The sequence below is a fragment of the Enterococcus sp. AZ084 genome, from assembly GCF_051714905.1.
GTDB lineage: Bacteria > Bacillota > Bacilli > Lactobacillales > Enterococcaceae > Enterococcus_B > Enterococcus_B pernyi.
Genome location: NZ_JBIOSS010000001.1, coordinates 1,626,717 through 1,684,387, shown reverse-complemented (window position 1 = coordinate 1,684,387; position 57,671 = coordinate 1,626,717). Strand labels below are relative to the sequence as shown.

Annotated in this window: 61 protein-coding genes (2 of these 61 cut by a window edge); 58 read left to right on the top strand and 3 right to left on the bottom strand. The window is 38.0% G+C overall.

The genetic code is table 11. From position 1 onward, the window contains the following. The 57 genes from IGI79_RS07795 to IGI79_RS07515 form a co-directional block, all read left to right on the top strand. On the top strand, window positions 1-244 hold the 3' portion of the coding sequence (locus IGI79_RS07795) for a hypothetical protein (protein WP_065096346.1). The gene continues 428 nt to the left of window position 1, outside the view; the window shows 244 of its 672 coding nt (coding positions 429-672); the start codon falls outside the window, past its left edge; it ends in the stop codon at window positions 242-244. Window positions 245-283: 39 nt separating this feature from the next. After that, the gene (locus IGI79_RS07790) at window positions 284-733 is read left to right on the top strand and encodes a hypothetical protein (protein WP_065096347.1); all 450 of its coding nucleotides are present in this window, start codon (window positions 284-286) and stop codon (window positions 731-733) included. Between the two features lie 54 nt (window positions 734-787). Continuing rightward, on the top strand, window positions 788-1,408 hold the full coding sequence (locus IGI79_RS07785) for an HAD-IA family hydrolase (protein WP_181055221.1): 621 nt from the start codon (window positions 788-790) through the stop codon (window positions 1,406-1,408). 52 nt (window positions 1,409-1,460) lie between these two features. Continuing rightward, entirely contained in the window at window positions 1,461-1,865 is a 405-nt protein-coding gene (locus tag IGI79_RS07780) for a DUF1149 family protein (RefSeq protein ID WP_019724590.1), read from the top strand. A gap of 209 nt (window positions 1,866-2,074) precedes the next feature. Continuing rightward, a complete protein-coding gene (locus tag IGI79_RS07775; protein WP_438845815.1) occupies window positions 2,075-3,466 on the top strand; it encodes an L-cystine transporter in 1,392 nt (463 codons plus the stop codon). 217 nt (window positions 3,467-3,683) lie between these two features. Beyond that, complete coding sequence (locus IGI79_RS07770) at window positions 3,684-3,965, top strand: TIGR04197 family type VII secretion effector (RefSeq protein ID WP_104776886.1); 282 nt, start codon at window positions 3,684-3,686, stop codon at window positions 3,963-3,965. After that, complete coding sequence (locus IGI79_RS07765) at window positions 3,965-4,312, top strand: DUF3958 family protein (protein WP_438845814.1); 348 nt, start codon at window positions 3,965-3,967, stop codon at window positions 4,310-4,312. Before IGI79_RS07770 ends, IGI79_RS07765 begins: the two co-directional genes overlap by 1 nt. Further along, window positions 4,309-5,799, top strand: coding sequence for an HNH/ENDO VII family nuclease (locus IGI79_RS07760; protein ID WP_438845813.1), 1,491 nt, complete (start codon window positions 4,309-4,311; stop codon window positions 5,797-5,799). Before IGI79_RS07765 ends, IGI79_RS07760 begins: the two co-directional genes overlap by 4 nt. 13 nt (window positions 5,800-5,812) lie before the next feature. Then, window positions 5,813-6,283, top strand: a complete 471-nt coding sequence (locus IGI79_RS07755) for an SMI1/KNR4 family protein (RefSeq protein WP_065095971.1) — start codon at window positions 5,813-5,815, stop codon at window positions 6,281-6,283. Window positions 6,284-6,434: 151 nt separating this feature from the next. Beyond that, on the top strand, window positions 6,435-6,821 hold the full coding sequence (locus IGI79_RS07750) for a hypothetical protein (protein WP_065095970.1): 387 nt from the start codon (window positions 6,435-6,437) through the stop codon (window positions 6,819-6,821). Window positions 6,822-6,913: 92 nt separating this feature from the next. Next, the gene (locus tag IGI79_RS07745) at window positions 6,914-7,243 is read left to right on the top strand and encodes a hypothetical protein (protein ID WP_065095969.1); all 330 of its coding nucleotides are present in this window, start codon (window positions 6,914-6,916) and stop codon (window positions 7,241-7,243) included. A gap of 209 nt (window positions 7,244-7,452) precedes the next feature. Further along, entirely contained in the window at window positions 7,453-7,962 is a 510-nt protein-coding gene (locus IGI79_RS07740; protein WP_065095968.1) for a hypothetical protein, read from the top strand. A gap of 241 nt (window positions 7,963-8,203) precedes the next feature. Further along, complete coding sequence (locus IGI79_RS07735; RefSeq protein WP_065095967.1) at window positions 8,204-8,662, top strand: hypothetical protein; 459 nt, start codon at window positions 8,204-8,206, stop codon at window positions 8,660-8,662. 326 nt (window positions 8,663-8,988) lie between these two features. Next, window positions 8,989-9,489, top strand: coding sequence for a hypothetical protein (locus tag IGI79_RS07730; protein WP_065095966.1), 501 nt, complete (start codon window positions 8,989-8,991; stop codon window positions 9,487-9,489). A gap of 100 nt (window positions 9,490-9,589) precedes the next feature. Then, a complete protein-coding gene (locus IGI79_RS07725) occupies window positions 9,590-9,973 on the top strand; it encodes a hypothetical protein (RefSeq protein ID WP_065095965.1) in 384 nt (127 codons plus the stop codon). 397 nt (window positions 9,974-10,370) lie between these two features. Next, window positions 10,371-10,577, top strand: coding sequence for a hypothetical protein (locus IGI79_RS07720; protein WP_081277416.1), 207 nt, complete (start codon window positions 10,371-10,373; stop codon window positions 10,575-10,577). Between the two features lie 81 nt (window positions 10,578-10,658). After that, complete coding sequence (locus IGI79_RS07715) at window positions 10,659-11,066, top strand: contact-dependent growth inhibition system immunity protein (protein ID WP_065095964.1); 408 nt, start codon at window positions 10,659-10,661, stop codon at window positions 11,064-11,066. A gap of 265 nt (window positions 11,067-11,331) precedes the next feature. Further along, on the top strand, window positions 11,332-11,688 hold the full coding sequence (locus IGI79_RS07710; protein WP_065095963.1) for a hypothetical protein: 357 nt from the start codon (window positions 11,332-11,334) through the stop codon (window positions 11,686-11,688). A 15-nt stretch (window positions 11,689-11,703) separates the two neighbouring features. Continuing rightward, window positions 11,704-12,105, top strand: a complete 402-nt coding sequence (locus IGI79_RS07705) for a hypothetical protein (protein WP_065095962.1) — start codon at window positions 11,704-11,706, stop codon at window positions 12,103-12,105. A 107-nt stretch (window positions 12,106-12,212) separates the two neighbouring features. After that, on the top strand, window positions 12,213-12,602 hold the full coding sequence (locus IGI79_RS07700; protein WP_065095961.1) for a hypothetical protein: 390 nt from the start codon (window positions 12,213-12,215) through the stop codon (window positions 12,600-12,602). Window positions 12,603-13,158: 556 nt separating this feature from the next. After that, on the top strand, window positions 13,159-13,521 hold the full coding sequence (locus tag IGI79_RS07695) for a hypothetical protein (RefSeq protein WP_065095960.1): 363 nt from the start codon (window positions 13,159-13,161) through the stop codon (window positions 13,519-13,521). Window positions 13,522-13,631: 110 nt separating this feature from the next. Further along, window positions 13,632-14,003, top strand: coding sequence for a VOC family protein (locus IGI79_RS07690; protein ID WP_065095959.1), 372 nt, complete (start codon window positions 13,632-13,634; stop codon window positions 14,001-14,003). 194 nt (window positions 14,004-14,197) lie between these two features. Then, window positions 14,198-15,136: an oxygen-dependent tRNA uridine(34) hydroxylase TrhO gene (gene trhO / locus IGI79_RS07685; protein ID WP_065095958.1), complete on the top strand. Its 939-nt coding sequence runs from the start codon at window positions 14,198-14,200 to the stop codon at window positions 15,134-15,136. A 191-nt stretch (window positions 15,137-15,327) separates the two neighbouring features. Further along, window positions 15,328-16,065, top strand: coding sequence for a metallophosphoesterase family protein (locus tag IGI79_RS07680; protein WP_438845812.1), 738 nt, complete (start codon window positions 15,328-15,330; stop codon window positions 16,063-16,065). A 298-nt stretch (window positions 16,066-16,363) separates the two neighbouring features. Next, entirely contained in the window at window positions 16,364-18,544 is a 2,181-nt protein-coding gene (locus IGI79_RS07675) for a Tex family protein (RefSeq protein WP_065095956.1), read from the top strand. Continuing rightward, the gene (locus tag IGI79_RS07670; protein ID WP_065095955.1) at window positions 18,541-19,008 is read left to right on the top strand and encodes a SprT family protein; all 468 of its coding nucleotides are present in this window, start codon (window positions 18,541-18,543) and stop codon (window positions 19,006-19,008) included. Before IGI79_RS07675 ends, IGI79_RS07670 begins: the two co-directional genes overlap by 4 nt. Window positions 19,009-19,029: 21 nt before the next feature. Then, the gene (locus IGI79_RS07665; RefSeq protein ID WP_065095954.1) at window positions 19,030-19,788 is read left to right on the top strand and encodes a YdcF family protein; all 759 of its coding nucleotides are present in this window, start codon (window positions 19,030-19,032) and stop codon (window positions 19,786-19,788) included. Between the two features lie 137 nt (window positions 19,789-19,925). Continuing rightward, window positions 19,926-21,260 carry a UDP-N-acetylmuramate--L-alanine ligase gene (gene murC, locus IGI79_RS07660; protein ID WP_010735306.1) on the top strand — a complete coding sequence of 445 codons (1,335 nt, stop codon included), beginning with the start codon at window positions 19,926-19,928 and terminating at the stop codon, window positions 21,258-21,260. A gap of 336 nt (window positions 21,261-21,596) precedes the next feature. Next, window positions 21,597-22,070: a MaoC/PaaZ C-terminal domain-containing protein gene (locus tag IGI79_RS07655; RefSeq protein WP_019722649.1), complete on the top strand. Its 474-nt coding sequence runs from the start codon at window positions 21,597-21,599 to the stop codon at window positions 22,068-22,070. A 1-nt stretch (window position 22,071) separates the two neighbouring features. Beyond that, window positions 22,072-22,752 carry a Bax inhibitor-1/YccA family protein gene (locus tag IGI79_RS07650; RefSeq protein WP_019722650.1) on the top strand — a complete coding sequence of 227 codons (681 nt, stop codon included), beginning with the start codon at window positions 22,072-22,074 and terminating at the stop codon, window positions 22,750-22,752. A gap of 301 nt (window positions 22,753-23,053) precedes the next feature. Further along, window positions 23,054-25,699 (top strand): DNA polymerase I, encoded by a 2,646-nt coding sequence (polA, locus tag IGI79_RS07645; RefSeq protein ID WP_062805159.1) that lies wholly within the window; start codon window positions 23,054-23,056, stop codon window positions 25,697-25,699. A gap of 401 nt (window positions 25,700-26,100) precedes the next feature. Then, window positions 26,101-26,937: a DNA-formamidopyrimidine glycosylase gene (gene mutM / locus IGI79_RS07640; protein ID WP_019722652.1), complete on the top strand. Its 837-nt coding sequence runs from the start codon at window positions 26,101-26,103 to the stop codon at window positions 26,935-26,937. After that, window positions 26,910-27,530, top strand: coding sequence for a dephospho-CoA kinase (gene coaE, locus IGI79_RS07635; protein ID WP_019722653.1), 621 nt, complete (start codon window positions 26,910-26,912; stop codon window positions 27,528-27,530). Before mutM ends, coaE begins: the two co-directional genes overlap by 28 nt. Window positions 27,531-27,587: 57 nt before the next feature. Then, window positions 27,588-27,920: a hypothetical protein gene (locus IGI79_RS07630; RefSeq protein WP_019722654.1), complete on the top strand. Its 333-nt coding sequence runs from the start codon at window positions 27,588-27,590 to the stop codon at window positions 27,918-27,920. A 459-nt stretch (window positions 27,921-28,379) separates the two neighbouring features. Beyond that, a complete protein-coding gene (gene nrdR, locus IGI79_RS07625; RefSeq protein ID WP_010735313.1) occupies window positions 28,380-28,865 on the top strand; it encodes a transcriptional regulator NrdR in 486 nt (161 codons plus the stop codon). Window positions 28,866-28,887: 22 nt separating this feature from the next. Next, the gene (locus tag IGI79_RS07620; protein WP_019722655.1) at window positions 28,888-30,270 is read left to right on the top strand and encodes a replication initiation and membrane attachment family protein; all 1,383 of its coding nucleotides are present in this window, start codon (window positions 28,888-28,890) and stop codon (window positions 30,268-30,270) included. Then, on the top strand, window positions 30,270-31,196 hold the full coding sequence (dnaI, locus tag IGI79_RS07615) for a primosomal protein DnaI (RefSeq protein ID WP_010735315.1): 927 nt from the start codon (window positions 30,270-30,272) through the stop codon (window positions 31,194-31,196). The genes IGI79_RS07620 and dnaI overlap by 1 nt, the downstream gene beginning before the upstream one ends. A 185-nt stretch (window positions 31,197-31,381) precedes the next feature. Then, a complete protein-coding gene (locus tag IGI79_RS07610; RefSeq protein WP_065095951.1) occupies window positions 31,382-31,813 on the top strand; it encodes a hypothetical protein in 432 nt (143 codons plus the stop codon). Between the two features lie 227 nt (window positions 31,814-32,040). Further along, on the top strand, window positions 32,041-32,733 hold the full coding sequence (locus IGI79_RS07605; protein WP_438845811.1) for a tRNA (adenine(22)-N(1))-methyltransferase: 693 nt from the start codon (window positions 32,041-32,043) through the stop codon (window positions 32,731-32,733). A gap of 1 nt (window position 32,734) precedes the next feature. After that, window positions 32,735-33,859, top strand: a complete 1,125-nt coding sequence (locus tag IGI79_RS07600; RefSeq protein WP_065095949.1) for a Nif3-like dinuclear metal center hexameric protein — start codon at window positions 32,735-32,737, stop codon at window positions 33,857-33,859. 14 nt (window positions 33,860-33,873) lie between these two features. Further along, the gene (pepT, locus tag IGI79_RS07595; RefSeq protein WP_065095948.1) at window positions 33,874-35,106 is read left to right on the top strand and encodes a peptidase T; all 1,233 of its coding nucleotides are present in this window, start codon (window positions 33,874-33,876) and stop codon (window positions 35,104-35,106) included. A 200-nt stretch (window positions 35,107-35,306) separates the two neighbouring features. Continuing rightward, complete coding sequence (locus IGI79_RS07590; RefSeq protein ID WP_065095947.1) at window positions 35,307-36,209, top strand: diacylglycerol/lipid kinase family protein; 903 nt, start codon at window positions 35,307-35,309, stop codon at window positions 36,207-36,209. A gap of 13 nt (window positions 36,210-36,222) precedes the next feature. Further along, a complete protein-coding gene (locus tag IGI79_RS07585) occupies window positions 36,223-36,495 on the top strand; it encodes a DUF1294 domain-containing protein (RefSeq protein WP_065095946.1) in 273 nt (90 codons plus the stop codon). 10 nt (window positions 36,496-36,505) lie between these two features. After that, a complete protein-coding gene (locus tag IGI79_RS07580; RefSeq protein ID WP_065095945.1) occupies window positions 36,506-37,558 on the top strand; it encodes a lysylphosphatidylglycerol synthase transmembrane domain-containing protein in 1,053 nt (350 codons plus the stop codon). 434 nt (window positions 37,559-37,992) lie between these two features. Further along, a complete protein-coding gene (locus IGI79_RS07575; protein ID WP_065095944.1) occupies window positions 37,993-38,721 on the top strand; it encodes a GntR family transcriptional regulator, LSA1692 subfamily in 729 nt (242 codons plus the stop codon). 10 nt (window positions 38,722-38,731) lie between these two features. Then, the gene (locus IGI79_RS07570) at window positions 38,732-40,033 is read left to right on the top strand and encodes a Sapep family Mn(2+)-dependent dipeptidase (protein WP_065095943.1); all 1,302 of its coding nucleotides are present in this window, start codon (window positions 38,732-38,734) and stop codon (window positions 40,031-40,033) included. Window positions 40,034-40,201: 168 nt separating this feature from the next. Continuing rightward, window positions 40,202-41,149, top strand: a complete 948-nt coding sequence (locus IGI79_RS07565; protein ID WP_065095942.1) for a N(4)-(beta-N-acetylglucosaminyl)-L-asparaginase — start codon at window positions 40,202-40,204, stop codon at window positions 41,147-41,149. Window positions 41,150-41,196: 47 nt separating this feature from the next. Then, a complete protein-coding gene (locus IGI79_RS07560) occupies window positions 41,197-41,532 on the top strand; it encodes a PTS sugar transporter subunit IIB (protein ID WP_065095941.1) in 336 nt (111 codons plus the stop codon). Between the two features lie 76 nt (window positions 41,533-41,608). After that, window positions 41,609-42,961 (top strand): PTS cellobiose transporter subunit IIC, encoded by a 1,353-nt coding sequence (gene celB, locus IGI79_RS07555; protein WP_065095940.1) that lies wholly within the window; start codon window positions 41,609-41,611, stop codon window positions 42,959-42,961. Window positions 42,962-42,978: 17 nt separating this feature from the next. Beyond that, entirely contained in the window at window positions 42,979-43,473 is a 495-nt protein-coding gene (locus IGI79_RS07550; protein ID WP_438845810.1) for a GrdB-related putative oxidoreductase, read from the top strand. A 380-nt stretch (window positions 43,474-43,853) separates the two neighbouring features. Further along, window positions 43,854-46,466, top strand: a complete 2,613-nt coding sequence (gene clpB / locus IGI79_RS07545) for an ATP-dependent chaperone ClpB (protein ID WP_438845809.1) — start codon at window positions 43,854-43,856, stop codon at window positions 46,464-46,466. Between the two features lie 280 nt (window positions 46,467-46,746). Next, the gene (locus IGI79_RS07540) at window positions 46,747-48,654 is read left to right on the top strand and encodes a BglG family transcription antiterminator (protein WP_438845808.1); all 1,908 of its coding nucleotides are present in this window, start codon (window positions 46,747-46,749) and stop codon (window positions 48,652-48,654) included. 1 nt (window position 48,655) lies between these two features. Further along, window positions 48,656-49,105, top strand: a complete 450-nt coding sequence (locus IGI79_RS07535; RefSeq protein WP_019723577.1) for a PTS sugar transporter subunit IIA — start codon at window positions 48,656-48,658, stop codon at window positions 49,103-49,105. 23 nt (window positions 49,106-49,128) lie between these two features. Further along, complete coding sequence (locus IGI79_RS07530; RefSeq protein WP_019723576.1) at window positions 49,129-49,443, top strand: PTS fructose transporter subunit IIB; 315 nt, start codon at window positions 49,129-49,131, stop codon at window positions 49,441-49,443. 27 nt (window positions 49,444-49,470) lie between these two features. Next, window positions 49,471-50,580 carry a PTS fructose transporter subunit IIC gene (locus IGI79_RS07525; protein WP_065095936.1) on the top strand — a complete coding sequence of 370 codons (1,110 nt, stop codon included), beginning with the start codon at window positions 49,471-49,473 and terminating at the stop codon, window positions 50,578-50,580. A gap of 2 nt (window positions 50,581-50,582) precedes the next feature. Beyond that, on the top strand, window positions 50,583-53,165 hold the full coding sequence (locus IGI79_RS07520; protein WP_065095935.1) for a glycosyl hydrolase: 2,583 nt from the start codon (window positions 50,583-50,585) through the stop codon (window positions 53,163-53,165). 125 nt (window positions 53,166-53,290) lie between these two features. Further along, entirely contained in the window at window positions 53,291-54,145 is an 855-nt protein-coding gene (locus tag IGI79_RS07515; protein ID WP_065095934.1) for a GRP family sugar transporter, read from the top strand. Between the two features lie 81 nt (window positions 54,146-54,226). Here the strand turns inward: IGI79_RS07515 and IGI79_RS07510 are convergent, their stop codons facing one another. The 3 genes from IGI79_RS07510 to IGI79_RS07500 are packed head-to-tail and all read right to left on the bottom strand — an operon-like array spanning window position 54,227 to window position 56,620. After that, complete coding sequence (locus tag IGI79_RS07510; RefSeq protein ID WP_019723399.1) at window positions 54,227-54,895, bottom strand: hypothetical protein; 669 nt, start codon at window positions 54,893-54,895, stop codon at window positions 54,227-54,229. Then, window positions 54,888-55,382 carry a nucleoside 2-deoxyribosyltransferase gene (locus tag IGI79_RS07505; RefSeq protein ID WP_029594057.1) on the bottom strand — a complete coding sequence of 165 codons (495 nt, stop codon included), beginning with the start codon at window positions 55,380-55,382 and terminating at the stop codon, window positions 54,888-54,890. Before IGI79_RS07505 ends, IGI79_RS07510 begins: the two co-directional genes overlap by 8 nt. A gap of 20 nt (window positions 55,383-55,402) precedes the next feature. Continuing rightward, window positions 55,403-56,620, bottom strand: a complete 1,218-nt coding sequence (locus IGI79_RS07500; protein WP_019723397.1) for a GNAT family N-acetyltransferase — start codon at window positions 56,618-56,620, stop codon at window positions 55,403-55,405. Between the two features lie 148 nt (window positions 56,621-56,768). Here IGI79_RS07500 and lepA point away from each other — a divergent pair, with 148 nt between their 5' ends. Further along, a protein-coding gene (gene lepA, locus IGI79_RS07495) for a translation elongation factor 4 (protein WP_065095933.1) crosses the window boundary here: on the top strand, window positions 56,769-57,671 show its 5' end (the start). Its footprint extends 933 nt past the window's final position; only the first 903 of its 1,836 coding nucleotides appear in the window; it begins with the start codon at window positions 56,769-56,771; the stop codon falls past the right edge of the window.

The following is a 57,671-nucleotide window of genomic DNA, read 5'->3' as shown; positions in this document are numbered from 1 at the left end:
TAAAACAACGCAGTTATTAAAAAAATATCCAGAATTATTACACACATCGATCCAGTTTCCACAATTGCTCTCATTGATCCGTCGTTTTGTTCGCTTGAAGGAAATCCAATCTAAGAAGTTAACATTCCCTTTACAAGATACCTTTCGAGTAGTAAAACGTGAAGATGAAAAAAAACTGATCGTGATCGATTTTATGAGGAACCGTCATGTGTTACAACAAATGACGATGGAAAAGGCCAACTAAGGCTTTTTCTTTTTGAATAAAAGAGAAATGGAGAAAAAAATGGGACCTATTTGGATACAACGTATAATGAAAGCTCAACAAAAATATCAACAAGTCATGAAAGGGAGATATGCGCGTCTTGATCCATTGAATCGTTTATTTTTAGTTTTAGGATTATTTTTCTTTGTCGTTAGATATTGGTTGCCTCTCAGTCTAGGCTATCTACTCTTCTTCGTTTTTATCGCTTTGACCATCGCTCGATTTAGTTCAAAGAAAATCTATGTTCGTTCAAACGAAAATCAAGCGTATTTACAAAAAACAGTTGCGATCAAAAGCTGGTTTACGAAAATGAAAAATAAACTGAAACGTCAACCCGAACAACAAGCTAGCGCTACCTACACGATTTTTTCATGTCCAACTTGTCAACTCAAGCAAAGGGCGCCGAAAGGCAAGGGTGAGATTCGAGTGACTTGTAAAAAGTGCGGCACGCAATTCACAACAAAGGTATAAGAAAAAATATTAGGCAAAGGTCTAGTGAAATGAGTAAAAAGGAGTAAAAGAATGATTAAAAATTATATTTGGGATTTTGATGGGACATTGTTCGATACGTATCCGGCGATGGTTGAAGGAGTATCTCAAGCATTACAAGATTTTGGTATCGAACGACCAAAAAAGGAAATATATCGCGTGATGAAGCAAGAATCAGTGAGAAAACTACGAGAGAGTTATCAATTAGAAGAAGCCTCCTTCAATCAATTGTTTCATCAATATGAAGAACAATATCAAGAACTCTCAGTACCGTTCAAAGAGACTGAAATGGTTTTACGTCGTTTAAAACAGAATGGAGCAAAACATTATATTTTAACACATCGTGTAACGGCTTCTACTTGGAAACTTTTAAAAGTCTTTGAGCTAGCAGATTTGATCGAAGAAGTGATTGGTATCGACCAAGGATTTGCCAGAAAACCCGCACCTGATGCAATCAATCACTTGATCGATCGTTATTATTTAGACCCAGAAAAAACAATGATGGTAGGGGACCGAAGATTAGATATTGAAGCGGGGATCAACGCAAAGATCCACACTTGCCTATATGATATCGATCATTTCTTAGGTGAGATTCCTGCCGACCATATTGTGGCAAATCTAGCGGATATTTTAGTAATCGAAAAGAATGCAGAATAAGTATCCCCTTTCAACTTTAGTTATGCTATAATTTAAACAGAGGAGTGATAAAATGGAAATTAGAAGACAAAAAGAAGTAGTAGAAGCTTTTCATTATGATTTTTTAAAACCTGATCAAGAGGTACAAACTGACTTAAAAGTAGGTTTTTCACCACTAAAAGAGACAATTGAAAACTATCCGAAAGAACATAGCATCGTTGGTGCCCGTTTAGAATTTCGTTTAGTATTTGATACATATGTGTTATCTGGAAGCGTTAGTCAAATCAACCACATCTTGAATCGCAAAGTCCAAGATCAAAATGATGTGACGCAAGAAGAGGTCGATGAATTAGTGGCACCACTTTTTGAGATGGTCAAACGTCTGGCCTATGAAGTAACAGAGATCGCCTTGGATGCGCCAGGTGTGAAATTGAACTTCCAATCAGAAAAAGAAGAAAAAGCCAAAGAAGAAAATTAAGAAAAAAACACCAGTGATAGTTATTAGCTATCACTGGTGTTTTTTTCTATTACTAATTGTAAGCAAAAGTAAGGAAAAATTTCGGAAAATAGTCTAGAATGAATAAGTCACTGAAAAAAATATTTTCAGGAGAAGAGCTGAAGAGTTCTTCTCGGGAACCTTTACTTCCTTAGATGGACTTGTCATTACAAATTAAGAGGAGGATGAAAATGACAACACTCATCACAGTTTTAGTGGTTCTAGTTTTTGCGGCATTATTATATGTGTTTTATCGTATGCAAAAGCGCCATGCAAAATTTTCAACGCGGGTTTACACTGCGCTAGCTGCCGGTATCGTATTCGGGGGCGCGTTGCAACTGATTTTTGGAGTAGAAAACGAGGTTATTACGCAATCCATGGATTGGATCAGTATCGTTGGGAACGGCTACGTTAGTTTCTTACAAATGTTGATCATGCCTTTAGTCTTTGTTTCAATCGTTGCGGCTTTTACAAAAATGAAAGTATCAGAAAAATTAGGTAAAATCAGTGCAACGGTGCTGACCATTTTATTAGCAACAACTGCTATTTCCGCATTGATCGGGATCGGTGTGACGATCGCATTTGGTCTTCAAGGTGCTGAATTTACGCAAGGAGCAGCCGAAACTGCTCGTATTTCTGAGTTAGCGACACGACAAGAAACAGTGGAAGGACTAAGTATCCCACAACAAATCTTGTCATTTATTCCTAAAAATATTTTTGCAGACCTTGCCGGAACTCGTGCAACAAGCACGATTGCTGTCGTGATCTTTGCGGCATTTGTTGGGGTTGCTTACTTAGGAATCAAACGAAAAGCACCAAAAGAAGCATCATTCTTTGCTGATATGATCGATAGCTTGTACCGTATCGTGATGCGTATCGTAACGTTAGTCTTGCGTTTGACACCTTATGGCGTGTTCGCATTGATGACGAACGTGATGGCAACAAGTGATTTTGATGCCATTTTGAACTTAGGTAAATTTGTATTAGCGTCTTATCTTGCATTGTTTGCAGTGATGATCGTTCATTTCTTGATTTTGATCGGTGTGAAAGTCAGCCCGATCGACTACTTGAAAAAAACATTTCCAGTACTAAGTTTTGCATTTACTTCACGTTCAAGTGCGGGTGCTTTGCCATTGAATATCGAAACACAAACAAAAGCACTTGGTGTGGATGAAGCCACAGCAAACTTTGCTGCCAGCTTTGGTTTATCGATCGGTCAAAATGGCTGTGCGGGTGTTTATCCAGCCATGCTAGCGACAATCGTTGCACCAGCAGCTGGAATGGATGTCTTTAGTATTCAATTCATCTTGCTTCTTGTAGCCATTGTAACGATCAGCTCATTCGGAGTAGCTGGTGTCGGTGGTGGGGCAACCTTTGCCTCATTGATCGTATTAGGTTCAATGAACTTACCAGTAGCGATCGTTGGTTTAGTTATCTCCGTTGAACCATTGATCGATATGGCTCGTACAGCTGTTAACGTAAGTGGTAGTATGGTAGCAGGTATTGTTACAAGTGCACGTATCAATGACCTTGATCGAGATGTGATCAAAGATGAAGCAAAAGTCGTTGACGTGAATGCGTAATCGAAAAAACGAAAAGTGAGAGCAGATTGCTCTCGCTTTTTTTTATACTAAAATATATTCCGAAAAGTGAAAGTGTGTAACAATAGATTCACAAAAATATAAGAAAATAAGGTAACAAGACCTATCTAATACAATTCTCATCCAACGAAAGGTTATGTATTGTTATAATGAATATATAAGCGTTCTATACAGCCTATATAAATCGAGGAGGAGATCTATGGTCACATTCAGCAGTAATTCTCAACAAGCCCAACAGTCCATTTCAAGAATCACCAGTGCAACCCCCCCTTTAAACCAAGCATCATCGCTTCAAAATGACACACGCACCACGCTAATTGGCAATCAAGACATTCAAAGTAGCATAACGTCCGCCAAAAACTCAGCCAATCAAATTGCCTCAGCTATCTCAGGCGCTGCTAATCAATTGCAAACTGCTGCTCAAGGATTTTCTACACTAGACACTCAGTTAAGTCGAGATCTTTTTAAGGAGAGACGCTAATGAATCAATGGACAAATCTTGATACCGAGGAAACGTTGCTGCAAGCAAAAAGAGAAGAACAGGAAAAGAAAATGAAACAACTTGATGCCTGCCGTTCAGATTACCAGAATCACTTTAAAGAAATCGGAAACTTCTTATTTCGATTACAATTGTCTTACCAGAAGTCGAATACCTCTAAATCTATCGAAATATTCACCACAGAATTTTCACAACAAAGTAGGCGATTGATGAATGGCTTTGATGAATGTCAACACCACGAAATGCTCCAACAGCAAAGCATCACACAAAAGCTTGATGAGATTGCCTTTGAGAAAAGAAAAATTTTGTTGGAGGATCAAAACACATGAGTATTGATATGTATCTTTCGGATTCCTTAGCCCAAGCCACGAGCGCCAGTCACTTCTGCCAAAAACAAGTCACTGATTACCAAAATCTCCAACAAGCCATCACTCAATTCACTTTACAAACGCCCAATCTCCAAGGAAAAACCTACGACGCTGCGAAAGCCTATTTTTCTCAAATACTTTACCCACTCGTCCAAGGAGGAATCTTACTCTCCGAAGCGGTCGAAAAAGCAGCGAAACGATTTCCACAGGAATACATAAATCAAGTTGATTCCATCAGCTTGAAACAATCCGAATTAGAAGCGCAAATTCGTCAAATGAATCAATATATCACCCAAGCCGAGGGGATACGGCAGTTGCTTCTTTCACCTCATATGCCGGAAGAACACCAAGGGTTTCAACTCAATCAGAATACGTTGTTACTCACGATGTATCATGACTTGAAACACAAGCTGGAAGAAAAACTCCAAAAACTCTTAGCTTACAACCAAAGCACCGCGCAATTTTTTACAGAAATCAAAAGTCTAGAACAAGCAGTCAATCAAGGCCTTGCTCAAACGAAAACTGCTTGGAATAGCCAAACGAAGACATTCTCTATGCCGAAAGATTTGTCCTGGACAACTACGATCCAAGACAAATGGCAACAAGCAGAAAACGAGAAAAAAGGCATCGATCCAACTAAAAACAAAGAACTAGAAAAGTACAACGTCTATGCCCTCATTATTCACGATAGCGAGGGCAACCCACGTGTCTTTTGGAAAATCGAAGACAAGCAATCAGGCTACGGCATCGTGAACCCCGAGCTGTATCAATATGTCACGAAAGTAGGTCACTACTTAGACCCTGAACTGATCCAATTCATGACGTACGATACTTACCAAGAGAAAGTCAATGCGGCTTGGCGCCAAGGTATTAATTATGAAACTGGCGAAAAACTAGACCCACTCTTAGGCAGTCTCGTCTCTACCTCGCAATATGTCAAAGACGGCTACACATGGATCAATGAATCTGAACTGGGTCAAGCCTTGATGGTCTTAGGCTTTACTTATGCGTCTTACAAAGTATTGACGACTACTGGTGTGAAGCAGGTGGAGAGTGGTAAGATTAAGGAGGTGGGTGGTGGAGAAGCTACTAATAATTACTCACAACTAAGAGAATACTGGAAAAAAGATGTTGATTTTAAAGGTACGAAAGTTTATCAAAGAGATAGTATAATTGATATCAATAAAATAGATGTGAAAGGGCGATCTAATCTTCAAAGAATGGAACTGGGATTAGCTCCACTAGGGCCAGACGGTAATCCTATAAATTTACATCATATGACGCAACGAGATATAAGTTCTATTGCTGAGGTGGAACAATCTTTCCATCAAATTAATTCTAAAACGATTCATATCAACCCTAACTCAGTGCCATCTGGAATAGATAGAAAATCTTTTAATAAATGGCGTGCTGACTATTGGAAAAATAGAGCAAATGATTTTAAATAAAGGAGACAATGGAATGGTTAATGATTACAATAAGGCGAAAAAAATAATTGAAGAAAATAAGGATTTAGCGGATGATTTTGGTGGAGCTACTGATGTTATCATACGCAAGGCCCAAGTAGAACTTAATTTACGATTTCCAGAGGATTATAAACGTTTTTTATCGTCTTTTGGTGCTTTGACGTTTGGTTCAATTGAAATTTATGGGGTTTTTAGAGAGGATTTTGAAAATTCTGGCGTTCCCGATGCCGTTTGGGCAACTTTGAATGAACGGAAATTAGTAAATATGCCAGCCCACTTAGTTATTCTGTATAACACTGGAATGGGAGAAATGTATTGCTTGAATTATCAAGAATTAAATGAAAATAGCGAACCTAAAATAACTTCATATTTCCCTGGTTTCTCTGAAGGTTCACAGAAAAATGAAGCATTATACAATAATTTTGGAGAATTTCTTCTAGATATGGTAGCAAACGAAATTAATTAATAAATAAAGGTAAAAAATATTTAGATCCAATTTCTGGTAATTTTCAACCTCCCGGAATTTCTAGACCCACTAGTTAATTTTAAAATGAAGATCTTATAAATAGTACCCATATTCCGATTGAGACACCAAAAAAATAGAAGGAAGTATCTTAATGGATTGGTTAGATATTCTAAAAAATCAACAGAAAAATAAGAATGACAAGTTGGAGGCGGTGGGCTATATAAGAGACATTTTAGATTATGGTGATATTTCAAAGAATAATGCTAAAAAATATATCGATAATCTGGCTGTCCAAGCTACGTTACAGGATGATGATGACATAAAGGAATTAATATTAGATGCAATATTAGAAAGATCGAAAGATCGAGATCTTGAAAAATCAATTGACTTAAATCCAATTATTCATCACTTAAATGACTTCAAGGATGAATGTTTGAGTTATATCTTAAGCTTGCTTGGAAATTCTGGGAATGTAAAATATAGACAAATTATTGAATCGTATAAAGGAAACTCGAGATTAAAAGAAAACGTTGAATAAGCATTGTCAGAACTAGATTATCGAATAAAACATAATAAATAAAAATGGTATATTATTGGCGAATTTGATGAAATATGTGGAAGTGAGGACTAATGTCAGTAGGATTATTTAAGTATGATGGGGATATCTATGAAGTAAACTCTGAAGTTATATTAAGTGAAAATATATCCTCGCAATCATTTTATGAAAGGTATTGGGAAAAAGCTATAGAAGAGTTAGGCATCAAATATATACAAGATGGCTCGGAATTTGATAATACAAAATTAGAAGTTGTCATGGAAGAATTAGATTTATTGAAGAAATGGGCGACAGCAAATCTTCAAGGAGAAAAGCAGGAATACATGATCGCTAGAATAGAAAATTTAGAAGAAGTCATCCCTAGTTCTTTCATTTCAGAACAAGATATATTATATATTTTTTAAAATGAAACCGATGAACTAGCTGATTCTTTGCGCTCATTATACTTTATAGACTTGATTTGGGAACGCACGAATGAATAGTTATCCGCCTAGTATGGATACAACTAATCAACGAATTCGAGCCAGAAAAACTTGAAGTTATTAAGCTATGCAGGCGAATTATATTAAGTATCAATATTCTTTAAGATGATTTAAAAATCTTAAGAAATAGGGTGAAAAAAATTTTTGAAATAAAATTTATAATAGTTAAAGATGTTGACACAGAAAATCTTATCGGAGAGTATGGCTATTTTAGTGTCAGAATTGATAATGAATACTACGGGATTATTTTGGAAGAAGAACTAGAAGATTTTACTGTATCTCTATATGATTGGTTTATAAGTTTTTTAAGGGCCTTAGAGATTTTAAAAACAGAAAACTATGTTTTGATTAATGATATTGAATCTTTTAATACGTGGATAGAAATTTATAGAGATAAAGAAATCCTATCTATTAGTAAGGTTTCAGGTACTAAAGTGGGTCAAGGAGGGTGGATTCGCACAGAGAAACTTTCAAATCCGGATTATCAATTCTGGAAAGATAAAAAAATGCTATTTTCTGACTTCAGAACAGAAGTATTAGAGAAATCAGAGTATTATTTATCAGAAATAATTAAACTAAATTCTTTGCAAAATAAAAACATTCGTGATTTTAAAAAATTAGTAGAGAAATTAAAATTATAAACTTTAGAAAATAGTAAGTAAGGTATTTCAAGAACAAAAATCATCACATCACTAGTTTGTGGATGATTTTTTGTTCTTGATACTTTAAGTTGTACATCGAAAATACAACACGTGAATGAATCTTAGCGATGATTTTTAGGCTGTAGGTACATATTCAACTCCTACTCCATAGTCTATGAGGAGAAATCATAAAATGAAATAAACATTTTAGATAGAAAAACTAGTTTAATGAGGTGGTAAAATGATAAAACTAAATATAAATTTTGAGAATGAAATAATTAACGGACAAGTAACGTATGATGATAAGGATGGAAACTTAGATTTTAATCCCAAATTAAACTCAGATATTTTATTACTTATAAATTATATAAATATAGGATTTGACTCTGTTAAAAATTCTGCTAATCAAGTTTGGGGATACACACCGAAAGAAAGTTGGAATAAAAAAGATTTGATTTTACCGTTAAGGGTACAGAAAGGCAAAATCAAACTAGAAGAGGCTTTGGAACCAGGTTCATGGAGGCTAGATAAGAAAGAACCGTGGCTTACTTACTATGATTCAAAACGAAATTGGTTATGCTTTGGAGATTTTATGCTTAATAACAGTGATAAATGTGTAGAGTTTCTTGAGAATGTCATCGCTGTGGTAGATAATGATCAATGCCTAAAATCTTTATGGATTAAACCATATTTTAAGTAAAAGTCGAAGAACAGCAACAAACAAAAAATTCCTATTAGAAATACAATATAGCATCATAGAAGATTGAGCTAATTAAGATTTATATTTATGGTGTGCCAATAAGTAGGAATTATCTAATGATGATTTGAAAATGTATCAATCGGCTCTTCTGATATTTTAAAATGGGGAAGAAAAAGTTATGAAATAAATTAGCTGATACAACACCATTTAATTATATAACTACTGTAAGAGAAAGCTTTTTACAAGGTCGAAACGGAGGTGTTTAAATTGAGTCGGTTTAGGATGGCGTTGGCGTATTAGTAGTAAATATTTAAGGTGGGAGATACGTGAATTTATTCGAAAAAAAAACTTATGAATCAACAATAGAATTAAAAGAGAGCTTAGGAAAAAAATCTTTCTTACTCGGTGAAGATATAGCAGAAAGCAACCCATTTATAAAAATTAGTCATAGTTTAATTGAAGTAGGATTTATATACGATGATTTGGGATTAGAACCTCAGATGTACATATCAACTAATTCAAATAAAGTATTTTTAGGAATAAATAGTCTTTCTGTATGTATAGATTCTGCAAATCTGTCGGTGTCTTTTGAAGAAAACTTACCTTCTCTATTGTATGAAATAATGATAGATCCGAACGCTAAATACATTGTGTTTATTTGTGAGCTGGATATACTCGTTTACAAAAGCAGCGGATCATTATTATGGCATATTGGATTCAGAAATATTGTTAAAGATTATTACTTAAAGAGGAATGACTCGATCGTTATTGAGTGTGAAGATGGTGATATAACAATTTTTTCTTTAGAGTCAGGGAAAATAAAATGAATATATCAAATCGTTACCCATTTTGTCTTATCTTTTCAGTAGTATGATAAGTATAAAATATAGAATTTGACTCTATTCAAAATCTAAAAGGAAGATTATAGTGAAAGAAAAACAACTAGCAAATATCTTACAATTGTACGACAAACAACAAATATTTAAAATTGCAGACTTCTTAATTTCAGAAATAGATAAAGATAACCTGCAAGATACAATAGATTTCGTAGTTTCTAATAATAGTTACGATAGTAATTTTAAAGATGTGATGTATGAAGAAGATGAATACGACAGAATATTTTTAGAAGGTAATCAATATTTATTAGCTAGTTCTGAAGGGGAAGTAACGATAATAGATATGATAAGTGAGGCTCATGGGGTTAGTACAAAAGATACCCGAGTAAAATTTATTGAAGAAAGTTTTATCAGGCTAATCACGAATAAAGAAGAAACACTTGACTGGATAAAAAAATATAGGACGTATAGGTAACGCAAATTAGTGGATGTTTTTTCTGTAACGATCAATGAGCTGAAGATACATAAATAAATAAAAGCGAATAAAAAAGTATCGTGTACTACCCCTATTACATTGAACATGGCTTCAAGGGCTATACTATAAAAAACTGATGTTTAAAAGTAAAGAAGTTGTAGATTTCAACCTAAGAATTTCTGCATTAATTAGATGGATCATTATTAATTGGAGTAAAGATGATGACAGAAAAATTTAAAATTTTAATCAATGAGCAAGAAATAGATGAGTTGATGGAAACTTTTTTTGTGCAGCTAATAGAAATCTAAACAAGTTATTAAATTTATTATCTAATAAGGAAGGATGGGGAGAAGAGGTTATTTTTTTATCTTTTGAAAATGATTTAGATGACTACGATATGGCACAATTACCTAAGCCGCTAGATGATAAACATGTATTGATTGAGTTGGCTTCTCCAGCTGTAGAAGTAAATCAGATAGTGTATTTAGATTTTGACACTTTTTACAACTATTTAGATAAAAACGTAAGAAAAGAAACAAAAAAATCAGATGATAGTGAGTTAATCGGATTATTGAAAAGAGTTAAAAAGAGTTTAGAAATATAATTTATAGGTTTACTCAGAGCCATTAAGACGAGGACCTCAGAAACATAGATGACTTATTTATAAATATGGATGGATAGATCAATGGCAGAAAAAATAAAAGATATTTATCATATAAATGATGATTTTCCTATTGTGAGCAAGAAGTATGATATTTGGTTAAATAAATTATTGAATAAAACAGAAGATGAGGTAGATGAAAAGGATGTTTACACAATGTTTTCTCAGCATGAGGTTGAGGAGTTAGCAATAAAAAAAGCGTTAGAATTTATTATAAACGATCCATTGGCTGGTGAATTATGGGACGGACATTTTTTAGAACAGTTAGCAAATGTGTCGATCGAGAAATTGAAAAAATATACAAAAGAACTAAAAGAATTACCTTCACACATAGATCAAAATATAGATAATCATCTGTGGGATTTTGCTTTTGAAAGAGACGAATTTATGGAGAAATATGAACAATTAAAAAAAATAATTTCTAACTTGTAAACTTTAGAAAGAGTGAAAAGATAATTTGAGCCAAAATCAATCGTTAATCAACAGAAAACATTCTTCGTACGAAATAAATGTCTTTACCGTGCAATCCGGCGATATATGGATCAATGAAACTAAATATTCCCTATTACGCATCGCATCAAATATTGCTGACTAGAGGCTTAAAACAGGTGAAGAACAGTACGATGCAATAACTGAAGAAAGCAGTGAATATCACTACAGAACAATTAAATAAAGGTCAATGGAAGGAATGGATTCTATGATTGACAATAGGTTTTATGAAGGTTTTGAAGGAGAATCGGAGCTTTCTTTTGTATCTGCTAATAATAAACTTATCATTTGGAACGGCTATTTTGAAACTATTTTAGATCATTTATTAGATTGTAATGTCGAAAAAAAGGGGATGGTGAAAGAATATTTTCATCATGAGGGATGGTATGATGATTCACCGTGGTTGATCAATGATAAGTCGCTTACTATTGATCAATTAAGGTGTTTCGATATCAGCAAGATCAATCAAAATTCAATAAAAAATATATTGGAAGAAGTAGTACAAGCAATTGTTTTATTTTTAGAAAATAATTATTTGAGTACAATCTATATCAACTATGAGTAATAATTTTGGAGGTAAATGTTGAATATTGAATTATTACAAAAGAAGATTGATGATACGCAGTACTGGGATATGTCAATATTAGATATTCAAACTCAGTATTTTAATGACGAAGTATACATTTTTATAGAAAATAATGAAGAAACTTGTTGGAAAATCTGTTTTTTATCTTGTTATAAAGTCAGTTATGAGACCGATTCAAATTGGCGAACAATCGATAATGTAAAAGAAATGCGAGGGGGGCAACTTGGATATGAAGGACAAGATATTTCCTTGAAAAAATATGAAGGGAATGAGAACTTTGTAGAATGTTCTCTTGATCTATCGATGATGACAATGAATATCGTTTGTAAAGAGATTCAGGTGGAAAAATTAAACATGGAAGAAAATCGATTCTTTTGGCAAGAAAAATCAATTTGAAATAAATGTTTTGGTTTCTGACGAAAGTTAGAGAATCGAGAAGTAACGAATCAACCGATTTACCAACAAGAGCAATCCACGTAACTATTTAAACTAGGAGCATGCGCATGTATAAACTACTTTCCATAGGAGCATCAGTAGCTACACGGAATTTAGAGTTGGAAAATTTAGATACAGCTACTATTGATGTATGCTTTGATGATTCTGCTGTTACTAGTTTTAAAAATTTTGATTTTATGAAAATCAATGAAAGCTATAATTGTAAAATTTATCTTTTTGGTGAACTAGATGATAGTGGTGAAAAATTTAAATATATTAAAGATGTTACAGTTGGACGAAAAGTTTTATCAGAAGTTATAAACGGAAAAGGGGATCTGTACTATGTTAATAAAATTTCTGCAAGTGAATGTCTTAGTAAACAAAAAATGTTAAGTTACAAGTACACTAGAAAAGATCTTGTCCAAGTGAATAATATTGTTCATTCAGACTTTGAATAGAGATTTTTAAATACTAAATTAGGCGTTGTCATGGAAGAATTAGATTTATTTAAGAAATAGGCGATAACAAATCTTCAAGGAGAAGATAAAAAATATATGACCGCTAGGCTTGAGAACTTAGAAGAAGTCATTCCCAAATCTTTAATTTCAAAACAAGATATATTATATGTTTTTTAAAAATGAAAAAAGTAAACTATGTTTTAATTGAAATCGAATTGTTAAGATTAAACACATTTAAATCCTTGAAAATACTCAATTTAAAAGTAATGAAGTTGAAACTAAAGAGGAAATATATTTAATTAAAAAACATTCACATTATTAGGCAAAACTAATTTGTGAATGTTTTTTGTAGAATTTGAGGAAAATAACTTCATGACGAAGCTGCAGGTTACACATGGTTCAACTAATGTAAAATCAGTAAAGCTATCATACGTTTCATACAAATATTAGCCGAACATCGGTGTGAAAACTGGGACAGGACAACCTTGCATTTGTAGTCTGTAAAAGGACTCGCTAAAAAGCACCTGATTTAGGTGGAAATAGGAGATGTTATAAAATGATTAAAATAAAAAAAGTAAACTGGATAGATGAAGACTCAGGAGAAGCTGATATTTTACTTTCAGATGGCTTATATTCCATTGAATGTTTTTGTAGTGATTGTGATGTATCAGAAGGTGATATGTTCACAGATATAATTTATGGATTTAACATCAAACACATTGTTAAAAGTTTAAATGAAGAATATATAGTAGATAAAAAAACTGATTACTATCATGTTCAGGGAAAGCTTATAGATTTGAAAAACGAAATTCTTCAAATAGGAGAATTTAAAATAGATTTGTCAGATGGGAATATACCTAAGGATATTAAACAAAATGAGTACGTAGAAGCTGACATTTCAAGGATTGATATTTATTAAATAAGATGAAATGATTGCAAAATAAGAGCTTATCCATTCATCTCCTACATAGATTTTCAGTACCAGATATGCTAAACTAGCTAGGACGAAAAAAGTGGAGGAATGAATAGATGTTTACAAATGAAATGAAAATCATGTTATATGTAGATGACGTTGAAAAAAATGCAGATTTCTGGCAGCAGATCGGTTTTGTGGAGTTGGATCGTCAAGAAATGGATGGTACGTTGATCATTGAGATTGCCCAATCTAAAGAGGCGGATACTGCGTTTGTATTATATGATCGTGAATTTATCGAACAGCATTCACCAGGTACAGCTAGTGGGGCACCTTCTTTGATGTTTTATAGTGAGGATATTTTTGATCTATATAAAAAGATGCAACAATTAGAAGTGACATTAGGTGATTTGGTCCATCTAGGTGAAGAATATGTATTCAATTTTGCAGATCCTGATGGGAATTACTTTGCTGTGACAGGAAAATAATTTACTTAGTAAGAATGAAGCAAGAACTCCGACTGAAATTTTAGTCGGTTTTTTTGTGTCTATGAATACATAAAATTACGATATTTATATTATGTAAACTATACTTGCGCAAAAATACACAAGCAGAAATATCGTCATTTCATTTATACTTCTTTATACTGTTATGGAATGAATTGATGGAAGGAAGTAACTAAATGGATTACCAAGTACTACTATATTATAAATATACAACAATCACAGAACCTGAACTTTTTGCGAAAGAGCATCTGGCTTTTTGTCAATCACTAAATTTAAAAGGACGTATCCTTGTCGCAGAAGAGGGGATTAATGGGACAGTTTCTGGAACGATCGCAGAAACTGAGGCATACATGGAAGCGATGTTGGCAGATGAACGTTTTGCTGACACATTTTTCAAAATTGATCCTAGCGAGGGTCATGCGTTCAAAAAAATGTTTGTTCGTGCGCGTCCTGAACTAGTTTCACTAAAACTAGAAGATGACATTGATCCAAAAGAAATGACGGGCGCTTATTTATCGCCTAAAGAGTTTAAAGAAGCGATTCTTGATGAAGATACGGTTGTGATCGATGCACGAAATGACTATGAATATGATCTTGGGCATTTTAGAGGAGCGGTTCGCCCTGATATCCGTAGCTTTAGAGAACTACCACAATGGATTCGTGACCATAAAGAAGAGTTTATGGAAAAGCGAGTCGTGACTTATTGTACGGGCGGGATTCGCTGTGAGAAATTTTCTGGTTGGTTAGTGAGAGAAGGATTCAAAGATGTCGGTCAATTGCATGGTGGTATTGCGACCTATGGTAAAGATCCAGAAGTCCAAGGAGAACTATGGGATGGCAAAATGTACGTTTTTGACGAGCGTATCGCTGTCGATATCAATCGCGTAGATAAGCAGATCGTTGGGAAAGACTGGTTTGATGGTACTCCTTGCGAACGCTACATCAACTGTGGAAATCCAGAGTGTAATCGTCAAATGTTAGCCTCAGTGGAAAATGAAGAAAAACATTTAGGCTCATGTTCAGTAGCCTGTGCTAAACATCCGCATAATCGCTATGTCAAAGAAAGAAATCTAACAACAGAAGAAATCGATGCACATTTAGCAGCTTTTGTATAATTTTTCTAAAAATCAAAGCAGACGTAGTTAGTGTTTATAAAATAAAATGAGAGTCATGAAAGTTGTTCTTCAAATTTTCGTGGCTCTCATTTTCATCTGAAATCAGGAGATTTTTCCTTTAACTATTCGGAAATTGTTGCTACCTATGAGGATAAAATTGCGATATAATCAAATGAAAAGGTGGTGGTGTCATGAATAAACCATTTGTCTATGCAATCGGTGATGTCCATGGAAGTTATGATCTTTTTCAAAAGCTATTAACACATTATGATCCATATATTCATCAATTAGTCTTGATTGGTGATTTGAATGATCGTGGACCAAAAACAAAAGATTGCTTATTACTAGGAATGAAGTTAGTGAAAGAAACTGGTGCGGTCTACTTGCGAGGCAATCATGAAGAGTACTTCTTACAGTTTCTCCAAGAACCAGAAGACTGGTATCCATCTTATTTACGAAACGGTGGAAGAGAAACAATGGAAAGTCTTTTGCATCCAGGTGCAGCAGAAGAATATTCACCAACTGAGATTGCCATGATGATTCGTTCAAGATATCGTGAATTAGTCGATTTTTTATGTAATTTGCCTTTATATTATGAATGGGAAGACTATCTTTTTGTCCATGCGGGAGTAGATTTAACAAAAAAAGATTGGCGTACTACTGATCCAAGTGATTTTTTGTGGATCAGAGAACCTTTTCATGAGAAAAAGAATCGGACGGGTAAGACGATCGTCTTCGGACATACGATCACGCCACTACTCCATGGAGATATGCAGACAACTGATTTATGGATACAAGATCAGAAAATCGGGATCGACGGTGGGGCTGTCTTTGGCGGATCGATGCATGGTGTCGTTTTTGATCCAACTGGAATCATTCAAGATATCGAGTATCAAAATAATCAAGGACCATGGCAACCACGTGATTGACCAAAGCTTTTGATAAACGTATCTAGTTCCGATAAATAAGCTGAGAAACCCGAAATTTGTTGTTCAAATTTTTGGGCTTTTTAGCTTAGTGCTGAAAGTCAGTTTTGTGGAACACCGTTGATTCGGTTTGAGTTTAGAAACAAACATGAATTTTATTTTGGCTCGGACACCGTATAGTTACATTTAGAAATACCAGAATCTATGCTAAAATAAATCAGTATGATTTTTTTGATTCTTGCTTTTTTAAAGTAGTAATACATAGCAAGTATCGATTTCGACTTAGAAAAGAGGCTATTTAATGACAGACAAAGTGAATCCCACGATCCTAGATCTTGTAAAAAAAGAATTGGCAGATTATCAAGCAAAGCAGTTAACGACTGTATTGAATTTATTAGCAGAAGGTAACACGGTACCTTTTATTGCTCGTTACCGTAAAGAAATGACCGGAAGCTTGGACGAAGTGCAAATTCGTGAAATCGAAGAGCGCTATGCTTATTTAGAAAATTTGGAAAAACGTAAAACTGAAGTCTTACGTTTGATTGATGAACAAGGAAAATTGACGCCAGAATTACAACAAAGTATTACGCAATCGGTGAAGATGCAACAAGTAGAAGACTTGTATCGTCCGTATAAACAAAAACGGAGAACGAAAGCGACGATCGCAAAAGAAAAAGGGTTAGAACCTTTAGCCACTTGGTTATTGACCTTTACGTCTGAAAATGTTTTGACCGAAGCAGCTAAATACGTCACAGAAGAAGTTCCAACGCCTGAAGAAGCCTTACAAGGTGCCCATGAGATCATTGCGGAGCAAGTAAGTGACAACGCAAAATTCAGAACCTGGGTCCGTTCCTATACGTACAACAAGGGTCTGTATGAAAGTACGGTTAAGAACAAAGAGAATGATGAAAAAGGCGTATATGAAATGTATTACGAGTTTTCTGAACCAATTCATAAAATCGTTTCTCATCGAATCTTAGCGACCAATCGTGGAGAAAAAGAAGAAGTGTTGAAAGTCAATCTAACGGTTGATGAAGCTGCGATTTTAACTTATTTGGAGAAACAATTGATTTCTGATACAGCTTCGCCTTCTGCTAGTTATGTTCGTTTAGCGATCCACGATAGTTACAAGCGATTCATCCAACCTGCAATCGAACGGGAAGTCCGTAATGAATTGACCGAAAAAGCGGATGAGCAAGCCATCGCTATATTTGGCGAGAATCTGCGTAACTTGTTATTGCAACCACCTTTAAAAGGGAAAGTTGTCTTAGGCTTTGACCCAGCTTATCGTACCGGCTGTAAATTAGCAGTGGTGGATGCGACAGGTAAGGTTTTAGCGATCGAAGTGATCTACCCGCACAAACCGGCAAATCAAGCAAAAAGAGCCGAAGCAGGCCCTGCATTTGTGAAATTGATTGATCAGTACCACGTGGATATGGTTGCAATCGGTAATGGAACGGCGAGCCGTGAATCGGAGTTATTTGTGGCAGAACAGTTGAAGTTAGCCAAACATCAAGCGTTTTATGCCATCGTCAATGAAGCCGGAGCTTCTGTCTATTCCGCAAGTGATATTGCCCGTAAAGAATTTCCGGAGTTACAAGTCGAAGAACGGAGTGCAGTTTCGATTGCTCGAAGACTACAAGACCCGTTGGCTGAACTAGTCAAAATCGATCCGAAGGCTGTTGGCGTGGGACAATATCAACATGATGTTTCACAAAAAAGATTAGCAGAACAGTTGGATTTTGTTGTTGAAACGGCAGTGAACCAAGTAGGGGTCGATGTCAATACAGCGAGTCCTCAGTTGTTGCAACATATTTCTGGTCTAAATAAGACGACTGCTCAAAACATCGTGACGTATCGTGAAGAAAATGGTGCATTTGCTTCTCGAACGCAATTGAAGAAGGTCCCACGTTTAGGGCCAAAAGCCTATGAACAAGCGATCGGGTTCCTACGTGTGCCTGGTGGCAAACATGTACTGGACAACACCGCGATCCATCCAGAGAGTTATGCCGTAGCAAAAGAGATCTTACAGGCAAACCAATTATCTGAAAAGGATTTAGGAACGAAAGAAGCAATCGAAAAATTAAGTCAGATTTCTCCACAACGCTTGGCACAACAAGTGCCAGTAGGTGAAGAAACGTTGAAAGATATTCTAGAAGGATTGACACAACCTGGTCGAGATATGCGAGACGAAATGCCTGCGCCACTTTTGCGTTCAGATGTATTGAGCATGGAAGACTTAAAACCCGGCATGGAATTAAAAGGAACAGTCCGCAATGTCATCGATTTTGGCGCATTCGTCGATATCGGTGTGAAACAAGATGGCTTAGTCCATATCTCTAAATTAAGCAATAAATTCGTCAAACATCCAACTGACGTTGTTTCCGTCGGTGATGTCGTCACTGTTTGGATCGAACAAGTGGATACGAACAAAGGGCGTATCAGTCTGACGATGCTTTCGCCTTACGAGGATCAAGCGTGACACAAGAAGAATTGCAACAGTTAGTTGAAGAGATTTCTTTGACAAGCTTTCAGCGTCCGTTCATGCACCAAGCAATGTTCAACAAACGTTTGAAAACAACAGGTGGTAGGTATCATTTAAATGATCACCATTTGGATTTTAATCCGACGATGTTTGCAGTAGCCGATCAAGCAACGATCATCGGGATCATCAAACATGAGCTGTGTCATTATCATCTTCACTTGACTGGAAAAGGCTATCGTCATCGTGACTCAGATTTCAAACAGTTATTGGTAAAGACAGGTGGCTTACGTTATGCACCTGCTATTCCTTCAAATAGAAGGCAAAAAATCGAAGGATATCAATGCCAAAAGTGTGCTGAATGGATTTATCGTAAAAGGAAAATCAATACAGATCGCTATTTGTGTGGGCGTTGTAGAGGACGATTAGTATGGCAAAAAACCACGTACTTGGATGTTGAATAATTGTATGAGGAGAGAAATAGAATGACAGGTGAACTATCAAGAATTGCAGACTGGAATTGCTTATTGGATTTTTTAGCAGACCCTGACCCACAGGAGTGTTCGGAACTAAAAGCACCAATATTGATTTTAGCAGGGAATTGTCTGCCCGTTCTAGTAGATGAAGCAGCAAAAGCTTACTTAAATCAACAGGTCGCGCAAATCGTTTTAGTTGGTGGGATCGGACATGCGACGAAGTATCTCTATAAAAATTTTGAAAAACAAGGATTCTTATTTGAACAAGGTTTAAGTGAAAGTGAGATTTGTGCCCGCTATTTGCTTGAAAAATATAGGTTACCTGAACAGGCACTATTGTTAGAAACGAAGTCAACCAATTGTGGCGAGAATGCTTTATTTTCTTACAACTTATTAAAAGCACAGGGACCATTACCTGAACGTGTTCTTTTAATGAATGATCCCACCTTGCAACGACGAACAAAGGCGACTTTTGAGAAGGAATGGGGCAATGAGTCTGTTCATTTTTATAATTATGTACCGATACTTCCACAAGTGAAAGAAAGTACCAAGGGATTCAACTTCTCTGATCAAAGACTAAATGACTTGTGGCCTTCTGATTATTTCCAAGCCTTAGTATTTGGAGAAATGGTTCGTTTGAAAGATGATGCCCAAGGTTACGGACCTAATGGAACGGGATTTATCGGTCATGTCGATATCCCAGATGAGGTGTGGTCTGCTTATTTACGTCTCTTAGCGATGAATGAAAAAGTTTCGCTAAAAAGGTAATCAGGACACTAATATTTAAGGAACTAAAAATCATCCGAATAAATTTGGTTGAAATTTTTTATTGTTTATAAGATAATGGGTTTCGTGTTGAATGTATGAATAAAATAATGGATGATAGTTAAGAGAAGAGGATTCAAATGAAAAATCAAGAAAATTTGTACCACTTTGTTGGTATTAAAGGCTCAGGCATGAGCTCTTTGGCACTTGTATTACATGAAAAAGGATTAAACGTCCAAGGATCAGATATCGAAAAATATTTCTTTACTCAAAGAGATTTAGAAAAAGCCAATATCTCTATCTTGCCGTTTGATGCAGAAAACGTCAAACCAGGAATGATCGTGATCGCCGGCAATGCTTTTCCAGATTCACACGAAGAGATCCAACGTGCAAAAGAGCTTGGATTAGAAGTGATCCGTTACCATGATTTTATTGCAGATTTTATCCAAAATTATACGAGTATCGCTGTCACTGGTTCCCATGGGAAAACAAGTACGACAGGTCTATTATCACATGTATTGACAGGGATTCGTCCGACAAGTTACTTGATTGGTGACGGCACTGGTCATGGTGATCCAGAGGCAGAATTCTTTGCTTTTGAAGCATGTGAATATCGTCGCCACTTTTTAGCTTACTCTCCTGATTATGTGATCATGACGAATATCGATTTTGATCATCCTGATTATTATACAAGTATCGATGATGTTTTCTCAGCTTTCCAAACGATGGCAAAACAAGTCAAAAAAGCGATCTTTGCTTACGGAGATGACGACTATCTAAGAAAGTTAGAAGCGGATGTGCCGATCTATTATTACGGTATGAATGAAGATGACGATATCCAAGCACGTAATATTGAACGTACGACAACTGGTTCAGCTTTTGATGTGTTCCATGGCGAAGAGTTTGTTGGACACTTTACAGTTCCAGCATTTGGAAAACATAATATTTTGAATGCACTTGGTGTTATCGCAGTTGCCTACTTCGAAAAGTTAGACGTGAAAGAAGTTGCTGACGAAATGTTGACATTCCCTGGAGTGAAACGTCGTTTTAGCGAGAAAATCGTGGCTGATATGACAGTCGTTGATGACTATGCTCACCATCCAGCAGAAATCAAAGCAACTATTGATGGCGCACGTCAGAAATATCCAGACAAAGAAATCATTGCAGTCTTCCAACCACATACATTTACTCGTACGATTGCTTTGATGGATGAATTTGCCGAAGCCTTAGATTTAGCTGACCGTGTGTATCTATGTGATATTTTTGGTTCTGCCCGTGAAGAACAAGGGGACGTTAAAATCGAAGACCTAGGGGCAAAAATCAAAAAAGGTGGTCAAGTAATCAAAGAAGATAACGTTTCGCCGTTATTAGACTACCACGAAGCAGTGATTATTTTCATGGGTGCTGGTGATGTTCAAAAATTTGAACAAGCCTATGAAAAATTATTGAGCAGTACAACGAAAAACGTTCTGTAATCATCTAAGTGAATAAAAGAAGTTAGCGTCAAAAGGGATTGTCAGGTGGCAGCCCCTTTTGACGTTTATTTGTAGGTGATAGGTAGTTCTTTTTCAGTAATGTTTCGCCTGTTTATAGTGACCGTACGTATTCGATCGAATTAAGAAATCCTAAAGTATCCAGACAAAATACGAACGGTTTTTATTCAACTATGCTATAGTCTTCAATAAATAATGTACGATCATCGAAGTGATTGCTTACATAAGTGAAAGACCAAAGCATGTTCTGTAACTTGCGTTTTTTGTATGATTTGGTACAATTGGTACGAATGAATAAATAAACTGGAGGGTTTAAACTTGAACATAAGTAAACCGCGTAAATTAGGAAAAACAATCAATGAAATCGAGGAAGGTGACTCGTTATCTTTAACAGAATCAATTGAAGATAATCAGTTATTATTATATTTAGGGTTAACAAACGATGCCAATCCTTTATATATCCAACATGATTTTGCACAGAAAACGGAATACCATCAACCCATTGTTCCAACTGTGATGTTAATGGGAATCATAACAAGTGCAGTGTCAAAACACTTGCCTGGTCCAGGTTCTCATGTGGTGAATTTTTCAGCTAATTTTGTCGAGCCGGTTTTTCATTATGAAACATTGACTTTTCAGTTTGAAGTCATTCGAGTGGATAAGATGAAAAATGTTGTGACTATTTCAGTGGAGGCCACGAATACACAAGACAATCGTGTATTAGATGCAGTAGTCATGGTACAACCACCAGAATTAGAACAAGAATTAACTCTTGAAAGTGAAGGTGAATAAGATGAACAATCAAATCATATCAAATAGTATCAACCGCTTTTATGCGAAAGTCTACGGATTTTTAGGAATCGGTCTAGCGCTTAGTGCGATCACTTCCTATTTAGCGATCCAAGTCTTTCCTTATCAAGTAGCAAGCTTCATCAATAATTTTCCATTAGGTTTTATGGGATTATGGATCGTCCAAATCATTTTGGTTTTAGTTTTAGGAGCGAAGGCACAAAAGAATCCAAGCTTAGCAATTGGTGGATTTATTGCTTATTCCTTGTTGAATGGTATCGTTTTAGCTGTTACATTAGCTTTTTATGATATCGGAACGATCACAACTGCTTTTATTTCAGCAACTGGGATGTTCATTGGGATGTCAGCAATCGGGATGTTCACTAAAAAAGATCTATCAGGCGTGGGTCGTGCCGGAATGGCAGCGTTGATCGGTGTGATCATTGCGATGGTCTTGAATGTTTTTATTTTAAGAAGTAGTGCAGTTGAACTGTTCATCTCATTACTACTTGTCGTGATTTTTGCAGGTATCACTGCTTATGATAACCAAAAGATCGCAAATGTATATGTTCAATCAAATGGACAAGCAAATAGTGGGATTGCCGTATTCTTGGCACTTCAACTATATCTAGATTTCATCAACTTGTTCTTGGCATTCTTACGAATCTTTGGACGTAATAACTAAGCAATAAACGAAGAGCAAGATAAAAATATCTCTCATATAAAAAGAAAGAATCCACAGAATTTGATCGTCAAATTCTAGTGGGTTCTTTTTTTGGGTCGTCGATACCATTAATCACTATTTTTATCCTAAATTACTTTGTTCGCGATCTAGGATAAACGGTATTCAAAAAGTAACACTGCTATCTTATGCCTTAGTATGTACCGCTTTTCTAGCAACCTTTTGCCTATCCGTTTTTTCTTTTCGCATTCTTTGGCATTCTTTGTTAGAATGAGAAAGAACTTTATAGTAAGGAGTTAAGCGGATGACTAAAAATAAATTATTACTCGTTGACGGAAATAGTGTGGCCTTTCGTGCATTCTTTGCGTTGCACAATTCGTTGGAACGTTTTAAAAATCGTAATGGGTTGCATACCAACGCAATCTATGCGTTTCATAATATGTTTGAAAATGTCATGCAAAAAGAACAACCAACGCATGTTTTGGTTGCTTTTGATGCAGGGAAAACAACATTCCGAACAGAAATGTACGCAGAATACAAAGGTGGCCGTTCAAAGACACCGGGAGAATTCAAAGAACAAATGCCTTATATCCGTGAGCTTCTAACCGGTCTAGGTGTGAAGTATTACGAGTTACCGAACTATGAGGCAGACGATATCATCGGTACTTTGGCAGAAAAAGTGGATAAAGAAATATTCGATGTAGTTGTCTTGTCCGGTGACCGAGATTTAACACAATTGGCATCAAAAGAAATCAAAGTCGATATCACTGTGAAAGGTGTAAGTGATATTGAAAGTTATACGCCAGAACATGTGGCGGAAAAATATGATGGCCTTACACCGAAACAAATCATCGATATGAAGGGATTAGCAGGGGATGCTTCAGATAATATCCCTGGGGTAACAAAGATCGGTGAAAAAACAGCGATCAAATTATTAAATCAATATGGCTCTGTTGAAGGGATCTATGAACATATCGACGAAATGAAACAAAGTAAGATGAAAGAAAATCTGATCAATGACAAAGAGCAAGCTTTCTTGTCCAAAAAATTAGCAACGATCGATACCGATGCGCCAGTAGAAGTGGATATTGACTCCCTTGCCTATCAAGGGAAAGACTTAGATAAATTGGTGCCTTTCTTCAAGGAAATGGATTTCAAACAATTTCTTGCTAAATTAGATGTGGTCGAAGAACAAGTAGAAATGAAAGATATTTTGTTTGAAGTGGTCCATGAATACGATGAGAGCATGTTCCAGACAAATATGGCTTTATATGTTGAGATGATGGGCGACAACTATCATACAGAAGACATCGTTGGTGTGGCATGGGGAACACCAGAGAAAATCTATGTGACAAATGACTTAGCGATTTTTGAAAATGAAGCCTTTCTTTCATGGGTCGGGGACAAGACTCGCCTGAAAAATGTATATGATGCTAAGCGTACGTATGTGGCATTGAACCGCTATGCAACGAAATTACAAGGGATCGACTTTGATGTCTTACTAGGTGCTTATTTATTGGATACGAACGAGAAAAGTGAGGATATCGAAGGGATAGCTTCACATTATGGGTATCACGATATCCAATCGGATGAAGCCATCTACGGAAAAGGCGCGAAGAAAGGTCTACCAGAAGATGAAGAAGTTTTCTTTGCCCACCTAGCACGAAAAGTTTCAGCAATCAATGGTTTGACGCCTAAACTAAGTCAAGAATTAGCAGAAAAAAATCAAGAAGATCTTTTCCGAAAAATGGAATTACCTTTGTCGATCATCTTGGCTGAAATGGAAATCAGTGGGATCAAAGTGGATGCGACTCGTCTTCAAGAAATGAAAATCGAATTTTCGGATCGATTGAGAGAGATCGAACGAAAAATCTATGAAGAGGCTGGAGAAGAATTCAATCTAAACTCACCTAAACAGTTAGGTGTGATCCTTTTTGAAAAGATGGGTCTTCCAGTGATCAAAAAAACCAAAACAGGCTATTCGACTGCGGTTGATGTCTTAGAACAATTGCGTGAGCAAGCACCGATCGTTGACGATATTTTGATTTATCGCCAAATCGCTAAAATCCAATCGACCTATGTCGAAGGTTTACTGAAAGTGATCCAATCGGACGGGAAAGTCCATACTCGCTATGTTCAAACATTGACGCAGACAGGCCGTTTGAGTTCAGTTGATCCCAACTTACAAAATATTCCGATCCGTTTAGATGAAGGTCGCAAGATCCGTCAAGCATTCGTTCCTAGAAACGAAGATTGGTTGATCTATTCTTCTGACTATTCTCAGATCGAATTACGTGTATTGGCGCATATCTCAGATGACGAGCATTTAAAAGCTGCCTTTTTAGAAGGACAAGATATCCATTCAAGTACAGCAATGCGTGTGTTCGGCATTGAAAAAGCCGAAGATGTCACACCAAATATGCGTCGTCAAGCGAAAGCAGTCAATTTCGGAATCGTTTATGGAATTTCTGATTATGGGTTATCACAAAACTTAGGCATTACGCGTAAAGCAGCTCAACAATATATCGATACGTACTTTGAAAAATATCCAGGTGTCAAAGAATACATGGAGCGTATTGTTCGTGAAGCGAAAGATCAAGGTTTTGTAGAAACGTTATACCATCGTCGTCGCTATTTACCAGATATTAATTCAAGAAACTACAACATTCGTTCATTTGCCGAACGAACAGCAATCAATACGCCGATCCAAGGAAGTGCGGCGGATATCCTGAAAATCGCCATGATCGAATTGGACAAACGCTTGAAAGAATCGGACTTGCAAGCGACGATGTTACTTCAAGTGCACGATGAATTAGTCTTTGAAGTGCCAGAAAGTGAATTAGAGATGTTAGATAAATTAGTCAGCGAAGTAATGGAACAGGCGGTTGCTTTACATGTTCCACTGATCACAGACAGCAGCTGGGGCAAAACATGGTATGAAGCCAAATAATTCTTTACTTTTATACCGATAGACAAACATTGAGGAAAGATCTTGGATCAGGTTCGTTCGATGTAGGAGTAGATTGTAACAGAGCTGTCCAGCTCTGAGAATAAGGCGAGAAACCCGAAAATTGTTTATCAAATTTTTGGGTTTCTTGGCTTATTTCTGAAGTAGTTGCTTGTGGAATACTGTTTATCAAGGTTGAGACAAAAGCGTTTTGATCTGAGCAGTAAGATAGAAAATTAAAAATAGCTTTTCATATTTTACGATTTTTTAGCTTAATGTTGAAGGTCAGCTTATGGAACACCGTTTATTCTGTTTTAAGTTCAAGAATAAAAATAGCTTTTATTTTTGTTTCAGATAAGTTCGATTCAAAATCAAATAAGTGAAAATTGTAGGTGAGAAAAAGGATGCCCGAATTACCAGAAGTTGAAACTGTCCGTAAAGGATTAGAGAAATTAGTGAAAAACAAAAAAATCAAAAACGTCCAAGTGCTGTGGCCGAGAATCATTGAACAACCGGAGGTACCGATTTTTGAAGCAACGTTAATTGGTGAAACGATCGAATCGATCGGTCGTAGGGGGAAATTTTTGATTTTTCACTTGAGTCATTATGAAATGATTTCCCATTTACGGATGGAGGGAAAATATCAATATTTTGAAAAAGAAGAACCGATCGACAAACACACACATGTGATTTTTTCTTTTGAAGATGGCAGCCAATTACGATACCACGATGTAAGAAAATTCGGCCGTATGACGATCGTTGAAAAAGGAGCGAGCAATACCTATAAAGGAATCTTAAAATTAGGTCCAGAGCCTTTACCAGATCTATTCTTATTAAAAGACTTTACAGTAGGGCTACAAAAGTCACACAAAGCCATCAAACCTTTGTTACTTGATCAAAAGTTGGTCACAGGACTAGGAAATATCTACGTAGATGAAGCATTATGGGAAGCGAAGATCCATCCAGAGCAACCAGCTGATTCTTTACGCCCAAAAGAAATCAAATTACTCCGTCAAGCAATCATCGATGTGTTGTCACGAGCAGTTGAAGCAGGGGGAACAACGATCCGAAGTTATCTCAATGCGTTAGGTGAGTCAGGGAGTTTCCAAGTGGCTTTACATGTCTATGGACAGACAGGAGAAGCATGTGTTCGTTGTCAAACACCAATCGTGAAAACGAAAGTTGCGCAAAGGGGGACGCACTATTGTCCAACATGTCAGAAATTAAGAATACCCAAGTAGGATTTGTTTTAGGTTTGACAGGGGGAATTGCGACAGGCAAGAGTACTGCCGCTGCTATTTTCCAACAATATGGCTTTCCAGTGATCGATGCCGATATAGTGGCAAGAGAGGTCGTTGAACCGGATACGCCAGGACTTCAAGCGTTGGTTCAAGCATTCGGCAAAGAGATCCTCCAACAGGATGGTCAGTTAGATCGGGCAAAACTTGGACAATTGATTTTCGGTTCTGTCACTGCACGTGAGCAATTGAATCAAATATTAGATCCATTTATCCGTGGGAGAATCACTGAAGAAATCATAGAGAAGAAAGCCCAATATCCGTTGATCGTTGTCGATATTCCTTTATTGTTTGAAGGACAGTATGATACACAAATGGATGCCGTCGCAGTTGTCTATATTCCAGAATCTCAGCAAATCGAACGCTTGATGGTACGCAATCAATTATCGAAGCAAGAAGCAGAACAACGGGTGAAAAGCCAACTGTCGATCGAGGAAAAGAAACGACGTGCGGATATCGTATTCGATAACCGCCAAACCAAGGAAGATTTATCCGCTGAAATCAAAAAATGGTTATTGCTTAATCGCTTTCTTTGAGTAAATCGCAACATTTTGCTATGCTATTTATATAAAGAAAGAGGGGGAGATGATACGATGGGTACATTCAAAAACCAAAAAGATAAAGTAGTAGGTTCTGCGAAAGAAAAAATTGGTGAGATTCTCCACAAAGAAGATTTACAGGAAAAGGGCCAGATCCAAGCAGAAGAAGGTAAAATTCGTGAAGATGAATACCGGGCGAGAATTGCTGAGTTAGAAGACCAACATGTCGAAAAAGAATCCAAGCGACAGGACTTAACCACAGAACGCAAAGATCCGGAAACAAGTCCTGAAGTAAACCAAGACCCCCAATTCGATCATCGTTCAACAGAACAAAAAATCGAAGAAGAACGAATGAAACATTACACGGGAATCGAAGATAAACTATAGGGATTACCCAAGCATTGAGTAAAATAGAAAATCAAAAAGAAACAGGCTGGTGCTGAACGCCAGTCTGTTTTCGTTCGTTGAGATAAAAACACAACAAATCTTTCAGTTCAAGCGATTTTTTAACTGGGACAGTCGCATTGCTTAATTGTTTCATGTTATACTAAAGTTAGTAATAAGAAAACGTTTATTACGATCCACTTGAATTAGTTCAATAAAAAATCAGTGGAAAAAAATCTAAAACAATAAGCAGTGAAGTTGTGAAAATCACTTTGAACTGAGCAATAAGATATAAATTGAAAAAATCCTTTTCATATTTTATAATTTTTAAGCTTAGTGTTGAAAACCAGCCTTTTTTCCACCAATGATTCATAATTGGTGGGAAAAATTAACTGATGGAACAACTTCATTTGGTACATTCAAATAAGCGATCAAACTACACCAAGAGAGGTGAAAATTACGATGAGATGTCCTAGATGTCAACATAACAACTCAAGAGTGATCGATAGTCGTCAAGCTGACGATGGTCGAGCAATAAGAAGACGCCGGGAGTGCGAAAAATGTTCCTTCCGTTTTACGACCTTTGAACGAATCGAAGCAGCGCCGTTATTAGTGATCAAGAAAAATGGCGAACGTGAAGAATTCAATCGTGACAAAATTTTACGAGGCTTGATCCGGTCTGCCGAAAAACGACCAGTAGCGATGGAACAAATGGAACAGATCGTCAACCATGTTGAAAATCGTGTAAGAAGTCTTGGCGAAAATGAAGTTTCAACTAATCTGATCGGTGAATACGTCATGGAAGATTTAGTGAACTTAGATGAAATCGCCTATATTCGTTTTGCGAGTGTCTATCGTCAATTCAAAGATATGTCTGTCTTTTTGAAAGAATTACAAGACATTGTTGATAAAGCAAAAGATACGAGTAATAGTGAAAATGATGCGTAATTAATAAAGGAGGGAGCATTCCTTGGAAAATGCGTGGAAAGAATTACAACCGAAAAATATTTACCAAGGAAGAAAGAGCAGTCCTTTAAAAGAAGAAGGAAAGTCTGCCTTGTTATCCCTTTACCAACCATTGATCGGGGGAGAAGCGTTGAGTCTTTACTTGACGTTGTATTCGGAGATCTCGCTAGAAACTGGCGTAGGTCCTGAAGGATTACACGCCGATTTATTGAGTAGTCTAAGTTGTGGATTACCGCAATTTTATGAGGCACGAAAAAAATTAGAAGGAATCGGTCTTTTAGAAGTCTATTTCAAAAAAGATGAAAATTTGGGTGATTGTTTTCTTTATGAGTTGTTAGAACCGATGGACGTTCCTACGTTTTTCAATGATACGTTACTTTCTTTTTTACTTTTAGAAAAAGTTGGCGAACGTCGATTCAACCAATTGACGGAATTATTTAAGCCAAAAAATCTTTCGTATGAAGGCTATCAAAAAATCACTAAGAAGTTTTTGGAAGTCTATCGGTTCAATGAAACAGTCTATGCAGCAAACCAAGAACAAGTGGAATCGATTCAGCAAAAATTCACACCTGTTGAACCCAAATCATTGTTAGCAGATTCAGACTCGTTTGACTGGACGTTTTTAATCGATTGGTTGAAGAAACAACACATCAATCAGTTGACAGAACCAGTTCTGCAACAAGCGAAAACATACCAACAACTCTACGGCTTCGATGAACTGACTTTAGGAGAGTTGATTCTACAGTCATTTGATTTTACGACAGAAGAAGTATCTTTAAAAGAACTCCAACGGATCGTCTTGTTACGGCAGCAACAGCAGAATACGTTGCGACAATCGAGCAACACTCTGGTTACCGATCAGTCTGCTGAAACAGGTGTCCCTGTCAATCAGGCGTTGCCTAGTGCTGCACAACAATTGATCCAAGTTGCACGACAAACCCCACCGATGCGTTATCTCGAAGCAATAAAAAAAGAAAAAGGCGGGTATGTTTCCAAACAGGAAAACTGGTTGTTGCAAGATTTGGTCACCCAATCCGGTCTGACTAGCAGTGTCATCAACATTTTGATCAACTATGTGTTAGTCATAAAAAACCATGCGAGCTTAAATGCGAGCTTCGTGAATACGATCGCTAATGAGTGGGCGCAAAAAAAAATCAGTACGCCAGAAGAAGCGATTGAACATCTCCATACATTGAGTACGAAAGCGAAACAACCGAAAGCGTCAAAACAAAACAACACGTCAAATTATCGCCGAAATGTAAGGCGAGAAAAATTGCCTGATTGGGTCAATCAACCAAAAGACGAAACGCAAATCAGTACAGAGAAAAAAGCCGAGATCGATCGTCGCTTCAAAGAGTATCTGGCTAAAAAGGAAGGTGAGAGCTAATGGAAGATGTGGGAAAAGAACTGAAGAAAATCATCAGTAAACGCAACTACCAAGAAAAGTATTCCGAGATGATTGCTGAAGTTTTGAATGATGCGGATGTTCAAGCCTTTCTGTCAGCCCATCAAGACCGATTGACGCAAGCGGATATCGAAAAAAGTTATGCCAAACTCTATGAGTATGTCCAAGAAAAAAGAAAATATCAAACGAACGATCCAACCATGATCGCTCCCGGATATGAACCAAAATTGACATTGAATTTCCACTATGTCGACGTCACCTACGTGCCGACAGAAGCACTCTTAGCTCGTCAAAAACAAGAAGAGATCAAGAGTCGTGTGAAAGCAATGGATATGCCAAAAGATATCCAGTCTGCCTCTTTCGAAAATTTCGAACGAACAGATGGACGTGGTTATGCAAGTTTAGAAGCATTAGACTTCGTCGAACAATATTCGGCTGATCCTAAAAGCTTCCACAAAGGGTTATACTTGGTCGGAAGTTTTGGTATCGGCAAAACCTATCTGTTAGGAGCAACAGCAAAAGAACTGGCAATCAAAGGATTCACGACAACGTTGGTCCATTTCCCAACATTTGCTGTTGAAATGAAGCAAGCCATCGGCAAAGACCAAGTTGCTGAAAAGTTAGATGCGGTGAAGAAATCGCCGATCTTGATGATCGATGATATTGGAGCGGATGCGATGAGTAGTTGGATCCGTGATGAAGTATTTGGCGTCATCTTACAGTATCGAATGCAAGAACAATTGCCGACGTTCTTTTCATCAAACTTCACGATGAACGAATTAGAACAGCATTTGACGGTAACACAACGCGGCGATGAGGAACCGTTGAAAGCCAAACGGATCATGGAGCGAATCCGCTACTTGACAAAAGAAATCGAGATGACAGGCCGAAATCGCCGAAATGGCTGATGCCATCAATTGATTTTTACAGAAACAGGTTGGAGTATCTACTCGACTGTCACTGTTTTTCACCTTTTCAATAAAGATTCATAAAAAATGAACAAAGTTAAGATGAAACGAATCCATGGACTTGAAGAAATAACCGGATGGAATCATCAAAGCAGTAACGCAAGAAATTACACGGAGGATGTATGATGAAAGCTATTTTAACTGGTATAGTTGCTGCCGGTCTCTTGTTTGCATTGACAGGCTGTGGCAACGAAGAAGGAAGTACAGGTTCAATCGATTCGATCAATGCAGAATCGACAGTGGAAACAGATAGTTCTACCGAACAAAAACAAAGTGTGTTTACAGGTACGATCGAAAGCTTCGGTGAAGCGGAAGGTGACGTTTACCAAATCACCGTCAAGGATGTAGAAGAAATAGAAGATCCAGCAAATATCGGTACGTCATTCAGCAATGACGGAGTGATCTTGAATGCTTCAGTTGATCAAATCACTGGTGGTGTCGATTCCTTGAAAGAAGGAGAAAAGATCGAATTTAAATTGGTAGAAATGGCGGTCATGACAATGTCGATCCCTCCACAAGTTCCTGGGAATTCGATCATTGAGATCACTGTCCAATAAAAAACAAGAGAAATCAATCGAACTTTTTTGATGACTTGTTGAAAAAAGACTGGGACATTTTCCCAGTTCTTTTTTCTATTGAACATAAACAAATGTTATGATAGGAACAAGAATAATAGTTATCAGAAAAGCGTAAATAAGTAGGATAACTTTTATAAGTATGTGTTTGTCCAAAGTCATGACAAAATGGATGGCATCCAAACATTCAGTAGTTAAGGAGTGGAAAAATGAATCACACAGATTTATCGAAGCGTCTTGAAACAGTTGGACGTTTTGTACCAGAAGCTGCTCGTTTAGCAGATATCGGTTCAGATCATGCGTACTTACCCGTCGCATTGATGCTAAAAGGAAAAATCGACTTTGCAGTAGCTGGGGAAGTCGTTAAAGGTCCTTTTGAATCAGCGAAGAGACAAGTGAGTAAGAACGGGTTATCTGAGCGAATCGAGGTACGCTTGGCTAATGGATTAGATGCAATCGAAAAGCAAGACCAAATCAACGCGATCACGATTGCTGGTATGGGGGGCTCATTGATTCGCGATATCTTAGAATCTGGTCGGCAAAATCAACGTCTATCAGGAAAAGAACGCTTGATTTTACAACCCAACATCGGCGAAAAAACGCTAAGAGCGTGGCTCAAGGAAAACAACTATCAGATCATTGCAGAAGAAATCCTCGAAGAAAATAAAAAAATCTATGAGATCATTGTAGCCGAAAAGAAAGAGCAGCCAATCGAATACTCTGAAAAAGAGCTGATGTTTGGCCCACACTTACTCGCAGAGAAAAATGCGATATTTTTGGCAAAATGGCAACGTGAGCTAAAACAACTTGAAGTGATCTTAGAGCAATTAAAAAATGCGAGTGAACAAAACAGATATGAGACAATCCAACAAGAGGTGGAATGGATCAAGGAGGTTTTATGACATGTCCATTAAAGCACAAGATTTCATCAAAAAATTTGAAAGCTATTGCCCGCAATGGTTAGCGGAAGAAGGCGATCCAGTTGGGTTGCACATCGGCACCTTGGACAAACCGATCCAACGTGTGATGATGACTTTAGATGTCCGCCCAGAAGTGGTGGCAGAAGCCATTGAGAAAAAGATCGATCTTTTGATTGCAAAACATCCCCCGATTTTTAGACCAGTCAAACGCTTGATTACTGATTCTCCACAAGAAAAAATGTACGCTGATTTGTTGAAGCATGATATTGCAGTCTATGCAGCCCACACAAACATGGATATCATTGAAGATGGGTTGAACGATTGGTTTTGTGAGCAATTAGGAATTGAGGTCACAGGTCATCTTGTTCAAACACATGAACGTGGCTACAAAAAACTGATCAGTTATCTTCCGGTGGCGGATGCTCCGCGTTTGAGAACTGCTTTGGCAAAAGCGGGAGCCGGAGAGCAAGGAGATTATGACAGTACAAGTTTCACCTCTGTTGGGCAAGGACGATTCCGTCCGAAAACAGGGGCGCATCCAGCAATTGGAGAAATTGGACGTGCTGAACAAGTCCAAGAAGCCAAAGTCGAAGTGATCTTCCCAGAAAATATAGAAGAGAAAGTCTTACAAGCGATGTTTGCCGCACATCCTTACGAAGAACCAGCATTTGATTTGTTCTCGATCGAGGCACCAGTTAAAACCTGGGGATTAGGTCGTATTGGAGAACTAGCAAAAGAACAGAGCTTGGATGATTTCGCAGCCCATGTGAAAGAAGTCTTTCAATTGGAAGGGTTACGTGTGGTTCGCCCAACGACAAATCCACAAAAAATGATCAAACGTGTCGCTATCTGTGGCGGGAGTGGTGAGAAGTTTTATCCCGCAGCCTTGGCTCAAGGAGCAGATGTCTATATCACTGGCGACATTTATTTCCATACAGCACAAGATATGCAAAGCGCAGGATTAGCTGCGATCGATCCGGGCCACTATATCGAATCATTATGCAAGGAAAAATTTGTAGAGAAGTTTGAAAAGTGGAAAAACGAAGAGAATTGGACGGTTGACTTTTTTGTTTCAGAAACATCAACCAATCCATTTGAATTTAAATAAAAGGAGAGTCATTTATGTACGAGAATCTATTACCACGTTTTTTAAGATACGTCAAAACGGAAACACAATCCGATCCAACAAGTCATACTACACCGTCTACGCAAACACAAGTAGAGTTTGCACAAGTATTGAAAAAAGAATTAGAAGATCTAGGATTATCTGATGTGACTTACAATGCAGAAAATGGTTTTGTGATTGCGACATTGCCAAGCAATGTTGATCATGACGTACGTTCGATCGGTTTCATTGCACACATGGATACAGCGGATTTCAATGCAGTAGGCGTGAGTCCTCAAATCATTGAAAACTATGACGGGGAATCAACGATCGTTCTAGATAAAGAAGGACGCTTCACGTTAAATGTCAAAGATTTCCCTAATTTAAAAAATTATGGTGGCCATACGTTGATCACAACAGATGGTACCACATTACTAGGTGCAGATGACAAAGCGGGCATTGCAGAAATCATGACAGCTATGGAAATCTTGCTAAAAAATCCTTCGATCCCTCACGGTGAGATCAAAGTCGCTTTTGGTCCAGATGAAGAAATCGGTGTGGGTGCTGATAAGTTTGATGTAGAACAGTTCAACGTTGATTTTGCTTACACGATCGACGGCGGTCCTTTAGGAGAGTTGCAATACGAAACCTTTAGTGCAGCGCAAGCCAACATCACGATCCAAGGGAAAAATGTCCATCCTGGGACAGCGAAGAATACAATGATCAATGCCCTACAATTAGCGATCGACTTCCATAATGCATTACCAGCAGATGAAGTTCCTGAAAAAACTGAGGGTTACGAAGGGTTCTTCCATTTGATGGCATTGACCGGTAGTCCTGAAGAGGCGAAGATGAGTTATATCATTCGTGACCATAAACGTGATTCATTTGAAGCGAGAAAAGCAATGATCACAAGCATTCAAGAAAAAATGAACCAGCAATTTGACCAAGAACGTATCCAAGTGGAAATGTATGATCAATATTATAATATGCGTGAGATCATCGAAAAGGATATGAGTATTGTCGATCTAGCTGAAAAAGCAATGATCGAATTAGAGATCAAGCCAGTGATCGAACCGGTACGTGGTGGGACAGATGGTTCAAAAATCTCTTATCTAGGAATACCGACACCAAATTTATTTGCTGGTGGCGAAAACATGCACGGCCGTTTTGAATTTGTGTCCCTACAAGTCATGGAAAAAGCGACAGATGTCATTGTTAAAATCGCAGAGTTGAATACGCAGGTGTAATTGATCCGTTTCATTGATAAAAAAGATTAAATTTCAACCAATAATCTCACATTATTGGTTGATTGCTACACTGCATTGACATATGATTGATTCGAGGCTATTTTAGTCAGTGCTCGAATCACAGTTCATGGGGGAGGGTGAGCGTTTATTTCGCATCCACTCCCTTTGTTTTTTGCAGGAAAGTAGGAGGAATATGGTTTATGAAGAAGTTACTGGTATTTTATAACAAAAGTTCAGGAAAGGATGAAGGGGAACAATTAGCAGAATGGTTCAAGGAGTACGTCGCAAAACACCGACCAGAACTAGAGGTTTATCTAACAGAAACTGGACCGTCGATCAAAGATGAAACATTGAGAGAAAAAGCAAAAGAACATGAGGTAGATACACTAGTCATCATTGGTGGTGATGGCACGATCCACCATATCATCCAAGCATTCCAAGATGAATTAGACCATTACCATGTTGGCTTATTACCTGGTGGAACGATCAATAACTTAGCGAAAGTGTTAGGCATTCCTTTTGAGAAAGAAGAAGCCGCAGCAATGATGTTAGAGGAATCGATCCGCAAAATCGATTACGGGAAAGTGAACGATAAAGTAGTTATTTCTACTTTGACTATTGGGATATTAGCAGACACAGCGGTCTGGATCAGTCAAAAAGAAAAGCAAAAATATGGTTCATGGATCTTTATCAAGCGTTTCGTGAAATTATTGATGAAAAAGAAAAAATATCATTTGGATATCAAAACTGAAGATGTTCATTGGCAAGGAAAAGCACAGTTGTTGACGATCACGATGTCCAATTCAGTAGGCGGTTTTACTGGTTTCGATGATTCTGCTGCGCCAGATGATGGCAAGTTCCACATCACCATCGTTCCCTCATTAGATTTTTTCCGGTTTGCATTTTATCTCCCACGTATGATCAAAGGTAAGATCTATTCTGTTCCTGGTATCAAATATCTGACAGCTAGTCAAGTCAATATCCAGGCACGAGAAAAGAAAGTGACGACTCGGACGGATGGTGACACTACAGATGACTTACCGATCGAATTAAAAGTCATCCCAGAAGGTATAACGATCTACGTACCAAAAGAAGAGCAATAATTGGAGGAAGTTGATGGAAGTATTGATGCATAATCCCTTATGGTTTTACTTATTCATTGTGAATGTTTATCTATTTGGCTTGATGGGTTATGATAAACGTCAGGCAAAAAAAGGCGCTTGGCGTGTACCAGAAAGTAATTTGTTGTTTGTTAGCTTGTTAGGCGGTGGTTTGGGCGGGTTGCTCGCACAACGCGTATTCCGTCACAAAACCAAAAAAAAGAAGTTCACGATCGTTTTCATGTTAGGAATCATGATTGATCTCGTCTTGATCTATTTTTTCCATTAAGGAGTCGTACATGTCTACTAAAGGAACAAAATCAAAAATTATCATTAACCTATTATTATTGACCATTATTCTCGCTATTATTTATTATTTGATCAATCAATCTTTTGCAGATATTTTCAAAGAGTTGCTTTCAACAAGTGTCCAAGTGCTTCTGGCGATGTTTTTTTTCGGTACACTTTATCAAATTGTAGAAGGTCGCTCAATCAAAGAGATCGCCAAGCCGTTTTCCAAATCTTTCAGTACAAGTGATGGGTTTTGGACGTCTTGTTATATTGCCTTTTATCGGATCGTCTCATTTGGAACTGGCACACTCATCTCAGAAATTTATTTTTACAATAAAAAAGGGTTGAAATTTTCTCAAGGAGCAGGAGTCACTGCCTTGCATATGATCATGTATAAATTAGCGGTGATCACTTATGCGGTCATTGGTTTGATCGTTCAATTCTCTTTGTTTTACGAAAATGCGCCAAATATGATCTGGTTCATCATTGCCGGTATCATCTTGACAGCTTTGATCATTTTATTTCTTGTGACAATATCTGTCAGTTTGAATCTACAAGTGTTTTTTGTCAAAGTCTCCAATCGCTTATTCAAAAGTGAACGTTTACGCAACTGGGTGGATACGTGTAACAGTCAGATCTATTCATTGAGAGAAACAGTGCAAACGATCATTCAAGACCGTACCGCATTGATCAGGATCTATTGTTGGAACTTATTGAAATTACTCTGTTGGTATGTAATGCCTTATCTTTTTTTAGTGGAAAATCATCCAAATCTTGATTTTCTTTTGACATTCTCATTTATTAGTTTTGCTGTGGTTTTGTCAGGCGTGTTACCAACTCCCGCAGGTATTGGTTCGTTTGAGTTTGTTTATCTATTGCTCTTTCGACCTGTTGTTGGAACGGTAGATGCTGTTTCTTCCTTATTGCTTTATCGATTTGGCTCGTTCATCTTGCCATTCATTTATGGCTTTTTCTATGTGATTGCAGAAAGACGGAATATCTTACGTCAAGAGATCCATGAAGTAAAGGCAGAAAAAAAGCGTACAAAGGGGAAAATTTAAATAATTTGAACAACTTTCAAGGAGAATTCAAATGGAGAATCAGTCTGAGCTGAAAATGCTTAGATTGATTCTTTTTTGTTTTGTTGAACAATATCTGTTCAACAATTGCTTTCACGCAGAATAAGCTAGACGTTGCTATCTTTCAAACAAGACAGTTTCTCGAAATTGGAAGAAACAATCAACACCGGTAGGGTAAAATTAAAATCCCTCGATTAGTTGCTGAAAGTCTATACTTAATGGTATATACTATATATACAATAAATAGAAAGCTTAGCTTTCGACAAGAAAGATTTTCTTGATTTTACTCATCCTACAAACAGGATAAAAGTTGCTCTTTCATTTTTTAACCGTTCAACTTTTAGACGTTTGACTTTTGATGTCAGAACGAATCGACTGTTTGATGAATGAGATGTAGTTAGAAAGTAGGTAATAAAGTGAAAAAACAAGCGGTTTTCCAAGATATAGCTGAAAAAATTGCACAACGAGTCAATGATGGAACTTACGTGACCAGTCAAAAGTTGCCTTCAGATTATGATTTAGCGGAAGAATTTCAATGCAGTCGACTGACGGTGCGTAAAGCAATTGATCTTTTGATCAGTCAAAATATTTTAGTGAAAGAAAGAGGAAAAGGAACTTATGTTATGAAGCAACCGAAGATCCAAAGCGGTTCCGGTGGCTTACAAAGTTTTACTGAAACTGCCAAGGCTCAAGGAAAAAAGACCCGGACAGAAGTATTACAAGTTGAGATCGTAAAAGAAGTACCGCTGAAGATTCGCCAGATGTTCGCTGACTATGGAAATGAAGCCATGGTTTATCTGTCTCGTTTACGTTACTTTGATGATGAACCAATGACAGTAGAAAACCTCTATATACTAAAACGTTATTTGCAAAATGAAAGTGGTGAACTTCCTCAAGCTCAGCTGGCTTCTTCATTGTATGAAATAATTGAAGAAAACATTGAGATTGGCTACGCGCATCAAGAAGTTGAAGCAGTCATAAGTCCGCCAGATATTGCCAAGTTATTGCATGTATCAGAAGATGATCCAATGCTTCTCGTCCATTCGATGACTTATTCCCCTTCTGCTAAACCGATATTGTTCGACACGTCTTTTTATCGTGCAGATCAATATACGTTTAAGAATACATTGATACGTCAAAAATAAGAGGTGAAAAATGGATCAAATCAATACAGCAATCGAAGAGAATTGGCTGGATTTTCTGGATTTACTCAAACAAGTCATGCAAGTTCCTAGTGTTAAATCAGAAGCTGGACCAGGAGCACCCTTTGGTATAGAAGCACGCTCGGTTCTTTCTTTGGTCATGGACAAAAGTGCCGGATATGGGTTCCAAACAAAAGTAATCGATGATTCGATCGGCTATGCCCAGTGGGGAAATGAAGGAAGTGAGTATATCGGGGTTCTGGGACATCTCGATGTTGTCTCTGCTGGTCAAGGATGGGAGTTTCCGCCGTTTGATCTCAGTGAGAAAAAGGATCGTTTTTATGGTCGAGGAATATTAGACAACAAAGGGCCTATCATGTGTTGTCTGTATGGCATGAAACTATTAAAAGACCTAGGTCACCAGCCAAAAAAGAATCTTCGGATCATCTTTGGAACGGATGAAGAAAGTGGCATGTCAGATATTTCTCATTACTTAGCCGAGGAAAACCCTCCGTCATTTGGTTTCACGCCCGATTGTAAATATCCTGTGGTCTATGGCGAACGTGGTATCGTAAATGTTGTCCTCCACTTTACTTTACCTGAAGAGGAACATCAACAAATCAGTCGATTCGAAGGGGACCAGTTCCGTGATCATGTTCCAGACCAACTGCATGTGAGAATTGCCAAAAAAGAAATAAGCGCCAGTGGTAAACGAGCACCAAGTAACGCGCCTGAGTTAGGAGAAAATGCTATCACGATCTTGGCAACAAAACTAGCTGAAGAACGAATGATCCCGCCAGTTGCACAGGGTTATTTCCGCTGGATTTGTCAAAGCTTTCATCAAAAACATTTTGGAGAAGGGATCGATTTAGCGTTTGAAGACGAAGATTCAGGCAAATTGATTTTGACACCTGTTGTGCTGCAAAAGTCTCCAGAAGGCATGCTATTAGAAATTGCCTTTCGCTACCCGGTGACCGTCTCAGAAAAACAAGTAGTGTCACGGCTGAAAAGTCAATTGCCTCTAGGTGTTGATTTGGAAGTCATTCGCAGTATTCCTGGATTTTGTCGGACAGAAGAGTCAAAAAAAATCGCCATACTGTCAACGATCTATCATCAAGTCACCGGTAATGATCCTAAACCAGTGACAACAACAGGCGCCACCTATGCGCGTAAAATGCCGAATATCTTAGCATTTGGCCCTTCATTTCCAGGACAAAAAGGGATTGCTCATACGGCGAACGAATATATGGATTCCGCAGATTTAAGAACAAATTTAGAAATCTACATGCGCAGCCTCCAAGCATTAACAGAATAAAACATTCAGATAGTACAAACAATTGAAAAATAAATTTCATGTAAAACGAGTTTCTAATAAAACGATGAGTTTTAAAAAGAAACTCGTTTTTTAGTATAGACATAATAGTATATACCATATAGAATATACTTGAAAGCGCTACAAATGTTAGGCGATGGAGGGAAAGAAATGTGGGGAATGCTTGCAACCTGGCGCATGGCACATGAAGGTGTCTTGGCCGCTAAACAACAATTAGAAGCACAGTTTTCATGTAAAGATGCTGTGGAAACGGCGATCAAAGTGGTAGAAGATTATCCATTTTATAAATCCGTTGGTTATGGTGGGTTACCAAATGAAAAAGGAATCGTAGAAATGGATGCTGCTTTTATGGATGGAGAAACATTTAAGATTGGTGCAGTTGCTGGGATTACTGATGTAGCCAATCCGATTTCTGTTGCTAGGCAATTAAGCGATGATAAATTCAATAGTTTTCGAGTAGGGCAAGGAGCAACAGAATATGCAATGCTCTCTGGTTTTGAACGAAAAAATATGTTAACGGCACGTGCAAAAAAAATCTGGGAACAACGAGTAAAAGAAATCGCCACGTTGAATTTAGATCCTTACGATGGCCATGATACGGTCGGAGTTGTCGCGCTCGATACGCAACAACAGATGGCAGTAGGAACATCCAGTTCCGGTTTGTTTATGAAAAAACATGGACGTGTAGGAGATTCGCCATTATCTGGTTCGGGATTTTATGTGGATAGTACGATTGGCGGTGCAGCAGCTACAGGCTTAGGGGAGGATCTTATGAAAGGTTGCCTCTCATATGAAATCGTTCGATTGATGGGGAATGGATGTACGCCACAAGCAGCTTGTGATCGAGCTGTTTATGGATTTGATGAGCGATTGCGCAAACGTTATGGCAAAGCGGGGGCGTTCTCGTTAATAGCATTAGATAAATATGGCGAATGGGGGGTAGCGACGAACGTTGAATTTACATTTAGTGTGGCAACGATGACCCAAGAACCAGCAATTTTCATGGCAAATCCTGGTCCGGATCAGTCGACAGTGATCACACCAATCACGCAAGAATGGCTTGATGCCTATGAAGCACGTATCAAAGCACCAATTTAACAGCGAATCGGATAAACGGTTAACAAGAATAAAATGGAGGAATAAATATGACAACTAAAAAAATTTATTTGTTTTGTGAAGCAGGAATGTCAACAAGTATTATGGTCAATAAAATGATGGACGTCGTCAGAAAACACAAAATGCCATTAGAAATTGCCGCTTTTCCTGCGATCCATGCGGAAGAAAAGGTCGCACAAGAAAAACCTGTGGCTATTTTATTAGGGCCTCAAGTCCGTCATTTAGCGAGTAAAATGAAAGAAACGTTTGACCCAATGGGGATTCCTGTTGACACGATTGCTCCAGAAACATATGGCATGATGGACGGAGAAAAGGCGTTGAAAGATGTCTTGGGTTTGATCAAAAAATCAAAAGCGACAAAGTAGAGTGACAAAACGAGATTTTCGATCGAAGAATTATGTCCTCAAACAAAAATAAAGCAACTGGATGGGAGGAAGAAACATGCAAAAATTTTTGGATTGGTTAGAACGTGTGTTAACACCAATGGCGAAAACAATCGGTGAAAATAAGTATTTGATTGCGATTCGTGATGGTTTTTTGCTATCAACACCTTTACTGATCGTAGGATCGCTCTTTTTAGTTTTGACTAATTTTCCAATTCCAAATTGGAATGAAACGATGAGCCATATTCTCGGAGATAACTGGGCAACGATGTTGAATATGCCTGCCACTGCAAGTTTTGATATTATGACGATTTTAGCGGTTGGGGGTATTGGCTATAGTCTGGCAAAACAATTTAAAGTAGATGCCATGCAAGCGGCAATTATTTCATTGGTCGCTTTTTTTATCGTGACCCCTTTTACAACCCTGTTTACACCAGAAGGCTCCACTGAAGTCTATGAAGTAGGAAGCTTGCCATTACGTTGGATGGGCTCTAGTGGCCTGTTCTTAGGGATGGTCGTGGCTTTGGTTGCTACCCGATTGTTTGTCGCTTTATTACGTAAAGGTTGGACGATCAAAATGCCAGAAGGTGTGCCACCAACCGTCGTACAATCCTTTGAAGCGTTGATCCCAAGTTTTGTGATTGTTACTCTTTTTATGATTGTCAATTGGTTAGCCAATCTAACCTCATATGGTAATTTACAAGAAATACTATTTAAGTTCCTACAAACTCCTTTACTTAGCTTAGGAAATACTCTAGGCGCGATGATCATAGCCTACTTATTCTTGCACTTTTTTTGGTTTTTCGGTATCAACGGTTCGAGTGTGGTTGGGGCAGTATTCAATCCGATTTTACGAGCACTATCCGTTGAAAATTTAGATGCCTTCAAAAATGGCGCAGATATACCAAATATCATCACAGGTCAATTCCAAGATATGTTTGCTACTTTTGGTGGTGGGGGGTCTACGCTTTCATTGATTCTAGTCATGATTCTAGTATGCAAAAGCCAACGAGTGAAAAAACTGTCGCAATTGTCACTAGTACCAGGGATTTTTGGAATCAATGAACCGATTATTTTTGGTTTACCAATTGTTTTAAATCCAGTCTTACTGATTCCATTTGCACTTGTACCCACGATCAATATCATCATTTCCTATTTTTGTATGGATTTAGGATTAGTAAATTATACGAATGGTATTCAACTACCATGGACAACACCACCGATCATCTCTGGTTTCTTAGTTAGTGGTTGGCAGGCATCTATTTTGCAAGCATTACTGATCCTACTAGGGATGGCTATTTATTATCCTTTTATCAAAGTGCTAGATAATCAGTATTTAAAAGAAGAAGCAGAGGCGGTACAGGAAGAAGAAGAAATCGATTTTGACGAATTCGATTTTGATGATTTATAGGAAAAGAGGCTGTAGGAATGAAAAAAATAGTCTTGATTCTCAATCATTTGACTGCAGGCTTAGGTAGTGATGAAAATGCCCAGCTATCTCCTGGTGGCAAAAAAACAGCTCTTGGACCTGGGCGTACCTTAAATCCACTTTTTCAAGAACACGATACAGAAATCGTTGCTACATTATATTGTGGTGATCAGTATTATCTTGATCACCAAGAAGAGGTGAATAAAAAATTTATAGGTTTCGCCAAAAAAATTGGTGCAGATGCTGTTCTTTGTGGACCCGCGATGCATTATGCTAATTTTGGCATGATGGCAGCCCAATTAGCCTTAGTCTTCAGCGAACAAGGAATTCCCAGTGTAGCAGCGATGTCTGAAGAAAATCCTGCCTTTGCCATTTACACTGAAAAGATCAACATAATCAAAATGCCTAAAAAAGGCGGAATTGGTTTAAATGATTCATATAAAAATATCAGTCACTTTATTTCAGCCCTCGCTCATCAAAAGCAATCATCATGACCAGATTACGATGAATCAATTAGTTTGTGCTAAGCGATAATCAGAAATAATATCCTAGGTCGGAATAGAATCAACCTCTAGAATTAAGGGTAACAACCACGGAATTGTTCTATAAATGTTTGTGGTTGTTGCCCTTATTTTATAGAGGTTTCTTTTTTTTTTGCCGTTTATTTGGTTTTTAGTGACAGATAAAATTGAGTGTAACTTCTGTCTCAAATTTTTTTAATAATTGTGAGTATAATCTTTGACCAAAACTGACCAAATGAGTATAATATTCATGTAAAGGTTAAAGAAAACGAGACTTTAGACGGATGTTATAGACGTTAGAGAAAGTTATAGTTGACTTTGACCAAACAACTTCTACTACAGGAGGGAAATATATGAATAGTGAAAAAATGACAACTACGCTCCAAGAAGCGATTGCAGAAGCACAACAAGTAGCGATGACAAGAAAACATCAAGAAATCGACATTGTTCATTTATGGAAGATCTTTTTACAGCCAAATCATTTTGGCCGTAATCTATATACAGATGCAGGTATCGATGCAGATGCGTTTGAACAAGAGATTGATCGAGTGTTAGATGAGTATCCAACAGTCTCAGGCAGCAATGTCCAATACGGACAAAATCTTAGTCAAAATCTTTTTCGTTTATTGAATGAAGCGGATCAATTGAGAGAAACTTTTGGTGATGAATTCTTATCCACTGAGATCGTGCTACTAGCTTTAATGAAATTAAAAAATTATCCACTGACTGTTTATTTGACAAAACAGGGACTGAATGAAAAAGAATTGCGTAAAAATATCGAAGACATGCGGGGAGGAGAGCGTGTGACCTCTAAAAATCAAGAAGAACAATATAAAGCGTTAGAAAAATATGGTGTCGATCTTGTCCAACAAGTCCGTAGTGGCAAAATGGACCCGATCATTGGCCGAGATGAAGAAATTCGTGATGTGATTCGGATCTTGTCACGTAAAACTAAAAACAACCCTGTGTTGATCGGGGAACCTGGTGTTGGTAAAACAGCGATCGTTGAAGGATTAGCGCAACGTATCGTTCGCAAAGACGTACCAGAAAACTTAAAAGATAAAACCATTTTTTCTTTAGATATGGGTGCCTTGATTGCTGGAGCAAAATTCCGTGGAGAATTTGAAGAACGCTTGAAAGCAGTCTTGAAAGAAGTGAAGAAAAGCGATGGACGGATCATCTTGTTCATCGACGAGATCCATAACATCGTCGGTGCAGGAAAAACGGAAGGTAGTATGGATGCCGGTAACTTGCTTAAACCGATGTTAGCTCGTGGTGAACTTCATTTGATCGGTGCGACTACTTTAGACGAATACCGACAATACATGGAAAAGGACAAAGCGTTAGAGCGCCGTTTCCAAAAAGTATTAGTGAAGGAACCAACTGTTGAAGATACGATCAGTATTCTTCGAGGATTGAAAGAGCGTTTTGAGATCCACCATAGCGTCAATATCCATGACAATGCTTTGGTTGCGGCAGCTACATTATCCGATCGCTATATCACAGACCGCTTTTTACCTGATAAAGCCATTGATTTGATCGATGAAGCAAGTGCTACGATCCGAGTGGAAATGAACTCCATGCCAACGGAATTAGATCAAGTGACTCGTCGCTTGATGCAGTTGGAGATCGAAGAAGCAGCATTGAAGAAAGAATCTGATGATGCAAGTAAAAAACGTTTGAAGAACTTACAAGAAGAACTAGCCGATCTTCGAGAAGAAGCCAATGCGATGAAGATGCAGTGGGAAACTGAAAAAGAAGAAGTAAATACCGTTTCTTCTAAACGTGCAGAAATCGATAAGGCAAAACATGAATTAGAAGACGCAGAAAACAATTATGACCTTGAGCGTGCCGCTGTTTTACGTCATGGAACGATTCCACAATTAGAGAAAGAACTAGCAGAACTTGAAGCAAAAACAAAAGACAGTGACATCAAGATGGTACAAGAATCTGTCACTGAAAATGAAATTGCTCAAGTTGTTGGCCGTTTAACAGGGATTCCAGTAACAAAACTCGTGGAAGGTGAACGAGAAAAACTGATCAAGTTGAATGAAACACTTCATAAACGTGTCATTGGTCAGGATGAAGCGGTAGACGCAGTGAGTGATGCGGTCATTCGCTCTCGTGCGGGATTACAAGATCCAAATCGACCATTGGGCTCATTCCTATTCTTAGGACCAACGGGTGTCGGTAAAACCGAACTAGCAAAAGCTTTAGCAGAAAACTTGTTTGATTCTGAAGAGCATATGGTGCGGATCGATATGAGTGAATACATGGAAAAACATGCCGTTTCTCGTTTAGTTGGTGCGCCTCCAGGTTACATTGGCTACGAAGAAGGTGGACAGCTAACAGAGGCTGTGCGACGAAACCCATATACGATCGTTTTGCTCGATGAAATTGAAAAGGCACATCCAGATGTCTTCAATATTTTATTACAAGTATTAGACGATGGCCGTTTGACGGATTCAAAAGGTCGTCTCGTTGACTTTAAAAACACGGTGATGATCATGACAAGCAATATCGGTTCTCAACTATTGTTGGAAGGTGTTACCGCGGAAGGTACGATACCAGAAGAAGTCGAAGAACAAGTGCGAACGATCCTTCGTGGTCATTTCAAACCAGAATTCTTGAATCGTATTGATGACACGATCCTCTTTACGCCATTAAGTCTAAACAATGTCAAAGGGATCGTTGACAAGATGATTTCTCATTTGGCACATCGTTTAGAACATCAAGAAATCATTTTGGAAATCAGTGACGAAGCAAAAACATGGATTGCAGAAAATGCGTATGAGCCTGCATATGGCGCACGCCCATTGAAACGATTCATTACAAAAGAAGTAGAAACGCCATTGGCTAAAGAAATCGTAGCAGGGAAGATCATGCCGAAATCGAAAGTAACGATCACTTTGTTTGATAACCACTTGGCATTCGCAACTGAAAACTTACCCGAAGATGAATCATAAGAAACGCTTGTACCACCCTTATACATGACAGAAGGGGAAAGCATTACCTGTCAAAGTGAAAGACTATTACTGATAGTCTGCACTTTGACAGGTATTTTTTTTCGTCTATACTTAATAAACAATTACATGGTTCATTGAAGGACCAGAACTAGAAAATGAATGGTGGTCGTCAAGTTCGCGACTAAACCTATGATTTACTGTATTCAAAACGGTAAAAGTAAGTGTTTTCATAAATCGGTAGACAAGCTAAGATAGGAAATGTAGATGAGGTGATAGTGTGATGATCAAGGAACGAGAAAAAGCAATCATTCAATATATTTTGATGAACGAACATACGACGGTCACAAAAATAGCGAAACACATGAGTTTATCGAATAAAACAGTTTCACAATCACTAAAATTGATCGATGAATTCTTTCGTGATACAACGATCGAACTAATCAGAAAACCACGAGTCGGTGTCTCGATCAACGGTGATCCAAACGAAGTACTAAGTGAGCTTGATACGACAACAATGGTAACAGTTCCAGCTTCTAAAAAAGAACGTATCCAATTCCTCTGTTTTGAACTCTTGAAAAAAAAGACCTATTTCACTCGCCAAGAACTACAAGATACACTATTTATTAGCAAATCGACATTAGAAGGTGATATGAACCAAGTCCATGAGATTTTCCGCCATTTCAACGTTAGCATCGATCGCTTGCCTGGTAAAGGTTCATTTCTAAACTTATCAGAGCAAGAAAAAAGAGGCTTAGCATTTGATCTGATCTACTATTTTTGGGGTAGTAATTGGAAAATCACCAAAAAGAACCAGCTATATCTACACTCGATCCAAGGCATTCCTCCTTTTGTCAATGAGTTCATCGACATGAAGAACATCACATTAGTTGATACATTATTGCAGGAATACCTAAAAGAGGCACAAATAAGGTTGAATGATACGACCTACCATTCATTATTGCTCCATCTGTTGATCATGATTGATCGCGTAAGAGAAGATAACTATTTAGAAAGCGAAGAAGTCTACGGAAAAGTCAGAGAAAATAAACCATTTGATTTATTCATTCTAAAATTAGAAAAAACTTTCTCATTGACATTACCTTCTTCTGAAGTCCGTTATATTCTCTTACACTTAGAAGGTGATACATTGCTTGAACAAACGAAGCAAATGCATGAAGTGACAGATGAACACATACGACAATTGATTCACGAAAATGTAACCCTTTACAACGAAAGTATCATTTTAGGGTTAGTTACGCACATCAAAGAAGCAGTCTTGCGTATCAAAAAAGGGTTGTTGATCCATAATCCTTTTTTACAAGATGTGAAGAAAAGCTTTCCTGTGGCTTTTACAGAAGCCATCCAATTAGCAAATGCCTTAAGCCAAGATTTTGTGACCAACGTCCCAGAAGATGAAGTCGCTTTTCTTGCTGTCCATATCCAAGCAATGAAAGAGCAAAAAGAAGAAAAACATCAAAAGAAAGTCAGTGTCTTACTTGTTTGTAGTAGTGGCAAAGGCACCTCACAACTCTTGGCTGCCCGACTTCGTAGAAATTATGAAAAGATCGAGATTTCTAGGATACTTTCAATCCAAGAGTTGATGCAGACATCGATCGATGAAGATCTGGTGATATCGACTGTCAACTTGAACCTAGAGACGATACCAACGATCAATGTTTCACCGGTTCTCAACAAATTAGAACGTCAGAAAATCGAGCAATTTTTAAAAAATGTCCAAAATAAACCAATCAAATCAACGAATCACTTTGGGAAGTTGATCAAAGATGGCTTGATCTTTTTGGATCATTCATTCACAGACTATCAAGAAGTGATCCAATTCGTTGGGCAACAATTGATTGATAATGGATATGCGGAAGAAGAAATCATTCCTTCTTCTTTAGAAAGAGAACAGCTTTCTTTTACCTCTTTTGGAAAATTTGCGACACCACACGGGGCCCCTAAATACGTTAAAAAATCGGCGATCGTCTTTTTACGATTAGCTAATGAATTGATGTGGGGAGAAACGAAAGTCAAATATTTATTTTTCATCTGTATCAAAGATGAAACAGCGCAAGAGCTGGAAGAAATCTATGATACTATGCTAGAGATCATCGAATCTGGTGAAAAAAACTATTTGTTAAAGGGAACAAAAAATGAGATCAAAAACTATTTGAAAGAGGAATTTTAATATGAGCATTGCAACTTTACTACCTTCTGATCATATTTTTTTAGATATGGAAAGTACAACGAAAGAAGAAACGATCCGTCAATTAGCAGAAGTTTTAACGAATAACGGAATAGTCAACGACAAAGAAGCATATATCCAGTCTGTATTAGAAAGAGAAGAACATTCGACGACAGGCATTGGGAACAATATTGCGATTCCCCATGGGAAAAGTGAAGCAGTTAGTGAGCCAGCAATTGTTTTTGCAAGATTGAAACAACCAATCGATTGGCAATCATTAGATGAAGAGCCAGTTTTTGTAGTCATATTATTAGCAATCCCAGAGTCACAAAAAGGGGATACTCATCTAAGGATCTTATCTGAAATTGCGATGAAATTAATGGATGATGACATTACGGCACAACTAAAAACTGAGACAGATAAACAACAAATCGCGAAACTATTAAGCGAATAAACAAACGAAAAGAGGAAAAAGAGATGAAAAGAAAAATTATCGCAGTTACAGCCTGTGCTACAGGGGTCGCTCATACGTATATGGCAGCCCAAGCACTTAAGAAAGCAGCAGCAAAACGTGGTGATTTGATCAAAGTGGAAACACAAGGAGCGACAGGTATCGAAAATGAACTAACTGAAAAAGATTGTAACATTGGCGAAGTCGTTATTTTTGCAGTAGATACAAAAGTTAGAAATGAAAACCGTTTCAAAGGAAAACAGATTTTAAAAGTACCAGTTGCAGCACCAATCAAGAATGCAGAAAAAGTCATCGAAGATGCACTAAAAATGGTCGACTAATCAATTATTCGTGGGGGAGAGAAAGTAATGAAAAAAATTGCAAGTGAAATCAAAAATCATGTTTTAACAGGAATTTCTTATATGATACCGTTAGTGATCGCTGGAGCGGTCATCATGGCCATCTCTCGTGTGGGTGGTTCTTTTTACGGGATTGTTGATATTTGGGACGGTTCACATGGTGAGAGTGCCAACGCAATCATTCGTTTATTGCATAGTTTAGATGGCTTCGGTGGCACAGCCCTTGGTTTGATGTTCCCAGTGATTTCCGCATTTATTGCCTATTCGATCTCAGACAAATTAGGGATTGCTCCTGGTTTAGTTGGTGGGATGTTAGTGAAAGATATCAATGCAGGCTTTTTAGGCGCCATCGTTTCTGGTCTGATTGCGGGTTATGCGTGCTTGTTGATCAAAAACAAAATCAAATTACCAAAATCAATGGCATCCGTTGTACCAGTATTTTTAGTACCAGTATTAGGTACATTGATCACCGTTCTATTGGTCAATTATGTGATTGGGACGCCATTTGCAGCATTGAACGTTGGTTTAGAATCATGGTTGAACGGTTTAAGTGGTGGAAATGCCATCGTTATGGCAGCAGTCGTTGGCGCAATGGTTGGTTTTGACTTAGGTGGACCAGTCAATAAAGCGGCAGTGACCACAGCAATGGCACTATTGACTAGTAATGTTTATGCACCGAATACTGCGGCACAAGTGGCGATCATCATTCCACCAATCGGGTTAGGATTAGCCACGATCTTTGCGAAAAACAAATACAACAATGAATTAAAAGAAGCTGGGAAATCAGCAGTGATCATGGGACTTGTTGGTATTTCTGAAGGAGCGATCCCGTTTGCCGTTGAAAATCCATTGAAAGTTATCCCGATCAATATGATTGGTTCTGCCTTAGGTTCAGCGATGGCAGTTGGTTTAGGGGCAGTGAACACTGCACCGATTTCAGGATTCTATGGCTGGTTCACCGTAGAAAAATGGCCGATCTATGTACTTTCGATCGCTACAGGTGCATTGTTCATCGCGATCTTAACTAGCGTGCTACGTTCAAAAGATGCTGGACAAGAAGTAGAATCAGCAGTTGAAGAATTTGATGAAGCTGCTTGGGAAGAACAATGGGAAGCGTAACTATGACAAATATACACATTGTAAATCACACACATTGGGATAGAGAATGGTACTTTACTTCAATGGATTGCATCGTTTTAAGTGATCAGTTGTTTACAGATGTTTTGGAAGAGTTGAAAAGACAACCTAATGCTACTTTTGTTTTAGATGGACAGCTTTCGATCTTAGATGATTACTTGGAACTATATCCAGAAAAATTATCAGAGATCAAAGAATTAGTTGCGAAGGGTCAATTATTTATTGGCCCTTGGTTTACACAAACTGATGCGTTTTTTGCCTCGGGTGAGTCTATTTTAAGAAATGCAATGGTGGGCGTCTTTGAAAGTAAAAAATATGGGGAGTATCTACCTATTGGTTATCTTCCAGATACATTTGGATTCAACGCACAAATGCCGACGATTTTAAACGAAGCTGGGTTTGACAATATCATTTTTTGGCGTGGGATCGACTTAGGTGAACATGTCCACTCGCCATATTTCAAATGGAAAAGTTTGAGTGGAGAGAATGAATTGTATGCGGTGAACTTTCCTCAGGGCTATGGTGCGCAACAACAACTAGAACCAACGAAGAGTTATGTGGAAGGACGATTAGACAAAGGCATTGATTTCATCAAGAGCTACGCAGATGAAACAGAAATTTTGATCCCAACAGGAAACGATCAATTAGGGATCATCTCGTCTTTAGAAGAAAAAATCGCTAAAATCAATCAAATCGGTAAATATAACTATCAAACAAGCACGTATCAAGCGTTCATGGATTTGATCCGTCAAAAGGATCTGGAAGAGTATCAAGGAGAGTTTCGCGCACCTGTTTTTGCCCGTGTGCATAAGACGATTGGTTCTGTCCGTATGGATCTAAAACGTGAGATTTTCAGATTAGAGAATAAACTGACACTTGAAATCGAACCAATGGTCGTGATTGCGAAGGAGCTAGGCATCGTTTTGAGCAATCGCTTAGTCATGAAGGCATGGAAAAAATTATTTGAGTGCCAAGCACATGACAGTTTAGCCGGCTGTGTGTCAGATAGTGTCGCGCAAGACATCGCCCATCGTTTGAAAGAAGTATCAGAAATCTGTGACAGTATCGAAAACTTGGTATTGAAAAGAGTTTCTGAAGGACTACAGCTGACAGATCAACAATTCTTGATTTTGAATACTTCAGTTACACCTTTCAAAGGAAAAAAAGTGGTAAAACTTATCTCAAAAGTCAATCAAATCGAAGTATTGGGCCATGATTCTGCCGTCATCTCGATGGATTATGTGCCTAGCCGCCAAAATATCATGGAAGAAACACCTGCTGGCAATCGTTTTATCGAAGAACCAGGGTACTATATTTTACAAGTAGCAGTTGATTGTTCCTTTGATGGACTAGGTTATCAAGTCTTCGATTTCGTTGAACACACTACAGCTGAGCTACCTGATATGACGCCACGAACGATGATCTCAAAAGGGAACTATTCATTGACTTTTGAAGAGGGACAACTTGTCTTTTCAGATGGTGACCAAACGATCAGAGACTTCTTGACGATCGTGGATGATAGCAATGCCGGCGATACTTACGATTATTCGCCGATACCAAATGATCACCCAGTCTCTTTGACATTTGATTCATGTAAAGGCAACGAAGAAACCTTGATCTTGGAAGGAAAACTAGAGCTTCCTTATACATTGGCAGAACGTATCGCCGGTCAAACAACGAAAGTCTTTGCTTACCAGCTGACATTGAAGTTAACGGAACGAGGAGAGGTCCAAGGTTGTCTTTCTTTTAGAAATTCTGTGTTAAATCACCGTATCCGTATCAAAACAAAGTTGAATCAATCAATTGAAAAAGTTGTTTCTGCGATCCAATTTGGTTACTTGGAAAAAACAAACCAGTCAATGAACGATTGGGAACAAAAATACTCTGAGATGCCAGTAAATATCGAGCCCTTTGAAAAACAAGTGATCGCGTATAGCGCCGAAGAGGCATTAGTGTTTTATACCGAACAAAGTAAGGAATACGAATATATCAATGACTCCTTATATGTCACAGTATTAGCCACGACAGATTCGTTAGGGAAACCAGATTTGCTGTATCGTCCAGGACGTGCTTCAGGAGATACGACGAAAAAAGGGCATATCATGATGGAGACACCGCTTGCTCAAATGGAAAATCAACGGATCGATTTTGACTTTTCAGTGCGCGTGGCGCCAACTGATATTTCAGAACACACATTAGTGACATGGAAATCAGACAAAGAACAACCGTCGATTTCGTATCAATTGCAAGATTTGAATTATTTTGTTTATCGAATCGACAATAAGATCCAAAGTAGAATCCAACCACTTTCTTTGAGTGAAACGACATATACGCAGATCTCGTTAGATTTGGAAGAAGGATTGGCTGTCAGTGCGATCCATAATGCTTATTATTCAGAAGGTGTAGTGATTCGATTAGTCAATGGAACCTCAGAAAAGCGTAACCTTGAGCCAGAGAAGCTTTTTTCAGGGTTCAAATACACACGTATCAATGCCTTGGAAGAAGAAGTGACAGAGACAAAAACGATCAGCGGCTATGGCTTAGCCACCTATTTATTAACAAAATAAAAAAACGTTGAGGCACAAGTTGATTCTCAAGGAGTTGCTTCTGGAACACCGTTTAGCGGGTTTTAGGAACAGCAAGTTGACTACTTGTGTCTCCCTTTAGTTGTGAAATTGAAAGAGGAGAAATTATGGCGATACACCTTTTATTTTTAGCTTTGATCCCAGCATTAGGGTGGGGCATGATGCCAATATTATCTAAGATCATGGGGGGCAAGTCAGAAGAACAATTGATTGGCACCACCATTGCAGCCTTACTATTTGGCTTGATATTTAGTTTGTCTCAGCAAGTAACATACCAAACGGTTTCATTCATTGTTTGTTTTTTGTCCGGAGTATTCTGGGCGGTGGGGCAATATTTTCAGTTCCGCGCATTAGAAAAGGCTGAAGTGTCAAAAGCGATGCCCATATCTGTCGGGACACAATTAGCCTTTGTCACGCTTATTTCAGGAATTTTTTTATTGGAATGGACGAGTTTCTTTGTCGCTATGATGTCGATCGTGGCGTTGGCGGTCATTTTAGTCGGTGTGCTATTGGTGACTAAGACAAGCAATGGAAACAGCGCAGTGGCGAAACAAGTGATTGTCTTTTTGTGCATTTCATCTGCGTTTTTGATGCTATATGTAACGATCACTAGTTATTTTGATATTCATGGACCGCAAGTGTTTCTACCTCAATCCATCGGCATGTTTGTTGGAGGGATGATCCTCTCAATGAACAAGATCAGACAATTGAAAGTCAACGCTATCGCTCGAAATATCCTCACTGGTAGTTCCTGGGTGATCGCTAACACGACGTTATTTGCTGTGTCTGCGTCTTTAGGTGTGGGTATTACTTATGCCTTTTCGCAAATGAGTTTACTTGTCGCAACTTACGGAAGCATCATTCTTTTGAGAGAGAAGAAGACATCATTAGAAAAACACTCAATCTATTTGGGTACATTGGTGTATGTAGTGGGTGTGGTTGGAATGAGTCTTTTAAAATAAAGAATTGAAAAAAATTGACAAAGGATCAAACAAAATCCCTTGCCAATTTTTTTATTTATCTATCATACTTGCTACGATTGATCAGTGATCTAATTTTTGTAGTCGGTAACTCTCAAAATGTGCTGGGTCTTTTTTCACTTGGACCCACGCATAAACACCCATGATAAAGGCGCCGACTGTATTTGTTAGTAAATCTCCCATTGTATCCATCAATGCTTCGCGTCCGACGAAGAGCGTACCATCAGATGCAGCAAACCGTTGCAAGTTCATTCCTAAGAATTGGTCGCATAAAAACTCCCAGAATTCCCAGAAAACACCGCATAACCCAGCAAAAGCAAATCCGAATAAGAGAAATAGCCAAGGACTTGTTTTCTCGATTGGTGCGTCTTTCAGCAAGAAGCCGATCAAACCGTAACCTAAGGCAGTCAGAACCATCGGGCTAACGGCATGTAAGATTTTATCCCAAAATGAAATAATACTGATCAAGTGCATACCTGTTCCTAAAAAGACAGAAATGAACAAGAAAAACCAATAAAATAAAACAATGGCATCAGGAACATGGATCTTGAATAATCGGCGAACGATCTGTGGCAAATAAATCAATAGGATACCTGCCAGTGATTCGACGATAAAGGTGATTCCTTGTGTGGTCGAATATTTGTTTGTTACAAATTCGAAAATGTTATAACCAACAACAAATAGACCGAAAATCGTTAATGCAATCTGAACTTTTTTTACTGTCTTACTCACTAATTTTTCCCCCAGCTAGATATGATTTCAATGCTTCGAACAATGCTTCTTCAGAAGACACGATCGTTCCGTTCAACTTGATCAAGCCGACCGTATAAAGATTTAAATAATGGAACTGATTTTCACCAGCCTGTTGCAAGGCAGCGACTTTTTTTGGATGAGTCGCTCCTTGTTGGCGGCTGTCTGTGTATAAACCAATGATCGGGATGCCTTTAGCATAGGCGACTCCGATCTCAGAAGCAACTCCGGCATCGATCGTTAATCCGTCTAAAAGAGCGATCATCAAGTCACTTTCTAGTACTTTTTCTGTATCAGCCAAGGCAATCATTTTGCTGTCTGCATATGCAGTCTTATCATTGATGGCTTCGTTTTCTTGTGGCAGATAGATCGACAAATCAGAAGAAATCTCTCTGATTTTTTTGACAAGAGATTCGTTATAAAGCAAATCTCCCTTTGCAAAAAGTGGTGCTGCAAAATAAATATTCATTCGTTTCAACATCCTTTGTATTAGAAATAGTCACTAAAATAAGCTTCCATGTTGGGGATGATCCGCTCTAATGTCTTGACCATCTCCTCATCTGTGGTTATGCGCTCGATTCGAGCAAGGTAAGAAGCACGACGATAATTCATCATTAGACACGTCAATGTTTGGATATCTAAACGAACCATTTTACCAATCGGTTCGTTAACGATCGACAAGTGGCCATCTCGCCACGTCAAGCCAAATACGCCATTATTCCAAGGTGCCACGGAATCTTCCACGATGAAATGGAAGTCTTCTGCTGTACCAGAAAAAGGGAAGCGCTGGATAAATTCTTTGACGTCAACGATCCTTGCCATAAAGTAAGGTTCGATCTGTTCTTTGATTTGACTATCTTCTAATAAAAAAGCAAGGGGTTCATTTTTGTAGATATCGCCATGTACCCAGTAAACCATTGAAAAATGTGCAGAGATGAAGTTCCACAATCCGTTACGCGCCTCTTGGTTCAAATAAAACATCTCTTTGACATGGAAGACTTCTTCGGCGACCCAATAAAAAAGCACTCCGGTTGGCTCATTGTCACTATTGTAATAAATCGCCGCAGTCCGTTCTTCTTCATTTTCAAAACGCCAATATTCTTCCCAGTGAAAGGCACTACGAAACAGCGCACCATGATTCTTTCCCGCAAACTGTTGATAGACACGGAAAACATCTTCGTGATCGACAGGCAGTCGTTCCACGATACCAGAAACAGGTACTTGTTTAGGTAGTTGCGTATCACGTATTTTAAAGGATAACTTATCTGACATGATTTCCCAACCTTTACGCCTGTAATAAGGGATATTGTAAGGATAAAGATAAGAGATCCACTGTTTATTTTTGCGCATGTTGTCTAATGCGACGATGATCAAGTCTTGCATCAATCCATGGTTGGCATATTCAGGATAGGTTCCAACACCAGTCACTCCGCCCATTTGGTACCGTGTACCGTGGATATTGACCTCGCAAGGATAGATCGCGATTTGAGAAATCAATTTTTCTTTATGAAACCAGCCGAATACATTTGATAATTCTAGAATCGGTCGCTTGGAACGTACAAATTCCCGTTTGTTTTCAAATCCACTTTCTTCAATATCAGAGTCAGTGACTTGAAAAACGTAGGAAAGTAACTCATTGAACTGGTCAACATGTTCCTCCGTGACAGGCTTCAACTCAAAATTTTCTCTAAAATCTGTTTGGTCCATTTTTTCAACTCCAATTTAGTTACTTGTTCACAGTATAACAAAAGTTTCTAAAAAAAACTTCTAAAGTCCTTAGAAGGAAAAAGTCTTTAAATTCCTCCTTTTCGTTGGTATAATGAAAAGTGCTGATTATATGAAAAGAGGAGACGCTATGGATATAAAGAAAATGAAACAACGCCAAGAGCAAATTCGAAATTTTTCGATCATTGCTCATATCGACCATGGGAAATCAACTTTGGCCGATCGGATTTTGGAAAAGACGAACACTGTGACGTCTCGCGAAATGCAAGATCAGTTATTAGACTCCATGGATCTAGAACGTGAACGTGGGATCACGATCAAACTTAATGCCGTAGAATTGAACTATACGGCTAAAAACGGGGAGACATATATCTTCCATTTGATCGATACCCCAGGGCACGTCGATTTTACCTATGAAGTATCTCGAAGTTTAGCTGCCTGTGAAGGAGCAGTCTTAGTCGTGGATGCCGCTCAAGGGATTGAAGCACAAACATTAGCCAATGTTTATTTGGCATTAGATAATGACCTAGAGATTTTACCAGTCATCAATAAGATCGATTTACCAGCCGCAGATCCAGAGCGTGTGCGTAATGAAATCGAAGAAGTGATCGGCATCGATGCCAGTGAAGCGGTGTTAGCAAGTGCGAAGTCTGGGATTGGTATCGAAGAAATACTAGAACAAGTAGTGGAATATGTCCCAGCACCGTCAGGCGATATCGAAGCTCCTTTGAAAGCATTGATTTTTGATTCGATCTATGACAGTTACCGCGGAGTTATTTTAAATGTACGTATCACCGATGGTGTTGTCAAAGCAGGGGATAAAATCAAATTGATGAGTAACGGTAAGACCTTCGATGTGACCGAAGTCGGCGTTTTCTCACCAAAAACGATTGCGCGTGACTTTCTGATGGTCGGTGATGTCGGTTATATCACCGCAAGCATCAAGACAGTTCAAGACACAAGTGTTGGGGATACAGTGACACTTGCGGATAATCCAGCTACAGAAGCATTACCAGGTTATCGTAAAATGAAC

Coding starts and splice junctions, on each gene's coding strand:
- IGI79_RS07520 (WP_065095935.1), top strand. CDS start 50,583: ATGACAAATATACACATTGTAAATCACACACATTGGGATAGAGAATGG.
- IGI79_RS07535 (WP_019723577.1), top strand. CDS start 48,656: ATGAGCATTGCAACTTTACTACCTTCTGATCATATTTTTTTAGATATG.
- clpB (WP_438845809.1), top strand. CDS start 43,854: ATGAATAGTGAAAAAATGACAACTACGCTCCAAGAAGCGATTGCAGAA.
- IGI79_RS07605 (WP_438845811.1), top strand. CDS start 32,041: ATGAATCACACAGATTTATCGAAGCGTCTTGAAACAGTTGGACGTTTT.
- IGI79_RS07570 (WP_065095943.1), top strand. CDS start 38,732: ATGGATCAAATCAATACAGCAATCGAAGAGAATTGGCTGGATTTTCTG.
- IGI79_RS07665 (WP_065095954.1), top strand. CDS start 19,030: ATGACAGGTGAACTATCAAGAATTGCAGACTGGAATTGCTTATTGGAT.
- IGI79_RS07550 (WP_438845810.1), top strand. CDS start 42,979: ATGAAAAAAATAGTCTTGATTCTCAATCATTTGACTGCAGGCTTAGGT.
- IGI79_RS07700 (WP_065095961.1), top strand. CDS start 12,213: ATGTATAAACTACTTTCCATAGGAGCATCAGTAGCTACACGGAATTTA.
- IGI79_RS07745 (WP_065095969.1), top strand. CDS start 6,914: ATGTCAGTAGGATTATTTAAGTATGATGGGGATATCTATGAAGTAAAC.
- nrdR (WP_010735313.1), top strand. CDS start 28,380: ATGAGATGTCCTAGATGTCAACATAACAACTCAAGAGTGATCGATAGT.
- IGI79_RS07585 (WP_065095946.1), top strand. CDS start 36,223: ATGGAAGTATTGATGCATAATCCCTTATGGTTTTACTTATTCATTGTG.
- IGI79_RS07695 (WP_065095960.1), top strand. CDS start 13,159: ATGATTAAAATAAAAAAAGTAAACTGGATAGATGAAGACTCAGGAGAA.
- trhO (WP_065095958.1), top strand. CDS start 14,198: ATGGATTACCAAGTACTACTATATTATAAATATACAACAATCACAGAA.
- IGI79_RS07600 (WP_065095949.1), top strand. CDS start 32,735: ATGTCCATTAAAGCACAAGATTTCATCAAAAAATTTGAAAGCTATTGC.
- coaE (WP_019722653.1), top strand. CDS start 26,910: ATGTCAGAAATTAAGAATACCCAAGTAGGATTTGTTTTAGGTTTGACA.
- IGI79_RS07735 (WP_065095967.1), top strand. CDS start 8,204: ATGATAAAACTAAATATAAATTTTGAGAATGAAATAATTAACGGACAA.
- IGI79_RS07515 (WP_065095934.1), top strand. CDS start 53,291: ATGGCGATACACCTTTTATTTTTAGCTTTGATCCCAGCATTAGGGTGG.
- IGI79_RS07780 (WP_019724590.1), top strand. CDS start 1,461: ATGGAAATTAGAAGACAAAAAGAAGTAGTAGAAGCTTTTCATTATGAT.
- IGI79_RS07790 (WP_065096347.1), top strand. CDS start 284: ATGGGACCTATTTGGATACAACGTATAATGAAAGCTCAACAAAAATAT.
- IGI79_RS07750 (WP_065095970.1), top strand. CDS start 6,435: ATGGATTGGTTAGATATTCTAAAAAATCAACAGAAAAATAAGAATGAC.
- IGI79_RS07775 (WP_438845815.1), top strand. CDS start 2,075: ATGACAACACTCATCACAGTTTTAGTGGTTCTAGTTTTTGCGGCATTA.
- IGI79_RS07765 (WP_438845814.1), top strand. CDS start 3,965: ATGAATCAATGGACAAATCTTGATACCGAGGAAACGTTGCTGCAAGCA.
- IGI79_RS07650 (WP_019722650.1), top strand. CDS start 22,072: ATGAACAATCAAATCATATCAAATAGTATCAACCGCTTTTATGCGAAA.
- IGI79_RS07680 (WP_438845812.1), top strand. CDS start 15,328: ATGAATAAACCATTTGTCTATGCAATCGGTGATGTCCATGGAAGTTAT.
- IGI79_RS07705 (WP_065095962.1), top strand. CDS start 11,704: ATGTTGAATATTGAATTATTACAAAAGAAGATTGATGATACGCAGTAC.
- IGI79_RS07505 (WP_029594057.1), bottom strand. CDS start 55,382: ATGAATATTTATTTTGCAGCACCACTTTTTGCAAAGGGAGATTTGCTT.
- IGI79_RS07590 (WP_065095947.1), top strand. CDS start 35,307: ATGAAGAAGTTACTGGTATTTTATAACAAAAGTTCAGGAAAGGATGAA.
- IGI79_RS07525 (WP_065095936.1), top strand. CDS start 49,471: ATGAAAAAAATTGCAAGTGAAATCAAAAATCATGTTTTAACAGGAATT.
- IGI79_RS07610 (WP_065095951.1), top strand. CDS start 31,382: ATGAAAGCTATTTTAACTGGTATAGTTGCTGCCGGTCTCTTGTTTGCA.
- polA (WP_062805159.1), top strand. CDS start 23,054: ATGACTAAAAATAAATTATTACTCGTTGACGGAAATAGTGTGGCCTTT.
- dnaI (WP_010735315.1), top strand. CDS start 30,270: ATGGAAGATGTGGGAAAAGAACTGAAGAAAATCATCAGTAAACGCAAC.
- IGI79_RS07715 (WP_065095964.1), top strand. CDS start 10,659: ATGGCAGAAAAAATAAAAGATATTTATCATATAAATGATGATTTTCCT.
- IGI79_RS07565 (WP_065095942.1), top strand. CDS start 40,202: ATGTGGGGAATGCTTGCAACCTGGCGCATGGCACATGAAGGTGTCTTG.
- IGI79_RS07710 (WP_065095963.1), top strand. CDS start 11,332: ATGATTGACAATAGGTTTTATGAAGGTTTTGAAGGAGAATCGGAGCTT.
- pepT (WP_065095948.1), top strand. CDS start 33,874: ATGTACGAGAATCTATTACCACGTTTTTTAAGATACGTCAAAACGGAA.
- IGI79_RS07580 (WP_065095945.1), top strand. CDS start 36,506: ATGTCTACTAAAGGAACAAAATCAAAAATTATCATTAACCTATTATTA.
- murC (WP_010735306.1), top strand. CDS start 19,926: ATGAAAAATCAAGAAAATTTGTACCACTTTGTTGGTATTAAAGGCTCA.
- IGI79_RS07500 (WP_019723397.1), bottom strand. CDS start 56,620: ATGGACCAAACAGATTTTAGAGAAAATTTTGAGTTGAAGCCTGTCACG.
- IGI79_RS07675 (WP_065095956.1), top strand. CDS start 16,364: ATGACAGACAAAGTGAATCCCACGATCCTAGATCTTGTAAAAAAAGAA.
- mutM (WP_019722652.1), top strand. CDS start 26,101: ATGCCCGAATTACCAGAAGTTGAAACTGTCCGTAAAGGATTAGAGAAA.
- IGI79_RS07560 (WP_065095941.1), top strand. CDS start 41,197: ATGACAACTAAAAAAATTTATTTGTTTTGTGAAGCAGGAATGTCAACA.
- IGI79_RS07690 (WP_065095959.1), top strand. CDS start 13,632: ATGTTTACAAATGAAATGAAAATCATGTTATATGTAGATGACGTTGAA.
- IGI79_RS07540 (WP_438845808.1), top strand. CDS start 46,747: ATGATCAAGGAACGAGAAAAAGCAATCATTCAATATATTTTGATGAAC.
- IGI79_RS07720 (WP_081277416.1), top strand. CDS start 10,371: ATGGCACAATTACCTAAGCCGCTAGATGATAAACATGTATTGATTGAG.
- IGI79_RS07530 (WP_019723576.1), top strand. CDS start 49,129: ATGAAAAGAAAAATTATCGCAGTTACAGCCTGTGCTACAGGGGTCGCT.
- IGI79_RS07755 (WP_065095971.1), top strand. CDS start 5,813: ATGGTTAATGATTACAATAAGGCGAAAAAAATAATTGAAGAAAATAAG.
- IGI79_RS07630 (WP_019722654.1), top strand. CDS start 27,588: ATGGGTACATTCAAAAACCAAAAAGATAAAGTAGTAGGTTCTGCGAAA.
- IGI79_RS07760 (WP_438845813.1), top strand. CDS start 4,309: ATGAGTATTGATATGTATCTTTCGGATTCCTTAGCCCAAGCCACGAGC.
- IGI79_RS07770 (WP_104776886.1), top strand. CDS start 3,684: ATGGTCACATTCAGCAGTAATTCTCAACAAGCCCAACAGTCCATTTCA.
- celB (WP_065095940.1), top strand. CDS start 41,609: ATGCAAAAATTTTTGGATTGGTTAGAACGTGTGTTAACACCAATGGCG.